The organism is Streptomyces sp. NPDC126497, from assembly GCF_040302425.1.
GTDB lineage: Bacteria > Actinomycetota > Actinomycetes > Streptomycetales > Streptomycetaceae > Streptomyces.
This window is the reverse complement of sequence record NZ_JBEORT010000006.1, coordinates 1-55,657: the sequence shown is the minus strand read 5'-3', so window position 1 is coordinate 55,657 and position 55,657 is coordinate 1. Positions and strand designations below refer to the sequence as shown.

52 protein-coding genes and 3 pseudogenes (1 of these 55 cut by a window edge) are annotated in these 55,657 nt (G+C 73.1%); 14 read left to right on the top strand and 41 right to left on the bottom strand.

Annotated features, from left to right (window positions below; genetic code table 11):
- The 6 genes from cbiE to ABTY20_RS05605 all read right to left on the bottom strand — a co-directional run.
- Window positions 1-797 carry the 5' portion of a precorrin-6y C5,15-methyltransferase (decarboxylating) subunit CbiE gene (cbiE, locus tag ABTY20_RS05630; RefSeq protein WP_351995692.1) on the bottom strand. Its footprint begins 415 nt before the window's first position, so only the first 797 of its 1,212 coding nucleotides appear in the window; the start codon lies at window positions 795-797; the stop codon falls past the left edge of the window.
- Between the two features lie 113 nt (window positions 798-910).
- Window positions 911-1,549: a GNAT family N-acetyltransferase gene (locus ABTY20_RS05625; RefSeq protein ID WP_351995691.1), complete on the bottom strand. Its 639-nt coding sequence runs from the start codon at window positions 1,547-1,549 to the stop codon at window positions 911-913.
- Window positions 1,550-1,679: 130 nt separating this feature from the next.
- Complete coding sequence (locus ABTY20_RS05620; protein ID WP_351995690.1) at window positions 1,680-2,507, bottom strand: MetQ/NlpA family ABC transporter substrate-binding protein; 828 nt, start codon at window positions 2,505-2,507, stop codon at window positions 1,680-1,682.
- Between the two features lie 58 nt (window positions 2,508-2,565).
- On the bottom strand, window positions 2,566-3,303 hold the full coding sequence (locus tag ABTY20_RS05615; RefSeq protein WP_351995689.1) for a methionine ABC transporter permease: 738 nt from the start codon (window positions 3,301-3,303) through the stop codon (window positions 2,566-2,568).
- Window positions 3,300-4,337, bottom strand: coding sequence for a methionine ABC transporter ATP-binding protein (locus ABTY20_RS05610; protein WP_351995688.1), 1,038 nt, complete (start codon window positions 4,335-4,337; stop codon window positions 3,300-3,302). Before ABTY20_RS05610 ends, ABTY20_RS05615 begins: the two co-directional genes overlap by 4 nt.
- A gap of 397 nt (window positions 4,338-4,734) precedes the next feature.
- Complete coding sequence (locus tag ABTY20_RS05605) at window positions 4,735-5,385, bottom strand: HAD family hydrolase (RefSeq protein WP_351995687.1); 651 nt, start codon at window positions 5,383-5,385, stop codon at window positions 4,735-4,737.
- A gap of 262 nt (window positions 5,386-5,647) precedes the next feature.
- On the opposite strand from ABTY20_RS05605, the gene ABTY20_RS05600 reads away from it, so the two are divergent.
- Entirely contained in the window at window positions 5,648-6,007 is a 360-nt protein-coding gene (locus tag ABTY20_RS05600; protein WP_351995686.1) for a hypothetical protein, read from the top strand.
- A gap of 1 nt (window position 6,008) precedes the next feature.
- Window positions 6,009-6,452 (top strand): hypothetical protein, encoded by a 444-nt coding sequence (locus ABTY20_RS05595; protein WP_351995769.1) that lies wholly within the window; start codon window positions 6,009-6,011, stop codon window positions 6,450-6,452.
- On the opposite strand, the gene ABTY20_RS05590 is transcribed toward ABTY20_RS05595, so the two are convergent.
- The 3 genes from ABTY20_RS05590 to ABTY20_RS05580 form a co-directional block, all read right to left on the bottom strand.
- Entirely contained in the window at window positions 6,453-6,950 is a 498-nt protein-coding gene (locus ABTY20_RS05590; RefSeq protein WP_351995768.1) for a GNAT family N-acetyltransferase, read from the bottom strand.
- A 57-nt stretch (window positions 6,951-7,007) separates the two neighbouring features.
- Window positions 7,008-7,520, bottom strand: a complete 513-nt coding sequence (locus tag ABTY20_RS05585) for a sigma-70 family RNA polymerase sigma factor (RefSeq protein ID WP_351995685.1) — start codon at window positions 7,518-7,520, stop codon at window positions 7,008-7,010.
- Window positions 7,521-7,593: 73 nt separating this feature from the next.
- Window positions 7,594-8,763 (bottom strand): glycerophosphodiester phosphodiesterase, encoded by a 1,170-nt coding sequence (locus tag ABTY20_RS05580; RefSeq protein WP_351995684.1) that lies wholly within the window; start codon window positions 8,761-8,763, stop codon window positions 7,594-7,596.
- A 415-nt stretch (window positions 8,764-9,178) separates the two neighbouring features.
- On the opposite strand from ABTY20_RS05580, the gene ABTY20_RS05575 reads away from it, so the two are divergent.
- Window positions 9,179-9,850, top strand: a complete 672-nt coding sequence (locus ABTY20_RS05575; RefSeq protein WP_351995683.1) for a lysophospholipid acyltransferase family protein — start codon at window positions 9,179-9,181, stop codon at window positions 9,848-9,850.
- Window positions 9,851-9,923: 73 nt separating this feature from the next.
- Here the strand turns inward: ABTY20_RS05575 and ABTY20_RS05570 are convergent, their stop codons facing one another.
- The 5 genes from ABTY20_RS05570 to ABTY20_RS05550 all read right to left on the bottom strand — a co-directional run bounded on the left by ABTY20_RS05570 (window position 9,924) and on the right by ABTY20_RS05550 (window position 15,969).
- Window positions 9,924-11,456, bottom strand: a complete 1,533-nt coding sequence (locus ABTY20_RS05570; protein WP_351995682.1) for an MFS transporter — start codon at window positions 11,454-11,456, stop codon at window positions 9,924-9,926.
- Window positions 11,453-12,022 (bottom strand): TetR/AcrR family transcriptional regulator, encoded by a 570-nt coding sequence (locus ABTY20_RS05565; protein ID WP_351995681.1) that lies wholly within the window; start codon window positions 12,020-12,022, stop codon window positions 11,453-11,455. The genes ABTY20_RS05570 and ABTY20_RS05565 overlap by 4 nt, the downstream gene beginning before the upstream one ends.
- An 86-nt stretch (window positions 12,023-12,108) precedes the next feature.
- Window positions 12,109-13,080, bottom strand: coding sequence for an aldo/keto reductase (locus ABTY20_RS05560; RefSeq protein ID WP_351995680.1), 972 nt, complete (start codon window positions 13,078-13,080; stop codon window positions 12,109-12,111).
- Between the two features lie 157 nt (window positions 13,081-13,237).
- Window positions 13,238-14,671 (bottom strand): argininosuccinate lyase, encoded by a 1,434-nt coding sequence (argH, locus tag ABTY20_RS05555; protein ID WP_351995679.1) that lies wholly within the window; start codon window positions 14,669-14,671, stop codon window positions 13,238-13,240.
- Between the two features lie 104 nt (window positions 14,672-14,775).
- Window positions 14,776-15,969, bottom strand: a complete 1,194-nt coding sequence (locus ABTY20_RS05550) for an argininosuccinate synthase (RefSeq protein WP_351995678.1) — start codon at window positions 15,967-15,969, stop codon at window positions 14,776-14,778.
- A 203-nt stretch (window positions 15,970-16,172) separates the two neighbouring features.
- Between ABTY20_RS05550 and ABTY20_RS05545 the strand changes: the two genes are divergently transcribed.
- From ABTY20_RS05545 to ABTY20_RS05525, 5 genes and pseudogenes are all read left to right on the top strand, one after another.
- Complete coding sequence (locus ABTY20_RS05545) at window positions 16,173-16,619, top strand: hypothetical protein (protein ID WP_351995677.1); 447 nt, start codon at window positions 16,173-16,175, stop codon at window positions 16,617-16,619.
- Between the two features lie 122 nt (window positions 16,620-16,741).
- Entirely contained in the window at window positions 16,742-17,329 is a 588-nt protein-coding gene (locus tag ABTY20_RS05540) for a pyridoxamine 5'-phosphate oxidase family protein (protein ID WP_351995676.1), read from the top strand.
- A 218-nt stretch (window positions 17,330-17,547) separates the two neighbouring features.
- Complete coding sequence (locus ABTY20_RS05535) at window positions 17,548-18,930, top strand: ferredoxin reductase family protein (protein ID WP_351995675.1); 1,383 nt, start codon at window positions 17,548-17,550, stop codon at window positions 18,928-18,930.
- Window positions 18,931-18,982: 52 nt separating this feature from the next.
- Window positions 18,983-19,423 (top strand): annotated as a pseudogene (locus tag ABTY20_RS05530) (FMN-binding protein); the annotation flags it as partial.
- Between the two features lie 64 nt (window positions 19,424-19,487).
- The gene (locus tag ABTY20_RS05525) at window positions 19,488-20,225 is read left to right on the top strand and encodes an FAD:protein FMN transferase (RefSeq protein WP_351995767.1); all 738 of its coding nucleotides are present in this window, start codon (window positions 19,488-19,490) and stop codon (window positions 20,223-20,225) included.
- 174 nt (window positions 20,226-20,399) lie between these two features.
- Here ABTY20_RS05525 and ABTY20_RS05520 read toward each other — a convergent pair whose 3' ends face one another.
- From ABTY20_RS05520 to ABTY20_RS05490, 7 genes are all read right to left on the bottom strand, one after another.
- Window positions 20,400-20,939 carry an arginine repressor gene (locus ABTY20_RS05520; RefSeq protein WP_073933707.1) on the bottom strand — a complete coding sequence of 180 codons (540 nt, stop codon included), beginning with the start codon at window positions 20,937-20,939 and terminating at the stop codon, window positions 20,400-20,402.
- 7 nt (window positions 20,940-20,946) lie between these two features.
- The gene (locus ABTY20_RS05515) at window positions 20,947-22,152 is read right to left on the bottom strand and encodes an acetylornithine transaminase (protein WP_351995674.1); all 1,206 of its coding nucleotides are present in this window, start codon (window positions 22,150-22,152) and stop codon (window positions 20,947-20,949) included.
- Window positions 22,149-23,051 carry an acetylglutamate kinase gene (argB, locus tag ABTY20_RS05510; RefSeq protein WP_351995673.1) on the bottom strand — a complete coding sequence of 301 codons (903 nt, stop codon included), beginning with the start codon at window positions 23,049-23,051 and terminating at the stop codon, window positions 22,149-22,151. The genes ABTY20_RS05515 and argB overlap by 4 nt, the downstream gene beginning before the upstream one ends.
- Entirely contained in the window at window positions 23,048-24,199 is a 1,152-nt protein-coding gene (gene argJ / locus ABTY20_RS05505) for a bifunctional glutamate N-acetyltransferase/amino-acid acetyltransferase ArgJ (RefSeq protein WP_351995672.1), read from the bottom strand. Before argJ ends, argB begins: the two co-directional genes overlap by 4 nt.
- Window positions 24,196-25,224 (bottom strand): N-acetyl-gamma-glutamyl-phosphate reductase, encoded by a 1,029-nt coding sequence (argC, locus tag ABTY20_RS05500; protein ID WP_351995671.1) that lies wholly within the window; start codon window positions 25,222-25,224, stop codon window positions 24,196-24,198. Before argC ends, argJ begins: the two co-directional genes overlap by 4 nt.
- A gap of 85 nt (window positions 25,225-25,309) precedes the next feature.
- Window positions 25,310-25,630, bottom strand: coding sequence for a hypothetical protein (locus ABTY20_RS05495; RefSeq protein WP_351995670.1), 321 nt, complete (start codon window positions 25,628-25,630; stop codon window positions 25,310-25,312).
- Between the two features lie 42 nt (window positions 25,631-25,672).
- The gene (locus tag ABTY20_RS05490; RefSeq protein WP_351995669.1) at window positions 25,673-28,162 is read right to left on the bottom strand and encodes an alpha-L-arabinofuranosidase family protein; all 2,490 of its coding nucleotides are present in this window, start codon (window positions 28,160-28,162) and stop codon (window positions 25,673-25,675) included.
- Between the two features lie 153 nt (window positions 28,163-28,315).
- Here ABTY20_RS05490 and ABTY20_RS05485 point away from each other — a divergent pair, with 153 nt between their 5' ends.
- Entirely contained in the window at window positions 28,316-28,756 is a 441-nt protein-coding gene (locus ABTY20_RS05485; RefSeq protein WP_351995766.1) for a DUF6314 family protein, read from the top strand.
- Here the strand turns inward: ABTY20_RS05485 and ABTY20_RS05480 are convergent.
- From ABTY20_RS05480 to ABTY20_RS05470, 3 genes are all read right to left on the bottom strand, one after another.
- On the bottom strand, window positions 28,738-29,331 hold the full coding sequence (locus ABTY20_RS05480) for a histidine phosphatase family protein (RefSeq protein ID WP_351995668.1): 594 nt from the start codon (window positions 29,329-29,331) through the stop codon (window positions 28,738-28,740). The two genes, ABTY20_RS05485 and ABTY20_RS05480, sit on opposite strands and share 19 nt — an antisense overlap.
- A gap of 120 nt (window positions 29,332-29,451) precedes the next feature.
- A complete protein-coding gene (locus tag ABTY20_RS05475) occupies window positions 29,452-29,889 on the bottom strand; it encodes a GNAT family N-acetyltransferase (RefSeq protein WP_351995667.1) in 438 nt (145 codons plus the stop codon).
- A gap of 40 nt (window positions 29,890-29,929) precedes the next feature.
- Window positions 29,930-31,375, bottom strand: a complete 1,446-nt coding sequence (locus tag ABTY20_RS05470; protein ID WP_351995666.1) for an aminotransferase-like domain-containing protein — start codon at window positions 31,373-31,375, stop codon at window positions 29,930-29,932.
- Here ABTY20_RS05470 and ABTY20_RS05465 point away from each other — a divergent pair.
- From ABTY20_RS05465 to ABTY20_RS05455, 3 genes are all read left to right on the top strand, one after another.
- Window positions 31,374-32,291: a DMT family transporter gene (locus ABTY20_RS05465; RefSeq protein ID WP_351995665.1), complete on the top strand. Its 918-nt coding sequence runs from the start codon at window positions 31,374-31,376 to the stop codon at window positions 32,289-32,291. The two genes, ABTY20_RS05470 and ABTY20_RS05465, sit on opposite strands and share 2 nt — an antisense overlap.
- A gap of 12 nt (window positions 32,292-32,303) precedes the next feature.
- A complete protein-coding gene (locus ABTY20_RS05460; protein WP_351995664.1) occupies window positions 32,304-32,501 on the top strand; it encodes a DUF1918 domain-containing protein in 198 nt (65 codons plus the stop codon).
- 293 nt (window positions 32,502-32,794) lie between these two features.
- Window positions 32,795-33,655: a 3-hydroxybutyryl-CoA dehydrogenase gene (locus ABTY20_RS05455; protein WP_351995663.1), complete on the top strand. Its 861-nt coding sequence runs from the start codon at window positions 32,795-32,797 to the stop codon at window positions 33,653-33,655.
- A gap of 144 nt (window positions 33,656-33,799) precedes the next feature.
- Here ABTY20_RS05455 and ABTY20_RS05450 read toward each other — a convergent pair whose 3' ends face one another.
- From ABTY20_RS05450 to infC, 14 genes and pseudogenes are all read right to left on the bottom strand, one after another.
- Complete coding sequence (locus ABTY20_RS05450; protein WP_351995662.1) at window positions 33,800-37,351, bottom strand: NACHT domain-containing protein; 3,552 nt, start codon at window positions 37,349-37,351, stop codon at window positions 33,800-33,802.
- Window positions 37,352-37,499: 148 nt separating this feature from the next.
- Window positions 37,500-38,117, bottom strand: a pseudogene (locus ABTY20_RS05445) (N-acetylmuramoyl-L-alanine amidase); the annotation flags it as partial.
- Between the two features lie 163 nt (window positions 38,118-38,280).
- Window positions 38,281-38,484, bottom strand: a complete 204-nt coding sequence (locus ABTY20_RS05440; protein WP_351995661.1) for a hypothetical protein — start codon at window positions 38,482-38,484, stop codon at window positions 38,281-38,283.
- 5 nt (window positions 38,485-38,489) lie between these two features.
- Complete coding sequence (locus ABTY20_RS05435; protein ID WP_351995660.1) at window positions 38,490-39,221, bottom strand: AfsR/SARP family transcriptional regulator; 732 nt, start codon at window positions 39,219-39,221, stop codon at window positions 38,490-38,492.
- Between the two features lie 920 nt (window positions 39,222-40,141).
- Window positions 40,142-40,687, bottom strand: coding sequence for an NUDIX hydrolase (locus tag ABTY20_RS05430; protein WP_351995659.1), 546 nt, complete (start codon window positions 40,685-40,687; stop codon window positions 40,142-40,144).
- A gap of 144 nt (window positions 40,688-40,831) precedes the next feature.
- On the bottom strand, window positions 40,832-42,172 hold the full coding sequence (locus tag ABTY20_RS05425; RefSeq protein WP_351995658.1) for an NsdA family TPR-like regulatory protein: 1,341 nt from the start codon (window positions 42,170-42,172) through the stop codon (window positions 40,832-40,834).
- A gap of 255 nt (window positions 42,173-42,427) precedes the next feature.
- Window positions 42,428-43,537, bottom strand: coding sequence for a PP2C family protein-serine/threonine phosphatase (locus tag ABTY20_RS05420; protein ID WP_351995657.1), 1,110 nt, complete (start codon window positions 43,535-43,537; stop codon window positions 42,428-42,430).
- A gap of 211 nt (window positions 43,538-43,748) precedes the next feature.
- Entirely contained in the window at window positions 43,749-46,262 is a 2,514-nt protein-coding gene (pheT, locus tag ABTY20_RS05415) for a phenylalanine--tRNA ligase subunit beta (protein ID WP_351995656.1), read from the bottom strand.
- Window positions 46,262-47,383 (bottom strand): phenylalanine--tRNA ligase subunit alpha, encoded by a 1,122-nt coding sequence (pheS, locus tag ABTY20_RS05410; protein WP_351995655.1) that lies wholly within the window; start codon window positions 47,381-47,383, stop codon window positions 46,262-46,264. Before pheS ends, pheT begins: the two co-directional genes overlap by 1 nt.
- A 171-nt stretch (window positions 47,384-47,554) precedes the next feature.
- On the bottom strand, window positions 47,555-48,691 hold the full coding sequence (locus ABTY20_RS05405; protein WP_351995654.1) for a sensor histidine kinase: 1,137 nt from the start codon (window positions 48,689-48,691) through the stop codon (window positions 47,555-47,557).
- Window positions 48,692-48,783: 92 nt separating this feature from the next.
- A complete protein-coding gene (locus ABTY20_RS05400; RefSeq protein WP_351995653.1) occupies window positions 48,784-49,644 on the bottom strand; it encodes a TrmH family RNA methyltransferase in 861 nt (286 codons plus the stop codon).
- Between the two features lie 209 nt (window positions 49,645-49,853).
- Complete coding sequence (gene rplT, locus ABTY20_RS05395; protein WP_004933571.1) at window positions 49,854-50,237, bottom strand: 50S ribosomal protein L20; 384 nt, start codon at window positions 50,235-50,237, stop codon at window positions 49,854-49,856.
- Window positions 50,238-50,333: 96 nt separating this feature from the next.
- A complete protein-coding gene (gene rpmI, locus ABTY20_RS05390; RefSeq protein WP_004933563.1) occupies window positions 50,334-50,528 on the bottom strand; it encodes a 50S ribosomal protein L35 in 195 nt (64 codons plus the stop codon).
- Between the two features lie 111 nt (window positions 50,529-50,639).
- Entirely contained in the window at window positions 50,640-51,281 is a 642-nt protein-coding gene (infC, locus tag ABTY20_RS05385; protein WP_078662092.1) for a translation initiation factor IF-3, read from the bottom strand.
- Between the two features lie 394 nt (window positions 51,282-51,675).
- Between infC and ABTY20_RS05380 the strand changes: the two genes are divergently transcribed.
- A complete protein-coding gene (locus ABTY20_RS05380; RefSeq protein WP_351995652.1) occupies window positions 51,676-52,053 on the top strand; it encodes a DUF1844 domain-containing protein in 378 nt (125 codons plus the stop codon).
- Between the two features lie 4 nt (window positions 52,054-52,057).
- Here ABTY20_RS05380 and ABTY20_RS05375 read toward each other — a convergent pair whose 3' ends face one another.
- Window positions 52,058-52,789, bottom strand: coding sequence for an SseB family protein (locus ABTY20_RS05375; protein ID WP_351995651.1), 732 nt, complete (start codon window positions 52,787-52,789; stop codon window positions 52,058-52,060).
- Window positions 52,790-53,023: 234 nt separating this feature from the next.
- Here ABTY20_RS05375 and ABTY20_RS05370 point away from each other — a divergent pair, with 234 nt between their 5' ends.
- The gene (locus ABTY20_RS05370; RefSeq protein WP_351995765.1) at window positions 53,024-53,761 is read left to right on the top strand and encodes a serine hydrolase; all 738 of its coding nucleotides are present in this window, start codon (window positions 53,024-53,026) and stop codon (window positions 53,759-53,761) included.
- Here the strand turns inward: ABTY20_RS05370 and mycP are convergent.
- Window positions 53,746-54,933: a type VII secretion-associated serine protease mycosin gene (gene mycP, locus ABTY20_RS05365; RefSeq protein ID WP_351995650.1), complete on the bottom strand. Its 1,188-nt coding sequence runs from the start codon at window positions 54,931-54,933 to the stop codon at window positions 53,746-53,748. The genes ABTY20_RS05370 and mycP overlap by 16 nt on opposite strands.
- Window positions 54,930-55,559 (bottom strand): annotated as a pseudogene (locus ABTY20_RS05360) (hypothetical protein); the annotation flags it as partial. The gene mycP and the pseudogene ABTY20_RS05360, both read right to left, overlap by 4 nt.
- Window positions 55,560-55,657: the final 98 nt, after the last annotated feature.

Here is a 55,657-nt window from a genome sequence, read left to right as displayed (position 1 = left end):
CCGCTCCCGCAGCCGATGTCCCAGACGAGGTCGCCGACCCGCGGTCCGAGCCGGGCGAGCTGGGAGACGCGCAGCGGTTCCCGTTCGCCCTCGCCGAGACCGCCGCCGTACTCCTCGGCGGGCAGCGACCAGCCGCGGGGGCCGGCGGAGGGGTCGCGCCCGGCGATCCAGCCGCCGGACTCGCCGGAGCCGGCCCGGCCGCCGACGACGATGACGACGTTGGGGTCGCGCCAGGTGTGGTCGGCGGCCTTGTCGGAGGTGACCACGCTGACCTGTTCGCGTCCGGTGCCGAGTTCCTCGCAGACGACGAAGGTGCGGTGGACGCCCTCCATGAGCAGGCCCAGTTCGGCGGGGCCGGCGCCGGGCGAGGTGAGAACCGCCACCTTGGTGTGGGCCCGGCACACGTTCACCGCGCGTCGCAGCGTGCGCGGGTGGGCGACGACCACCTGGGCGTCGTCCCAGGGCATGCCCGCGCGGGCGAAGGCCGCGGCGACGGAGGAGACCCCGGGGACGACCTCGACCTCCAGGCCGAACTCGGGTGCGCGCAGGGTCCGCACGACGCCGAAGAAACCGGGGTCGCCGTCGGCGAGGACGACCGCGGTGCCGCGGTGGGCGGCGACGCGGCGGGCGGCGAGGGCGACGGAGCCGAGCCGGATGCGCTCGGCTCCGGGGGGCACCTCGGGGAGTGCCAGGTGGTGGGCGGCGCCGGCCACCAGTGTGGCGGCCCCCAGCGCGGCGCGGGCCGCGGCGGTCAGCGGCGAACCGTCCCAGCCGATCACCGTGACCCGGTCGGCCATCGTCGTCAGTCTCCTGAGGTTTGCGCAGGTCGTCGTCGGCTGTCCCGCCACGGGGCGGGTTCCGTGAGAGTACCTGGTGCGGCCGCCGGTCGTGCCGTCACCCGGTCCGCGGGTCAGTTCCAGTCGGTGTACCGGGTGAATTCGCCGGCGTCGGCCGGCTGCCCGTCCGCGCCCTCGATGTCCTCGGGCAGCAGGCTCCACACGATGAAGTCGGTGCGTACGTCGCTCCAGCCGCCCTCCTCGGTGCGGACGTGGGCTATGCAGGCGCCCCGCAGCACGCCTTCGCTGATGCAGCCGATCTTCTGCGCGACCTGCTGCGAGGCGGTGTTGTCGGCGGCGGTGCGCAGTTCGACGCGTTCGAACTTCTGGTCGCCGAAGAGCCACTGGGCGGTGGCGAGCGCGGCCTCGGAGGCGTAGCCCTCGCCGCGTGCCCAGGGGGCGACGATGTAGGACATCTCGGTGGACCGTACGTACCAGTTGGTCCTGGTGAGCCGGATGACGCCGACCAGGCGCTGGGTGAGGAACTCGGTGACGGCGAGGTCGAGTCCGGTTCCGGCCGCGCGCTCGGCGGGGGCGTGCTCGGTGATCCAGGTGCGGGCGTCCTGTTCGGTGAAGGGCCGCGGGACGTCGGTCCAGGCGGCGACCTGCTCGTCGTTCATCATCGCGGCGAGGGCGGGGACGTCGTCCGTGTCGAGGGGACGCAGCACCAACCGCTCCGTGCTGATGGAGATGTTGGGGAAGGTGCTCGTCATGCGCCGCTCCGTAACCTGAGAGACCGTCGGGTACTGCTGAACTGCCCAGCATGCAGCATGAAAGCACTGAACCGCACCACGGGGTCCACCCCGCAGCGGAGTGGACCCCGTGAGTGGCCAAAGGGCCGGATCAGAAGGAGGCGAGGACGGAACCGGCGTACTTGTCCTCGATGAACTTCTTCACCTCGGGGGAGGTGAGGAGCTTCGCGAGCTTCTTCACGCGCGGGTCGTCCTGCCCGCCCTCCTTGACGGCGAGGAGGTTGTTGTTCGGGTTGCCCTCCGCGGTCTCCAGGACGAGGGCGTCCTTCGCGGGCTCGAGGTCGGCCTCGATGGCGTAGTTGCCGTTGACCACCGCGGCGTCGACGTCGTCCAGGGAGCGCGGGGTCTGGGCCGCCTCCAGCTCCTTGAAGGTGAGCTTCTTCGGGTTCTCGGTGATGTCGGCGGGGGTCGCCGCGGTGCCGACGCCGTCCTTGAGGGTGAGGAGCCCGTTGGCGGCGAGCAGCTGCAGGGCGCGGCCCTCGTTGACGGTGTCGTTGGGGATGGCGATCGTCGCGCCGCTCTTCAGCTCGTCGGCCTTCTTCACCTTGTGCGAGTAGAGGCCGAGCGGCTCCAGGTGCACGTCGACGACGGACACGATGTGGGTGCCGTTCTTCTTGTTGAAGTCGTCGAGGTAGGGCTGGGTCTGGAAGAAGTTGGCGCCGACGGAGCCGTCCTCGGTCGCCGTGTTCGGCGTGACGTAGTCGGTGAACTCCTTGACCTCGAGGTCGAGGCCGGCCTTCTCGGCGAGGTTGTCCTTGACGTAGGTGAGGATCTCGGCGTGCGGCACGGGGCTCGCGGCGACGATCAGCGGGCCGGAGGTGTCGGAGGCGTCGTCCTTGTCCGAGCCGCAGGCGGTGAGCCCGAGGGTGAGGGCTCCGGTGACGAGGACGGCAGTGGTGATCTTGGCGGTGTTACGCACGAAAAGTGCCTTTCCTTGGGTGGTGCGGCCCCTTGGATGAAGGGGAGTCTGCGGGGGGTTACGCGACCTTGCCGATGTCGGCCGCGGCGGGCTCCTCGGCCTTGAGGAGCCGGAGCCTGGGCGAGGGGCCGGAGCGGCCGCCGCGGCGGTGCAGGGCGCGGGCCGCGTAGTCGCCGGCGAACTGGATGAGCGAGATGACCACGGCGAGGATCGCGACGGTGATCCACATCAGGCCGGTCTCGAAGCGCTGGTAGCCGTAGCGGACTGCGAGGTCGCCGAGTCCGCCGCCGCCGACGGTGCCGGCCATGGCCGAGTAGCCGATGAGGGCGATGACCGTGGTGGTGGTGGAGGCGATCAGCGAGGGCAGCGCCTCGGGGACGAGGACCTTGCGGACGATCGTCCAGGTGTTGCCGCCCATGGCCTGCACGGCCTCGACGAGCCCGTGGTCGACCTCGCGCACGGCGGTCTCGACCAGGCGGGCGAAGAAGGGGATGCCGCCGATGGCGAGCGGCACGATCGCGGCCTCGCTGCCGATGGTGGTGCCGGTGATCCAGCGGGTGAAGTCCATCAGGGCGACCATGAGGATGATGAACGGCAGCGAGCGGCCGATGTTCACGATCTGCCCGATGACCTTGTTCACCAGGATGTTCTGGAGCAGCCCGCCCTTGTCGGTGAGGACGAGCAGGATGCCCAGCGGAAGGCCGCCGCCGACGGCGATCAGGGTGGACCAGCCGACCATGATCAGCGTCTCGGTACAGGCCTGCTCGAGCAGCGGCTGCATCTCGGACCAGGTCACTTGGCCCCCTCCTTCGCCAGTGCGGGCTGTTCCCGGTTCACGACGTCGATCTGCAGTCCCTGTTCGCGCAGGAAGCCGACGGGCACGACGTTCTCCTCGTAGCGGCCGGGCAGTTCGATGCGCATCCGGCCGACCTGGAGGCCGCCGACGGTGTCGATGGCGGCGCCGAGGATCGATATGTCGATGTTGTAGGTGCGCGAGAGCTGGGAGATGACCGGCTGGGTCGCGCTGTCACCGTGGAAGGTGACGTCGAGGACGGTGCGGTCGTCGCCGGAGGCCTCGCCGCCGACCGGGAACAGCGCGGAGGCCAGTTCGGAGCCGGGGGCGGCGAGGAGTTCGGCGACCGTGCCGGACTCGACGACGCGGCCGTTCTCCATGAGGGCGGCCGAGTCGCAGATCTGCTTCACGACGTCCATCTCGTGGGTGATGAGCAGGACGGTGAGGCCGAGCCGACGGTTCAGGTCGCGCAGGAGCTGCAGGATCGAGCGGGTGGTCTCCGGGTCGAGGGCGCTGGTGGCCTCGTCGGAGAGCAGCACCTTGGGGTCGCCGGCGAGGGCGCGGGCGATGCCGACGCGCTGCTTCTGGCCGCCGGAGAGCTGGGCGGGGTAGGCCTTGGCCTGGTCGGCGAGGCCGACCAGGTCGAGCAGTTCCAGCGCCTTGCGGGAGCGTTCCCTCCCCGACTTCCCGAGGATCTCCAGCGGCAGTTCGACGTTGTCCTGCACGGTGCGCGAGGACAGCAGGTTGAAGTGCTGGAACACCATGCCGATGCGGCTGCGCGCCCGCCGCAGTTCCCTGCCGGCCCGGGGGCCGCGGCCGGCGAGCGCGGTGAGGTCCTGGCCGGCCACGGTCACGGTGCCCGAGGTGGGGCGTTCCAGCAGGTTGACGCAGCGGATGAGGGAGGACTTGCCGGCGCCGGACTGGCCGATGACGCCGTAGACCTCGCCTTCGCGGACGTGCAGGTCGACGCCGTCCAGGGCGGTGACCTCGCGGCCGCGTGAGTGGTAGACCTTGGTGAGGCCCGAGGTGGTGATCACGTGGGTATCCGTCACTGTCGAGTGCGCGGCGCGTCATGGGCGCCGGGCACGGGGCATTCGGGGTCGAAAGCAGCGGGGCGGCACGGAGCTCGCGGGTACGGCGGAGGGATCCGTGGAGAGACGTGCGCGCGGGGCGTGGCTCGGTCACGCGTGCGGGGTGTCCGGGCGGACATGAGCCGGCTCTCGCTTCGGGGCGCGAGGCTCAGGTGGTGCGGGGGCCCTCTAGAAGGCGCACATTCGGCACTGACACATACAACGAGCACCGGGCGTCAGGGGCGCCTCGGTCGCGGGGATGCGGTCGCTCGTCGTGGTCATGCGCTCAGTAAAGCAGACGCACGGCCCCGACCGGACACGGCTGTCCGCATTCTGGACAGCCGTGGACAGCGGTGCGCGCACGTCAGGGCCGCACGGAGATCTCCACTCCCCCGTCGGTGACCAGTGCGGACAGGGCCGAGAGGTCGTCGACGACGAGGTCGGCGGTCAGCTCGTGGGCCCGGTGGGTTGTGGCCAAGGCCACGGTGGCCATGCCGGCGGCGCGGCCGGCCTGGAGCCCGGCGGGGGCGTCCTCGAAGACGACGCAGTGCGCGGGGTCGACGCCGAGGGTGCGGGCGGCGAGGAGGTAGGGCTCGGGGTCGGGCTTGCCGCGGGTGATGTCGTCGGCGGCGATCAGGGTCTTGGGCCGGATGCCGACGGCTTCCAGGCGGGCCTCGGCCAGGCGCCGGGTGGCGGAGGTGACGACGGCCCAGCGCTCGGCGGGCAGCGCGGCGAGGAAGTCCCCGGTCCCCGGCAGCAGTTCCACACCGCCGTCGGGCACGTCCTCGACCTCGAGCTCCTCGATCCGTGCGACGGCCTCCGGCACGACACGGGCGGGCAGCAGGTCGGCGGCTATCTCCGCGGCGGGCCGCCCGTGCAGCTCGACCCGCCCGAACTGCTCGGCCGTGATCCCGTACTCGACGGCCCACCGCGTCCAGCACCGGTTCACGGAGGCGAGGGAGGAGACGAGGGTTCCGTCGTTGTCGAACAGCAGGGCCTGCGCATGGATGGTCATGCCACCGACCTTACGGTCCCGCCGGACCGTGCCGGATTCCCCGGCCGTGGCGCTCACCGCGGCGGGAGTCCCGAGGTGGGCGCCTTCGCGGCCGGCGGACCGCTGCCCGGCCGGGGGCCGGGGCGGCCGGGACCCACCGCGGGCGGGCGCGGCTCACGGCGGTCGCCCGGACGGTGGTCCGTCCGGTCGGGACCGCGCTCCGGGGCCGGCGCTCCCGGGGGCGGGGGCACCGGGGCTTTTCCGGCGTAATAGGGTCGCTGGCATGCTTGATGTCCTGACGGTGGCGACCGGTGCCGCCGCGTTGCTGCTCGGCGCCTGGTGCGGGTGGGCCGCCTACCGTGATCAGCCGACGAAGGACTGGCACTTCATCGGGATGGCCGTGGTCACGCTGCTGGCGCTGGGGCAGCTGGTCGTCGGGATCGTGCAACTGGCCCGGGGCGAGAAGCCCGGGCAGGGCACGACGATCTTCGTGGCGTATCTGCTCGGCGCGTTCGCGTGCGTTCCGGCGGCCGGTTTCATGTCGCTGGGCGAGCGCTCCCGCTGGGGTTCGCTGACGGTCGCCGCGAGCGGCGTCGTGCTGGCCGTGCTCGAGGTGCGGCTCTATGACATCTGGAGAGGCTGAGATGGCCGCGACGCGGGAGAAGACGCGGCACGGGCCGCACCGGACGCGACTGATCGGCGGGCCGGGGCTGCTGCTGGTGTGGCTGTACGGGGTGATGGTCGTCGGCGCGGTGTCGCGTTCCGCGTACCAGATCGCCGCCGAGTTCGACCGGGCGCCGCTGGCCTACTCCCTGTCGGCGGTGGCCGGCCTCGTCTACGGCTTCATCACCTACACCCTGGTGCGCGGCGGGGAGAAGGCCCGCAGGGCGGCGCTGGTGTGCTGCGCCGCCGAGCTCGTGGGCGTGCTGACCGTGGGGACCTGGACGCTGCTGGAGCCGTCCGCCTTCCCCGACGCCACCGTGTGGTCGGACTACGGGATGGGGTACCTCTTCATCCCGGTGCTGCTGCCCCTCACGGCCGTGTACTGGCTGCGCAGGGCGCGGCCGGGGCAGCAGCCCGCATCCTGATCAGGCGGTGGTCGCGTAGGACCGCGCCTGCTTCTCCAGGACGATCATCGGTACGCCGTCGGCGCCCCGGGACGTGCCCACCCGCTGGTAGCCGACCTTGCTGTAGAGCCGCAGGTTGCCCTCGCTGCGGTGCCCGGCGTGCAGCCGGAAGGTCCTGGCGCCGCGCTCGTCGGCGAGGGCGGACTCCGCCGCCCTGAGCAGACGCGCGCCGATGCCGTGCCCCTGGAGGCGGGGGTGGACGCAGAGCTTGCCGATCGCGGCGGCGCCCTCCTCGGTGATCCTGCCGTGCACCGAGCCGATGATCTCGTCGCCGAGGCGGGCGACGAAGACGCAGTCGGCGGCGACCTCCTCGCGGACCGAGTCGAGGGTCTGGACGAGCGGGTCGATGCGGTAGTTGCCGTAGAGCGCCGCCTCGCTCTGGAAGCACAGGTACTGCAACCTGAAGATCTGCTCCGCGTCCTGCTCGGTCGCCGCAGAAATGGTCACGCTCATGCCCATGTGCGCATGCCTCCCGCTCACCTGATCACCTGTCGTTCCCCACTCCTATCCCCGTCCTCAGCACGCCGCAACCTCCGCGGTGAGCAAACGCCGCAGACATCCCAGACATCTGGAGCGTTCCGGCCCGATACCGCCCTGTGAGATACCCAACTCCCCCGCGATCTCCCGGTATGTCGGGTCGTGCGGGGACAGCAGAGCCTCCATCAGCTCCGGGCAGCGGCCGGGCAGCCGTCGCGCGGCCTCGCGCAGGGCGCGGCGGCGGGCGGCGGCGAGCGCGAGGCGCTCGGGGTCGTGGCGGCCGGCGCCTGCGGGGTCGCCGGTCAGCGCCGTCTCCCGGCGGGCGGCGCGGCGGGTGCGGCGGGCCTCCGCCCGAACGGCCCGCCGCAGCCAGTCAGGAGGGTCGGACGGCGGGCCGCCGGAGTCGAGACGCTCCAGCAGGCGCAGCCACACCGCCTGTTCCAGATCGCCCGGTTCGGCCCCGGAGCCGGGCGCCTCGGCGGCGGCCTCCGCGGTGAGCAGCGGACGGAGGGAGACGACCAGCTCGTACGCCGTGACCGGCACGTGTGTCATACGCGCAACGACTCGTCCGCTCCGGACGCGGTTGCCCGGAGCGGACGAGAACACCCTTTCCGGGTGAAAGGCCTCAACGGTTGACGAAGTCCTCGCGGGCCAGCAGCCCGGTGTCCGGGTGGTCGGTGAAGACGCCGTCGATGCCGGTGGCGAAGTACGCCCGGTAGGCGCCGAAGACGTCGCCGTAGGCGTCGGGGTCGGCACCCTTGCGGAACTCGGCGGGCAGGAAGGGGTTCTCGTTGCGCAGCGTGTAGGGGTGCAGGACCAGGCCGACCGCGTGGGCGTCCTTCACCAGGGTGGTCGGGGTGGTGAGGCGGCCGGCCGCGTCCTTCGGGATGACCAGGTCGAGGGTGGGACCGATGCCCTGGGCGTAGCCGGCGATCTCGCGCAGACCCCTGCGGGTGACGAGGTCGGCGACGGTGCGCGGGTCACCCGCCTCGACGAAGTCCCAGGGACGGGTGTCGGCGCCGGAGAGGAGGACGACGAGGGGGTTGTCGACCAGTTTGTTCAGGCGTTCGATGCTGGTGGGCTCGAAGGACTGGAGGACGACCGGGGCGTTCCTGCCGTCCTTGCCGTACCGGCGCAGCAGCCCGGCGACCCGCTCCTCCAGGCCCAGTCCCAGCTTGCGGAAGTAGGTGGGGTGCTTGAGCTCGGGGTAGATCCAGACCTGCTTGCCGCGCTTGCGGGTCTGCTCGTCCTGCCACCTCAGGACCTCCTCGAAGGTGGGGATCTCCCAGCGGCCGTCGTAGAGGGTGTTGTGCGGGCGGTTGGCCGGGATGCGCTCGGTGGCGCGCAGGGTCTTCAGCTCGGCGAGGGTGAAGTCCTCGGTGAACCAGCCGGTGACGGCGGCTCCGTCCAGCTTCTTGGTGGTCCTGCGGCCGGCGAACTCGGGGTGGTCGGCGACGTCCGTGGTGCCACCGATCTCCGGCTCGTGCCGGCAGACGAGATGGCCGTCCCGGGTGGGCACGAGGTCGCCGGCCTCGACGATGTCCGCGCCCATGTCGAGGGCGAGCCGGTAGGCGCCGAGGGTGTGTTCGGGCCGGTAGCCGCTGGCCCCGCGGTGGCCGATGATCGTCGGCACGGGCAGGCTCCTCAGCCCCCGGCCCCCGCCGCGCCGGGCGCCGGCCGCCCTCGCCGTGCCGGCCGGCGCCAGGACCGATCCGGAGACGCCGAGCACGGCCGCGCCCAGGAGGGCCCGTCGTCCGGTCCCGGCCGCCTGTTCGTTCGACTCCCGCGTTGCCATGAGCGCCCTCCTGGTGTCGGCTCGTCCGGTGCGCGGTGATCGTAGGTGCGCGGGGGTGAAGCGCGGGAGACCCCGGGCCGAACACCCGGGTGATGTCGCGTGACACGTGCTCCTCATGCGGATGGCGTACGCCTGTCGTATTCCGGCAGGGATGTGACGGCTCGTCCGGTTGGACCGGGCGGAAGGGGGCACGCGTGCGGTGTGCGGGGCCGGGCGACTTCCGTCACAGCGTGACCGCCGTGTCGCGCGTCGTCCGCGGCCGCGCCGCCGCAGGTGAACCCGGGTCAAGAGTGAGTAAGACCTCGGCGGACTCCCCCGAGCCCGATGTGCGCAACCCACTGGGCCGCGAGTAATGTCCTCACCTGCACAGACTCGTACGACATGAACCGACGTCCGTCTCCCACCGGAGGGCCCGTTGTCCCGCTTCGCGCTCATCAAGGCAGTGCTCGGTCCGATCATGCGCCTGATGTTCCGCCCACAGGTGGAGGGCGCGGAGAACATCCCGGGCGACGGCCCCGTCATCCTGGCCGGCAACCATCTGACGTTCATCGACTCGATGATCCTGCCGCTCGTCTGCGACCGGCAGGTCGTCTTCATCGGCAAGGACGAGTACGTCACCGGCAAGGGCCTCAAGGGCCGTCTGATGGCGTGGTTCTTCACCGGTGTCGGCATGATCCCGGTCGACCGCGACGGCGGCCGGGGCGGAGTGGCGGCGCTGATGACGGGGCGCCGGGTGCTGGAGGAGGGCCGGGTCTTCGGCATCTACCCGGAGGGCACCCGCTCCCCCGACGGCCGGCTGTACCGGGGCCGTACCGGCATCGCCCGGCTCACCCTGATGACCGGCGCGCCCGTCGTGCCGTTCGCCATGATCGGCACGGACAAGCTCCAGCCGGGCGGCGCGGGCCTGCCCCGGCCGGGCAAGGTGACGGTCCGTTTCGGTGAGGCGATGGAGTTCTCCCGTTACGACGGCATGGACCGCGACCGGTATGTGCTGCGTGCGGTCACCGACTCGGTGATGACCGAGGTGATGCGGCTCTCCGGGCAGGAGTACGTCGACATGTACGCCAGCAAGGCGAAGGCGGCGTAAGCGCCGGGCGGGGGCTGCGGCCGCGCCGCGGGCGCGGGGGGCCGGCCCCGCGCCCGTCGGGCCGGCCGGCCGCTCACTCCCCCGGGGCGCCGTCGTCCAGCCGCTGGTCCCGGAGCATGAACCAGGAGGCCCCCGCCGCCGCCAGCAGGACCGCCGCTCCGGTGCCCGCGGCCAGGGTGAGGCCGTCGACGAAGGCCTGCCGGGCCGCGTCCAGCATCGGCCCGGCGGTGTGGGCGGGCAGCGCGGACGCCGCTTCCACCGCGCCGCCCAGCGACTCGTGCGCCTCGGCCGGGGTGCCCGCCGGGCCGGTGAAGCCGCGGTAGACGCCGGTCACGACGGAGCCGAGTACGGCGATGCCGAGGGCCGCGCCGAGTTCGTACGCCGTCTCGGAGACGGCGGAGGCGGCGCCCGCCTGTTCCTTGGGCACACTGGAGAGGATCACGTCGGCGGTCACCGTGAAGGAGAAGCCGGCGCCCAGGCCGACGACCAGCAGCGCCGCCCCGAGCAGGGGGTATCCGGTGGACTGTCCGATCACCGTCAGCGCGGCCAGCGCCAGGCCGACGGCCGCCAGTCCCCCGGCGACGACCGAGCGCACCGAGTGGCGCCGGGCGGTCCGGCCGGCGATCAGTCCGGCCGCCACCGCACCGATCGCGGCGGGCAGTTCGGCCAGCCCCGCTTCGAGCGGGCGCCTGCCCTGCACGAGCTGCAGGTACTGCGACAGGAAGAACACCAGTCCGGACAGGCCCAGGACGGCCAGCAGATCGGCGAACACGGCTCCGCCGAACCCCCGGTGACGGAACAGCCGCACGTCCAGCAGCGGGACGGGGAGGGTGAGCTGACGGCGCACGAAGCCGTACAGGGCGCCCGCGCCCAGCAGCCCGGCGGCCAGGGCGGGCCGGGCGAAGCCGTGGCTCACGGTCTCCTTCACCGCGTAGACGACGCCGACCATGCCGGCCAGCGACAGGACGACGCTCGGCAGGTCCCAGGGGCCGGGGTCCGGAGTGCGGGACTCGGGGAGGAGCCTGGCGCCGACGGCCACCAGGACGGCCATCACGGGCAGGTTGATCAGGAAGACCGAGCCCCACCAGAAGTGTTCGAGGAGGAAGCCGCCGAGGACCGGCCCGACGGCGGTGCCCGCGGAGGCGGTCGCGCCCCAGATGCCGATGGCGAGGCTGCGTTCGCGCGGGTCGTGGAAGAGGTTGCGGATCAGGGCGAGGGTGGCCGGCATCAGGGTGGCGCCGGCGACCCCGAGCAGGGCGCGCGCGAGGATCAGCACCTCGGGCGTGTGCGCGTAGGCGTTGAGCACGGACGTCAGGCCGAACGCGGCGGCGCCGCAGAGCAGGATCCGCTTGCGGCCGACGCGGTCGCCGAGGCTGCCCATGGAGACCAGCAGACCGGCGATCACGAACGAGTAGACGTCCCCGATCCACAACAGCTGGGTGCCGGTGGGGGCGAGGTCCTCGCTGATGTACGGGGTGGCGAGGCCGAGGACGGTCGCGTCGACGGCCACCAGCAGCACGGCGAGCACGAGGACGGAGAGCGCGAGCCACCGGCCCGGCCGCTTCACCGCCCCGGTCGTGGTCTCCGGCCGCAGGGCGCTGGTCATGATTCCTTCCTCCGCGCCGGATCGTCCGGGCGCCGTACACCGCCGAGCAGCAGCTCGACGATCATGTGGGTGAAGTCCTTGGGGGCGACCCGGCCCTCGGCCACCGCCCAGGCGGCGGAGGCGAGCAGTCCGTAGAGCGCCTCGGTGAGCCAGGCCGGGGTGAGGTCGATGCGGAACTCCCCGCTCGCCTGGCCGCGCCGGAACAGCGCGGCGACGCGCTCGTCGATCGCGGCCCAGCCCTCGTTCTGCTCCTCGCCCTCGAACAGCTGGTTCTCGCTGTAGAGGAAGGCGAGCAGGGGGGCGTGCGGTTCGATCGCGGCGACCAGACGGCGCACGGCGTCGGCGGCGGGCCCCTCGTCGGGGCGGGCCGCCTCCAGGGCGGCCTCGCACTCGGTGATCCCGAGCGCCTCCAGGGCACGGACCAGCGCGTCCCGTCCGGCGAACTGCCGGTGCAGCGTGGCGCGGCTGATGCCGGCGGCCCTGGCGACCTCGTCCATGGTCGCGGTGGATCTGCGGGTCAGCAGGGCGGCGGCGCTGCGCAGCACGTGGTCACGATCGACAGCCATGAGACAACCGTACCCCATATGAGACATGAACGTCTCAATCAAGGCGTACGGGCCTCATGACTGGTGGGTGAGGAACGGCCGGGTGCTCAGTGCCAGGGCAGCTGGCCGCGCCGTTCCCAGTAGACCCGGGGCTCCTCGGTCAGGGCGGCGAGGCGGGACAGCTGCTCGTCGGTGAGGTCGACGGCCGCGGCGTGCAGGTTGGAGGCGAGCTGGGCGGTGGTGGCCGCGCCGGAGAGGACCACGCCGGCCCACGGCTGCCGCAGGACCACCGCGAGGGCGACGGCGTCGCAGCCCAGCCCGGTCTCCTCGGCGACGGTCCGCAGCGCCTCGGGGGCGTGCGCGGCGGCGAGCCGGCCGTTGGCCATGCCCTCCTTGACGATCACCGTGAGCCCGGCGTCACGGGCCTCGGCGAGCGCGGGTCCGGCGGAGGTCTCCAGGGCGTTGTACGTCGACTGGACGGTACGGAAGAGGGGCTCGCCGTCGACCGTGACGGCGAGGGCGGCACGGATGGCGTCGGCCTGGGCCGGGCCGCTGGTGGAGAAGCCGACGGTGAGCCCCCGGCCCGCCGCCTCCGCGAGCCGGGCGTGCAGTTCCCCGTCGGTGAGGGCGGGGCTCTCGGGGGTCACCGAGTGGATCTGGTAGAGGTCGAGCCGGTCGCCGAGCAGCGCCTCGGTCTCGGCGCGCTGCCGCTCGTACGCCGCGAGGGAGTGGTCCTTGACCTCGTGCCGCTCGGCGTCGGTGGACCAGTCGGCGGTGTAGGTGTAGCCCCATTTGCTGCCGATGACGACGTCGTCGACGTCGGGGCGGCTCTTCAGCCATTCGGCGAGGAACTCCTCGGAGCGGCCGTAGGAGCGGGCGGCGTCCACGTAGCGGACGCCCTGGGCGTAGGCGGCGTCGAGGAGTTCGTGGGTGCGGGCGCGCAGCGTCTCCACGCCGCGGTCCTCCCCCAGGTCGTCGTCCCGGCCGAGGTTGATGTAGCCGGGCCGGCCGACGGCGGCGAGGCCCAGGCCGATGTGGCAGGTGGGGGTGGTCGCTGTCGCCAGTCGGGCGAAGGGCATCGCGGGCTCCGATCGGTCGGGTCCGGCACGGTTCCCGACCAACGTAACCCGCGATGACCTCGGTTCCGCCCAGGAGCCCGGCTCCCGCGGCCGTTTCGCGGCGGCGGGTGCGCCGGGGTCCTCCGCACGGCTCCCCGCGCCCCCCGGGGGCGTTCGGTCAGCCCCGCCGCTTCGCGTTCGCCCAGGCGTGCTGGGCCGCCAGGTCCGCCTTGAGCTCCGCCAGCTGGACCGCGACCGCGCTCGGGGCCGTGCCGCCCCGGCCGTCGCGGGAGGCGAGGGCTCCGGGGACGTCGAGGACCGAGCGGACCTCCGGGGTGAGGTGGGCGGAGATCTTCGCGAACTGTTCGTCGGTCAGTTCGTCCAGTTCCTTGTTCTCGGACTCGGCGACCTTGACGCACTCGCCGGCCACCTCGTGCGCGACGCGGAACGGCACGCCCCGCCTGACCAGCCACTCGGCGATGTCGGTGGCGAGGGAGAAGCCGGCCGGGGCCAGTTCCTCCATGCGCTCGCGGTGCACGGTGAGGGTGGCCATCATGCCGGTGAAGGCCGGGAGCAGGACCTCCAGCTGGTCGATGGAGTCGAAGACCGGCTCCTTGTCCTCCTGGAGGTCGCGGTTGTACGCGAGCGGGAGGGCCTTGAGGGTGGCCATCAGGCCGGTCAGGTTGCCGATCAGGCGGCCCGACTTGCCGCGCGCCAGCTCGGCGATGTCCGGGTTCTTCTTCTGCGGCATGATCGAGGAGCCGGTGGAGAAGGCGTCGTGCAGGGTCACGAAGGAGAACTCCTTCGTGTTCCAGATGATGACCTCCTCGGCGATCCGGGAGACGTTGACGCCGATCATCGCGGTGATGAAGGCGAACTCGGCGACGAAGTCGCGGGAGGCCGTGCCGTCGATGGAGTTGGCGGCGCTGCCGTGCTCGAAGCCGAGGTCCTCGGCGACGGCCTCCGGGTCCAGGCCCAGGGAGGAGCCGGCGAGCGCGCCCGAGCCGTACGGGGACACCGCCGTGCGCTCGTCCCACTGGCGCAGCCGCTCGGCGTCCCGGGACAGCGCCTGGACGTGGGCGAGGACGTGGTGGGCGAAGAGCACCGGCTGGGCGTGCTGGAGGTGGGTGCGGCCGGGCATCGCGGTGTCCGGGTGCGCCTCGGCGAGGCCCACCAGCGCGTCCTGGAGGTCGGCGATCAGTCCGCCGATGGTGCGGGCGTGGTCCCGCAGGTACATGCGGAAGAGGGTGGCCACCTGGTCGTTGCGGGACCGGCCGGCGCGCAGCTTGCCGCCGAGGTCGGGGCCGAGGCGCTCCAGCAGGCCGCGCTCCAGGGCGGTGTGCACGTCCTCGTCGGCGAGGGTGCCGGTGAAGGAGCCGTCGGCGACGTCCGCTTCGAGCCGGTCGAGCCCGGCGATCATCCGGGTCAGCTCGTCCTCGGTGAGCAGCCCCGCCGCGTGCAGCACGCGGGCGTGGGCACGCGAGCCGGCGATGTCGTAGGGCGCGAGCCGCCAGTCGAAGTGGACGGACGCGGACAGCTTCGCCAGGGCCTCGGCGGGACCGTCGGCGAAACGGCCGCCCCAGAGCCGTACGTCACCGCTGTTGCTGCTCACTTGCGTGCTCCTCGAAGGCTGTGGATGTGCCGCCGCCTCCCCACGGGCGCGTGAGGAGGCGGCTGTCAGGCTAGTGCGTGTGAGGGGTCGTCAGGCGCTGCGGCTCAGGCGAGGTCGCGCTTGGCCGCGATCTTCGACGACAGGCTGTAGATGTCGATGAAGCCCTTGGCCGCGGCCTGGTCGAAGGTGTCGCCGGTGTCGTAGGTGGCCAGGTTGAAGTCGTACAGCGACGACTCCGAGCGCCGGCCGGTGACGACGGCGCGGCCGCCGTGCAGGGTCATCCGGATGTCACCGTTGACGTGCTGGTTCGCCTCGGCGATGAAGCCGTCCAGGGCGCGCTTGAGCGGGGAGAACCACTGGCCGTCGTAGACCAGTTCGCCCCAGCGCTGCTCGACCTGCCGCTTGTAGCGGGCGAGCTCGCGCTCGACGGTGACGTTCTCCAGCTCCTGGTGGGCGGTGATCAGGGCGATCGCGCCGGGGGCCTCGTACACCTCGCGGGACTTGATGCCGACGAGGCGGTCCTCGACCATGTCGATCCGGCCGATGCCCTGGGCGCCGGCGCGCTCGTTGAGCTGCTGGATGGCCTGGAGGACGGTGACGGGCTTGCCGTCGACGGCGACCGGCACGCCCTCCTTGAAGGTGATGACGACCTCGTCGGGCTCGCGCGCCACGGCCGGGTTCTGCGTGTACTCGTAGACGTCCTCGATCGGCGCGTTCCAGATGTCCTCGAGGAAGCCGGTCTCGACGGCGCGGCCGAAGACGTTCTGGTCGATGGAGTACGGGGACTTCTTGGTGGTCGCGATCGGCAGGCCCTTGGCCTCGCAGAAGGCGATGGCCTTGTCGCGGGTCATGGCGTAGTCGCGGACCGGGGCGATGCACTTCAGGTCGGGGGCGAGGGCGACGATGCCGGCCTCGAAGCGGACCTGGTCGTTGCCCTTGCCGGTGCAGCCGTGGGCGACGGTGGTGGCGCCGTGCTTCTGCGCGGCGGCGACGAGGTGCTTGACGATCGTCGGCCGGGACAGCGCGGAGACCAGCGGGTAGCGGTCCATGTAGAGGGCGTTGGCCTTGATCGCCGGGAGGCAGTACTCCTCGGCGAACTCGTCCTTGGCGTCCGCGACCTCGGCCTCGACGGCACCGCAGGCGAGGGCGCGCTTGCGGATGACGTCCAGGTCCTCGCCGCCCTGGCCGACGTCGACCGCAACGGCGATGACCTCGGCGCCCGTCTCCTCGGCGATCCAGCCGATGGCGACGGAGGTGTCCAGACCGCCTGAGTAGGCGAGTACGACGCGCTCGGTCACGGGTTTCTCCTCACAGTGCATTCGCTGACATGCATGAGTATGCAGTAGTCCGCATGAATCGTCAATCCGGTCGTGGATCCGGGGCCGGATTGAACGCCCGAAACCGCTTTCACGTACTTGCCCCCGGACGCAGGCGCCGCGTCGGACCGACCGAGACACCACGACAGACATCCGTGACACCCCCGACCGAGTGAGGCATCCGCATGTCCAGGGCCCTTCCGAAGTACAACAAGCGCCGCGTCGGCTTCGTCGGCGGCGCCGCCGCGGTGGCGCCGACCGGCGCGGTGATCGCCGGCACCGCCCTCGCCGGCGAGCCGTCCGGGGACGGCGAGGCGAACGCCCGGACGCCGGCGGGCCCCGGCACGCTCTCCTGCCCCGACGTGGCGTCCCGGCTCCCCGCGGTCCCCGCCTCCGCGCGGGCCGAGGTCGAACGCAGCCTCGGCGACCTCGACCGGCAGATCGCCGAGGCCGACAAGCGCCTGGCCGACACCGTCGGACAGGGCGGACCCGACTTCGTACGGAACGCCGTCCTCGGCCCCCTCGAGGACGAGCGCGTCGCCGCCGTCAACCGCATCGCCACCGCCACCGGCCGCACCGCCGAACGCCCCTCCGGGCTGGACTCCCCGGCCGCCTGCACGCTCACCGAGTGACGTGACAGGCGCCGTGGCCGCCCCGTACAAGCGCCGGCCGGGGCGGCCACGGTTTCTCCCGGTGTCCGGCCGTCGGACAATTCCTTAGACAGGCGAAAGATCTGGTCCCATAATCGGTGGACATGGGAAAGACCTACGAGCGCATAGACGGCCGCCTCCGCGCCTTCATCGAGGAACAGCCGCTCTTCTTCACCGCCACCGCCCCGCTGTCCGCCGACGGCACGGTCAACCTCTCGCCCAAGGGGCTCAAGGGATCCTTCGCGGTCCTCGACGAGCTCACCGTCGCCTACCTCGACTTCGCCGGCTCCAACGCCGAGACCATCGCCCATCTGCGCGAGAACGGCCGGATCACCCTGATGTGGTGCGCCTTCCAGGGGCCGCCGAACATCGTGCGCGTGCACGGCCGCGGCGAGCCCGTCTTCCGGGACGACCCCCGCTTCGGGGAGCTGCTCACCCGTTTCCCCGGCATCGACCCCTCCGTCCACGGCCTGCGCGCCGTCATCGTCGTGCGGGCCGAACTGATCCGGGACACCTGCGGGTACGCGGTGCCCTTCATGGCGTACGAGAGTGAACGGGACCTGCACGAGAAGCGGTTCGCGCGGGAGGACGACGCCTCGCTCGACGCGTACTTCGCCAAGAAGGAGTACATCGCGACCAGCCTGGACGGACTGCCCGGGCTGCCGTTGCCGCTGCCCCCGTCCACCGTCTGAGTCAGGTGCCCGGGCGCCGCCCCCGGGTCCCCGTCCCTGCGCGCGCTCGGTGCCGTCGTCCCCGCCGCCGGGCCGGTCCCCTGCGGGCACCGCGCCTCGTGATCGGGCGGAGGGCGGGCCCGCGGCGATCACCCGGTACCGAACCGGGACGCCCTCTGAACACTCCGGCGTGACGGCACGTATCTGTGGGCCAAGGGTCAAGCCCCACGGAGGAACCCGTGACCACCACGCTCGCCGGCGGCCGTGCCGCCCGCCGCCAGACGATGCGCCGCATCCGTCCGCGCCGCTCCCCCGCCGTGCCGCTGCTGCTCGCCGTCGGCGCGGGCGCGGTGGCCGTGCTGTGGTTGTGGTGGACCAGTACGCCGTCCATCGCGGACACCACGGGGAGGATCGTCGCCGCGGGCCGGATCACCGGGCTGCTCGCCGGCTATCTGATGGCCCTGGTGGTGCTCCAGATGGCGCGCGTGCCCGCGCTGGAACGCCGGGTGGGATCCGACCGGGTCGCCCGCTGGCACGCGACGAGCGGCCGCTACACCGTCAGCCTGGTGATCGCACACGTCTTCCTGATCATGTGGGGCTACGCCCGGCAGGCGGGCCGGGGCCTCGGCGACATCGTGCAGCAGACGATCACCTCCGTCACCACGCTGCCGGACATGGGCAAGGCCGCCATCGGCACCGGTCTGCTGTTCGTGATCGCCTTCCTCTCCGTGGGCCCGGTCCGGCGCCGGCTGCCCTACGACGGCTGGTACCACGTGCACCTGCTGACGTACGCGGCGGTCTTCCTGGCGTTCTGGCACCAGATCACCACCGGCAACGAGTTCGCCGTCGAACCGGCCGCGAGGACCTTCTGGTACGCGCTGTACGGCACGGTGACGGCACTGGTCCTGTGGTGCCGGATCATCACCCCGGTGCGGCTGAACCTGCGGCACCGGATGCGGGTCGCGGCGGTCGTCGAGGAGACGCCCGGCATCGTGTCGGTGCTGATCGGCGGGCGCAGGCTGCACCGGATGGGCGCGGAGGCCGGGCAGTTCTTCCGCTGGCGCTTCCTGGCGCCCGGGATGCGCTTCAGCTCCCACCCGTACTCGCTGTCGGCGGCGCCCCGCCCCGACATGCTGCGGATCACGGTGAAGGCGATCGGCGACCACACCTCCCGGCTGCGCGGGCTGGAGCCCGGGACGAAGGTGTGGGCGGAGGGCCCGTACGGGGCGCTGACCGCGCAGCGCCGCAGCCGCGGCAAGGTGCTGCTGGTGGCGGGCGGGGTGGGGATCACCCCGATGCGGGCGCTGTTCGAGACGCTGCCGGGCGCCTCCGGTGACATCACGCTGCTCTACCGGGCCAACAGCACGCAGGACCTGGCGCTGTGGGGCGAGCTGGCCAGGATCGCCGACGAGCGGGGCGCCCGGCTGATGTACGCGGTGAACAGCCCCGACGGGGAGCGCCCCGACATCTCGGCGGAGAGCCTGCGGAGGAAGATCCCGGACGTCGACCGTCACGACGTGTTCCTGTGCGGGCCGCCCGGGTTCGCGCAGTCGGTCCACGACGCGCTCCGCGACGCCGGGGTCCCCGCGCGCCGCATCCACCACGAGTCGTTCGAGATGTGAGCGACGGGCCGCCCACCCGGGTCGTCCCCACCCATCAGGAGCTTGGGAAGTGATGAGGAAGAGTCATCCCGTCCGGCGTGCCGTGCTCACGACCGCCGCCACCGTGTCCGGCATCGTGCTGCTGCTGTCGCTCAAGCCGACGTCCGACCCCGGCTCGGCCGCCGCGGCCGGCGGCGCGGCCCCGCCCGCGGCGGCCCGGTCGCCGCAGGGCGACGCCCGGCCCCTCGGGAACGGCACCGTCACCGGGGACGCGGCGCGGACCCGGTACGGCGCGGTACAGGTACGGATCACCGTCAGCGGCGGGAAGATCACCAGGGCCGAGGCGGTGCAGGCGCCCCAGGGCGGACAGAGCGACCGGATCACCTCCGACGCCGTGCCGAGGCTCAACCGGGCGGCCGTGGCGGCGCAGAGCGCGGAGATCGACGCGGTGTCGGGGGCCACCTACACGAGCGCGGGCTACAGACAGTCGCTCCAGTCGGCACTGGACAGGGCCGGTGACTGACACGGTGGCCGAGCCGGCCGAGGCTCCCGCCGCGGTGCGTCACGCGGAGGAGACGATGGGGACCGTCTTCTCCTTCGACGTCCGCGGCGGGGAACCCGCCGTGGTGCGCGCGGCGCTTCAGGAGGCGGTCGCGGAGCTGCACCGGGTCGACGAGGTGTTCAGCACGTACCGCGACGACAGCCAGATCTCGCGGCTGGCGCGCGGTGAGCTGGATGTCGGGGAGTGCGATCCCGAGGTCGCCGAGGTGCTGGGGCTGGCGGCGGAGGCGGAGCGGGCGAGCGACGGCTGGTTCAGTCCGCGCTACCGGGGGCGGCTCGATCCGACGGGCATCGTCAAGGGCTGGGCCGCCGAGCGGGCGGCGCGGCGGCTGGCCGCGGCGGGGGCGACGGGCGTCAGCGTCAACGGGGGCGGGGACGTGCAGGTGCTGGGGGCCCCGGGGGCGGGGCGGCCGTGGCGGGTGGGCGTGTCGGACCCGTTGCGTCCGGGCGGTCTCGCCGCCGTCGTCTCCGCGGCCGGCGCCGCGGAGCTGGCTGTGGCGACGTCCGGGACCGCCGAGCGGGGCGATCACGTCGTCGACCCCCGCACGGGGCGGCCGGCGGTGACCGACCTGGTCGCGGTGACGGTCGTCGCGCCCCGCCTGACCTGGGCGGACTGCTGGGCCACGGCGGCGTTCGCGATGGGGTCGCGGGAGGGGCTGCGGTGGCTGGAGTCCCTGCCGGAGGTCGAGGCGCTGCTGATCACGGCGGGCGACGAGGTGCGGTGCACCGGAGGGCTGGCGGGCCGGCTGGGGTGAGCGGCGCTGCGGCCCGGGCGACGGTTCCGCTCACCGCGTTCGCGGGGTGCTCGCCGCGCCCGCCCTCCCAGGTCCTCGATGCCCTGGGAGGAGGCACGGCTGCCCGCGGCTGCGGGGGCTCGGTGAGCGGTGCCGCAGTCCGCTCACCGCCTCTGGCCCCTCCCCGCGGAGCGCTCAGTGACCGTTCTGGGCCAGCCGCAGCAAGTGGTCGGCCAGCGCCTGGCCCCCCGTCGGCTCCCGGCTGATCAGCAGCAGCGTGTCGTCGCCGGCGATCGTGCCGAGGATGTCGTGGAGTTCCGCCTGGTCGATCGCCGAGGCCAGGAACTGCGCGGCGCCCGGCGGGGTGCGCAGGACCACGAGGTTCGCGGAGGCCTCCGCGGAGATCAGCAGCTCCTGGGAGAGCCGCCGCATCCGCTCCTCCTTGGCGGACTCCCCCAGCGGCGCCCGGGGGGTGCGGAAGCCCCCCTCGCTCGGCACCGCGTAGATCAGGTCGCCGTCGTTGTTGCGGATCTTCACCGCGTTCAGCTCGTCCAGGTCGCGGGAGAGCGTCGCCTGGGTGACGCTCAGCCCGTCGTCGGCGAGCAGCTTCGCCAGCTGGCTCTGCGAGCGCACCGGCTGTCGGTTGAGGATGTCCACGATCCGGCGGTGGCGTGCGGTGCGCGTCTGCGGCACGGCGGGTCCGGCCTGCTGACCCTGGTCCTGCTCCTGGCTCATCGTCGTCTCATTCTCCGGATCGTCCTTCCCCGCCCGCCGCACCGGCCCGGTCCAGGATGCCGGGCAGCGCCCCGAGGAGGGCGTCCACCGCGTCGTCCCCGAGGTTCAGCGGCGGCATCAGCCGTACGACGTCGGGGGCGGGCGCGTTCACGAGGAATCCGGCGTCCTGGGCCGTCTGTTGCACCTGGGGCGCGAGCGGCTCGGTGAGCACGATACCCAGGAGGAGCCCCGCACCACGGACGTGGTCGATCAAGGCGTGGCCGGACCCCTCGATTCCGTCGCGGAGCCTCCCGCCCTGCCGCTTGACGTTCTCCAGCAGCCCCTCGTCCTCGATGGTGTCGAGGACGGCGAGTCCGGCGGCGCAGGCGACCGGGTTGCCGCCGAAGGTCGTGCCGTGGTGACCGGGCTGGAGCAGGTCGGCGGCGCGGCCGAAGGCGACGGTGGCGCCCAGCGGCAGACCGCCGCCGAGCTGCTTGGCCAGGGTGACGACGTCCGGCAGCACGCCCTCGTGGGCCTGGTACTCGAACCAGTGTCCGGTGCGGCCGATGCCGGTCTGCACCTCGTCCAGCACCAGCAGCGCGCCCTTGGCGGCGGTGATGGCGCGGACCGCCTTCAGATAGCCGGGGGGCGGGACGACCACGCCGAGTTCGCCCTGGATGGGTTCGACGACGACCATGGCCGTCTCCTCGGTGACCGCGGCGTCCAGCGCCTGCGCGTCGCCGAAGGGCACATGGGTGACGTCGGCGGGCAGCGGCTGGAACGGCTCGCGCTTGCCGGGCTGCCCGGTGAGCGCGAGCGCGCCCATCGTACGGCCGTGGAAGGCGCCCTCGGTGGCGACGACACGGGTCCGTCCGGTCAGCCGGCCGATCTTGAAGGCGGCCTCGTTGGCCTCGGCGCCGGAGTTGCAGAAGAAGACCCTGCCGTCCCGGCCGAAGAGCCGGAGCAGCCGCTCGGCGAGGGCGACGGTCGGCTCGGCCATGAAGAGGTTGGAGATGTGGCCGAGGGAGCCGATCTGCCGGCTCACGGCCTCGACGATCGCCGGGTGGGCGTGGCCGAGGGCGTTGGTGGCGATCCCGCCGACGAAGTCGAGGTACTCCCCGCCCTCGGCGTCCCAGACCTTCGGGCCCTCGCCGCGCACCAGGGGCAGGCGCGGCGTGCCGTAGTTGTTCATCAGCGCGCCCCGCCACCGCGCGGTCAGTTCCGCGTTGCTCACGACTCCCCCTGTTCGTCGGGCACGACCATGGTGCCGATGCCCTCGTCCGTGAAGATCTCCAGCAGGATCGAGTGCTGGACCCGGCCGTCGATGACGCGGGCGGTGGTCACGCCGTTGCGCACGGCGTGCAGGCAGCCCTCCATCTTCGGCACCATGCCGGAGGACAGCTCCGGCAGGAGTTTCTCGAGCTGGGACGCGGTGAGACGGCTGATCACCTCGTCGGAGTGGGGCCAGTCCTCGTAGAGTCCTTCGACGTCCGTGAGGACCATGAGGGTCTCGGCGCCCAGTGCAGCAGCGAGTGCCGCAGCCGCCGTATCAGCATTGACGTTGTAGACATGGTGGTCGTCCTGGCTGCGGGCGATCGACGAGACGACCGGGATGCGGCCGTCGGCGAGCAGGGCCTCGATCGCGCCGGTGTCGATGTCGGTGATCTCGCCGACCCGTCCGATGTCGACGAACTCGCCGTCGATCTCGGGCCGGTGCTTGGTGGCGGTGAGGGTGTGCGCGTCCTCGCCGGTGAGGCCGACGGCGAGCGGGCCGTGCCGGTTGAGCAGCCCGACCAGTTCGCGCTGCACCTGTCCGGCGAGCACCATGCGGACGACGTCCATGGCGTCCTCGGTGGTGACGCGCAGGCCGGCCTTGAACTCGCTGACGATGCCGTGCCGGTCGAGCGCGCGGCTGATCTGCGGACCGCCGCCGTGCACGACGACGGGCCTGAGGCCGGCGTGGCGCAGGAAGACGACGTCCTGGGCGAAGGCGGCCTTCAGGTCCTCGTCGACCATGGCGTTGCCGCCGAACTTGATGACGACCGTCTTGCCGTGGTGGCGGGTCAGCCAGGGCAGCGCCTCGATGAGGATCTGCGCCTTGGGCAGCGCGGTGTGTTTGCGGGTGCTGGTCATGAGGAGTAGGCGCTGTTCTCGTGGACGTAGTCGGCGGTGAGGTCGTTGGTCCAGATGGTGGCGGTGGCGTCACCGGCGGCGAGGTCGGCGACGATGTGGACCTCGCGGTAGCGCATGTCGACCTGGTCGCGGTCCTCGCCGACGCCGCCGTTCTTGCAGACCCAGACGCCGTTGATGGCGACGTTCAGCTCGTCGGGCTCGAAGGCGGCCTTCGTGGTGCCGATGGCGGAGAGGACGCGGCCCCAGTTGGGGTCCTCGCCGTGGAGGGCGCACTTGAGGAGGTTGTTGCGGGCGATGGAGCGGCCCACCTCGACGGCGTCGTCCTCGGTCGCGGCGTTGATCACCTCGACCTTGATGTCCTTGCTGGCGCCCTCCGCGTCGCGGATGAGCTGCCGGCCGAGGTCGTCGCAGACGGTCCGTACGGCCTCGGCGAACTCCTCGTACCCGGGCGTGGCCCCGGAGGCACCGGAGGCGAGCAGCAGCACGGTGTCGTTGGTGGACATGCAGCCGTCGGAGTCGACCCGGTCGAAGGTGACCCGGGTGGCGTCCCGCAGGGCCCTGTCGAGCACGTCGGAGCCGAGGTCGGCGTCGGTGGTGAGCACGACGAGCATGGTGGCGAGGCCGGGGGCGAGCATGCCGGCGCCCTTGGCCATGCCGCCGACGGTCCAGCCGTCCTTCGTCACGACGGACGTCTTGTGGACGGTGTCGGTGGTCTTGATGGCGATGGCGGCCTTCTCACCGCCGTGCTCGGAGAGCCGGCCGGCGGCCGCCTCCACACCCGGGAGCAGCTTGTCCATGGGGAGCAGTACGCCGATGAGTCCCGTCGAGCAGACGGCGACCTCGCCCGCTCCCGTCCCCAGCACCTCGGCCGCCTTCTCTGCGGTGGCGTGGGTGTCCTGGAAGCCCTTCGGTCCCGTACAGGCGTTGGCGCCCCCGGAGTTGAGGACGACGGCGGACAACTGCCCGCTCTTCAGCACCTGCTCGGACCAGAGTACGGGCGCGGCCTTGACGCGGTTGGAGGTGAAGACGCCGGCGGCGGCGCGGCGGGGGCCGTCGTTGACCACGAGGGCCAGGTCGGGGTTGCCGTTCTCCTTGATCCCGGCGGCGATGCCCGCCGCCCTGAATCCCTGTGCTGCCGTCACGCTCACGGCGCAACTCCGATCGTCGTCAGCCCGGTGGCCTCGTCGAGGCCCAGGGCGATGTTCATGCTCTGGACGGCACCGCCCGCGGTGCCCTTGGTCAGGTTGTCGATGGCGCAGATCGCGATGATCCGGTCCGTCGCGGTGTCGTGCGCGACCTGGACCTGGACGGCGTTGGAGCCGTAGACGGACGCGGTCGCGGGCCACTGGCCCTCGGGCAGGAGGCGGACGAAGGGCTCGTCGGCGAAGGCCTTCTCGTAGGCGGCGCGCACGGCTTCGGCGGTGACGCCGGGCCTGGCCTTCGCGGTGCAGGTGGCGAGGATGCCGCGGGGCATCGGCGCGAGGGTCGGCGTGAAGGAGACCGAGACCCGCTCGCCCGCCGCCGCGCTGAGGTTCTGGATCATCTCGGGGGTGTGCCGGTGCCCGCCGCCCACGCCGTACGGCGACATGGAGCCCATGACCTCGCTGCCCAGCAGGTGCGGCTTGGCCGCCTTGCCGGCGCCGGAGGTACCGGAGGCGGCGACGATCACCGCCTCGGGCTCGGCGAGGCCGGCGGCGTACGCCGGGAAGAGGGCGAGGGAGACGGCGGTCGGGTAGCAACCGGGCACCGCGACGCGCTTGGACCCCTCCAGCGCGGCGCGGGCACCCGGCAGTTCGGGCAGGCCGTACGGCCAGGTGCCGGCGTGCGGGGAGCCGTAGAAGGCCTCCCAGTCGGCGGCGTCCTCCAGCCGGAAGTCGGCGCCCATGTCGATCACGAGCACCTCCTCGCCGAGCTGCTCGGCGACGGCGGCGGACTGGCCGTGCGGCAGCGCGAGGAAGACGACATCGTGCCCGGCGAGCACCTCGGGCGTGGTCGGCTCCAGTACGCGGTCGGCGAGCGGCGGCAGATGCGGCTGGAGCGCGCCCAGCCGCTGCCCGGCGTTGGAGTTGCCGGTCAGGGCGCCGATCTCGACCTCGGGGTGCGTCAGGAGCAGACGCAGCAGCTCACCGCCCGCATACCCGCTCGCTCCGGCCACCGCCGCACGTACCACCATGGAAAACCCTCCTCCTGGATGGCATGACTATACGTTTCCATGCACGTTTATGCAATGTGGTTCCGAAACGATTCGGCACGGGGCGTCAGCGACGGAGCCAGGCCAGGGCCATCAGGGCGACGGCGACCGCGAGCGGGGCGAGGAGCAGGGCGGCGAGGTGCCCGAGCAGGGAGCGGACCATGCCGAGCACGGCGAACAGCGCCACCCCGCCCAGCAGCCAGCAACCGAAGATCCGCAGCGCCAGGTCCTGCGCGGCGTTCTCCTCCTCACGGGTGGCGGGGTTCCCGATCCCGCCGATCGCCAGCCACAGCAGCGCGCCGCCCACCAGGACGTTCCCCGCCACGACGAAGGGTGCGACGGACCTGTCGGCCCGCCGCACCCCCTTCCAGACCCTCACGACGCTCATGAGCACGAGAGCCTAGCCCGCCGGTCTCCCGGCGGGCCGGGGTCACCGCTGCTTGATCCGCAGGAACGTCACCGAGTTCGCCGGGAAGGTGTACGTGAACTCGCTCGCCACACCCCGGAAGGTGGAGGTCACCGGGGTGACCGGGGCGTCCGTCTCCGTGTTGACCGCGTCCGCGTCGGCGGCCAGGGTGGTCACCCGGGCCCTGGAGGAGACCCTCGCGCCGCCGAGGTCGATCGCCGTGCGGGCCTCGGACGGCCGGGCGTTGACGACCTTGACGATCAGGTCGCCGGTGCGGGCGTCCTCGGTGACCACCTGACGGAACGGCTCGGCCGGCTTGTCGTCGGTGAAGCTGCCCCACTCCTGGCCGTCGAGGTAGAGGGTCACCTGGCGGCCCCGCACCTCGATGTCGATGTCGTAGGCGCGGCCCGTCTCGATCGAGCCGGCCCTGGAGATCAGCGTCGACTTGCCGCCGTCCGAGGCCTGCTCGACGGCGGACCGTGTGTTGTTCCAGCCCCCGAGGTTCCACCAGTAGTGGTTGCCGGTGTCCTTGACGCCGAAGGCGACGAGGAAGCCCTCCTTGCCGGCCTTCTTGGTGGCCTTCACGTGCAGGTCGTAGTCGTGCCAGGCCGGATCACCGGCCGTGACCAGGGTGTTCTCGGCGGCCTCGTCGCTCTGCACGTACTGCCCGTCCTGGACGCTCCAGCTTCCGCCGCCCCGGTGCGTCCACCGCGAGGCGTCACCGGAGAAGTCGTCGGTCAGCAACGCCGTGCCGTCGGCGGCGGTCACCTGCACGTCGTCGTACGCCGCGCTCGTCGCCCACGTCGACAGGCCGACGGCTCCGGTGAGGGGGCCGCTGACGTCCGGGGTGGTGCTCGCCTCCGACGGGACCACGCGGTCGCCGACGTTGGTCATGAACAGCTTCTGGACCTCGTAGTTGGCCGAGCCCCAGGAGGCGTGGTTGTTGAACCAGATCATGTCCGGCGACCACTGGACGTAGTCCTCGTTGGCGAGCAGCGGTGCGTACGAGGCCAGCTCGACGATGTCGGCGTTGCGCTCCAGGCCGGTCATGAAGGCGGCTTCGGCGAGGCCGTTCTTCCAGGCGTTGCCCTGGGAGGCGTACTCACCGAGGAAGACCTTGGGGCCGCCCCGGTCGTAGGAGTCGTAGCGGTCGTTGTTCTGCAGGAACCACTGCGGGCTGTTGTAGTAGTGCTCGTCGATCATGTCGACCCCGCCCTCGCGGCCCAGCTGCCAGGCGGTGTCGAAGGTCGTGCCGGAGTCGTCGGGGCCGGAGTTGGAGACGACGGTGATGTCCGGGTACTCCGCCTCGATGGCGGCCCGGAACCGCTGGAAGCGGGCGAAGAACTCGCGCGGCAGGTTCTCCTCGTTGCCGACCCCGATGTGGGTGAGGCCGAAGGGCTTGGGGTGGCCCATCTCCGCGCGGACCCTGCCCCAGGTGGAGTTCGCCGGACCGTTGGCGAACTCGATCAGGTCGAGGGTGTCCTGGATGTGCCGCTTCAGCAGCGCCTCGTCGTCGGTGGCCTTGTTCTGGCCGCAACCGGTGACCAGGGCGGGGACGACGGGCAGCGGCATGGCGCCGATGTCCTCGGCGAAGCGGAAGTACTCGTAGTAGCCCAGGCCGTAACTCTGGTTGTACCCCCAGAAGTTGGCGTTGGTGGCGCGCTCCTCGACCGGCCCTACGGTGTCCTTCCACTGGTAGGAGCGCTTGCGCTGCCAGCCGGAGGCCTCGCTGTAGTCCTCCATGGAGCCGGTGTTGACCAGGCAGCCGCCGGGGAAGCGGACGAAGCCGGGGTTCAGGGCGGCGATCTTCTCCGCGAGGTCCTTGCGCAGGCCGTTGGGCTGGCGCTTGTAGGTGTCGCGCGGGAACAGCGACACCATGTCGAGGGCGGCGGCGGAGGAGGCGGCGACGGTGAGGCGGCCGCGGTTGCTGGTGCGGGAGGCGGTGAAGGTGGCCGTGTACTTGGCCCAGCCTCCCCTCACGGCCACCCTGCGGGCCCCGGCGAGCTCGCCGGCGGCGTCCTTCAGCGTGACGGTGAGGGTGCCGGCGCTCTCGGCGCGGGCCCACACGGAGAAGTCGTACCGCTCGCCCTCCTCCACGCGGATGCCGGTGTTGTAGCCGGAGTTCGTGACCGACGAACCGGCTGCCAGGGAAAGGTAGCTGCGGTTGCGCTCGTTGAGCCGGCCGGAGTCGTTCAGCACGTCGGCCGTGCCGTTCACCGCCCAGGAGGTCAGGGGCGTGTAGGAGCCGTTGTCGGCGGTGGAGTACTCGAAGGACCGGTTCTGCACCAGCTCGGCGTACAGACCGCCGTCGGCGGCCCGGTTGATGTCCTCGAAGAAGACGCCGTACATGGTGTCCTCGATCTCCGCGCCCCCGGCGTCCGGATCGACGGTGATCGTGTAGTCCGGGGCGTCCTCGGCGTGCGCGGGGGCCGGGACGAGGGCGGCGGCCGTCAGCAGCGCGGTGGCGGTCAGGCCGAGCCTGAGGCGGGTACGGCTGCGTGCTGTGCGTGACATGAATACTCAGCGGCTCTCTCTAGGCGTGGGGTGACACGAGGAGCTGTTCGGCATTTCGATCGTTGGTCAGCACTTCGAACGGCAAGATAGGGAGGAGACAGGGGCACGTCAATGGGGCGTGCGACAGCGGAGACCACGCGGGAACGAGGCGGGATGGGCGAGTTCTGGCCGGTGCCCGACGCACTGACCTATCTGAGCGGCCGCTGGAGAGCGGAACGGACCGTGCGGGACCTGGCGGGCGGCGAGCAGGGGCGCTTCGAGGGGACGGTCGTTTTCGGCCCGCTGGAGGGCGGCGGTCTGCTGCAGAGCGAATCCGGCGACTTCACCTGGCGGGGGGTCACCCGGCCCGCCGGGCGGACGCTGCGCTTCCTGCCCGGGCCGGGCGGCACGGCGGAGGTGCGGTTCGCGGACGGGCGCCCCTTCCACCGCCTGGACCTCACCGCGGGACGGTACGTCGCCGACCACCCCTGCTCGGCCGACCTCTACCGGGGCGAGTTCACCGTCCGGGACGCGGACCACTGGCGAACGGTCTGGCGGGTGCGCGGTCCCGCCAAGGACCTGGAGCTCACCACCGACTACGCGCGCGTGGCCTGAGCGGACGCCCCTTCCAGGCACAGGCTCCAGCGGCCCGCCCAACCGGCCACGCCGATCGTCGACAGCGAGCGGACGTGGATGCTCCAGTACGTCGCGGGCGGCGCCTTGAGCACGTACACCAGGGCCGCGCGGATCACCGACGGCTCGGCGACGGCGACGATCCGGCAGCCGTCCTCGGCCGGCCGGGTGTCGAGCCAGCCGCCGACCCGGCCGATGAAGGCCGGCAGCGGCTCCCCGCCGTACGGGGCGGACCGCGGGTCGGCGAGCCAGGCGTCCACGGCCCCCGGCTCCCGGGCCATCGCCTCCCCCAGGGTCAGCCCGCGCCAGCGTCCCATGTCGCAGTCCCGCAGGGCGAGTTGCACCAACGGCGCATAACCGAGGCCCTTCCCGGTGGCGCGGCTGCGCGGGGCCGGGGAGCAGTAGCGCAGATCGGCCGCGGCGAGCGGCAGCAGTTCGTGCGCGACCCGTTGCACCTCGTCCCAGCCGGCCCGGTCCAGCGGCCGGTCGTCCTCGAAGCGCTCGGCGAGCACCGAGGAGCTCCCCGCGGCGGCGACGAACGTGACCCGAAGTGCCATGCGGCGATCGTGAGCCGCCGCGGTGCGCGGGTCAAGGGGTGCCGCCGGGGCGTCACTCGCGGTACGCCCGCACTTACCGACCGGTAAGGGCGGGCCGGGCACGGGCCCCGGGACGCGCCGTCATCCCTCGACGAGCGCCATCCAGTGGTCGGGCCGCTCCAGCGGCCGGAACCCGAGCCTGGCGTAGACCCCGTGCGCGTCGTGCGTGGCCAGCATGATCCGCTTCACCCCGCAGGGTCGCAGCTCCTCCCGCACGGCAGCCACCAGGGCGGTGCCGACGCCCTTGCCGCGCACCGACGGGTCGACGTACACGTCGCACAGCCAGGCGAAGGTCGCCCGGTCGGTGATGACCCGGGCGTACGCCACCTGCTCCCCCGAGAGCGTGTCGTACACGCCGAAGTTGAGCGACCCCTCGATCGCCCGGTCCTGCTTCTCGCGGGAGCGGCCCAGTGCCCAGTAGGCGTCGGTGGACAGCCACCGGTGCACGCGCTCGGCGTCGATCCGGGCGGGGTCGGTGGAGGTCTCGTAGCCCTCGGGCAGGCGCGGGGTGTCGGTCATGGCCGGATACTCGCAGGCCGGGCGGGGCGCCGTCGAACCGTTATCCCCGGTGTCCCAGCACCTCGTCGCAGGCGGTGCGCAGACGCCGTACGCCCTCGGCGATCTCACCGGCGCCGGCCACCGCGGCGAAGCTCAGGCGGAGGTGGCCGGCCGGGGGTTCGGCGCTGAAGTAGGGACGGCCGGGGGTGACGGCGACGCCCGTGCGCAGGGCGGCGGCGGTCAGGGCGGACTCCGCCGCGCCGGCGGGCAGCCGCGGCCACAGGTGGTAGCCGCCGGACGGCACGTGCGGCAGGGCGAGTTCGGGCAGGTGGAGGCGGAGCGCGGCGGTCATCGCGTCCCGGCGGGCCCGCAGCGCGGCGGAGACCGCGCGCAGGTGGCGCGGCCAGGCGGGCGAGCCGACGAGTTCCAGCGTGGCCTCCTGGAGGGGGCGGGGCACGAAGAAGGTGTCGACGATCTGGATGGCCCGCAGCCGTTCCAGGACCGGGCCGTGCGCGGCGAGCGCGCCCACCCGGAAGCTGGGCGAGGTCGCCTTGGTCAGCGAGCAGACGTGCACCACCACCCCGTCGGGGTCGTCGGCGGCGAGCGGGCGCGGCAGCGGGCCCGCGTCCTCGTGCACCAGCCGTCGCACGAAGTCGTCCTCGACCACGAAGGCGCCCGCCTCACGGGCGATGCGCAGCACCTCGCCGCGCCGTTCGGGGGCGAGCACGGCGCCGGTGGGGTTCTGGAACAGCGGCTGGCAGACGAGGACCCGGGCGCCGGTCGCCCGGAACGCGTCCGCCAGCAGCGCGGGCCGTACGCCGTCGGCGTCCACCGGGACGGGCACCGGACGCAGTCCTGCCGCGCGGGCGATGGCCAGCATGCCCGGGTAGGTGGGCGACTCGACGAGGACCGGGGCGCCCGGCGGGGCGAGCGCGCGCAGGGCGGTGGTCAGCGCGGACTGTCCGCCCGAGGTGACCAGCACCCCGGCCGCCGTGACCGGGCCGCCGATGCTGCGCGCGAACCACTCCCGCAGCTCCGGCAGCCCCTCCACGGGCGGGCGCCCCCAGGCGCCGGGCCTGCGCCCGGCCCGGGACAGCGCCGCCGCCATCGCCCGCTCGGGCTGCAGGGAGGGGTGCAGATAGCCCCCGTTGAACTCGATCACCCCGGGTGCCGGCGCGGCCAGCGAGACCAGTACCCCGGAGGCGTCCACCGAGCGCGGTACGAGGTCGGCGGCGGCGTCGGCGCTGAGGGCGACCTCCTGCCAGGAGGTGTCGCCCGTGGGGGCGGCCGAGGCGCGGGGCCGGGCGCGGAAGGCGCCGGCGCCGGGCCGGGTGACCACCAGGCCCTCGGCGGCGAGCCGCGCCAGCGCCCGGGAGACGGTCACCGGACTCACCCGGAACCGCTCCACCAGGGCTCGACTGGAAGGGAGCTTTTCACCGGGAGAGTAGCGGTCCAGCTCCCTCCGCAGTCGCTCCGCCAGTTCACCGACACTGCTACGCTCATGCATGAGAACACAGAGTAGCGCTACCGACGCACCGCAGATAGCAGTCACCGCGTCCCGCGACCGTCGCGGCTTCGGCACCCTCCAGGCCGCCCTCGGCGTGATCGCCTTCTCCCTCACCTTCCCGGCCACCGCCTGGGGTCTCGAAGGGTTCGGGCCCTGGTCCCTGGTGGCCGTGCGCAGTGTGCTCGCGGTGCTGATCGCCGGCGGCTGTCTGCTCGCGCTGCGGGTGCCGCCGCCGGACCGGAAGCACTGGCCCGGGCTCGCGGTGGTCGGCGCCGGCGTGGTGCTCGGCTTCCCGATGCTGACCACCCTGGCGCTGCAGACCTCGACCACCGCGCACGCGGCCGTGGTGGTGGGCCTGCTCCCGCTGTCCACGGCGCTGCTGTCCGCCCTGCGGGTCGGCTCCCGGCCCTCGCGCACCTTCTGGGCGGCGGCCCTCGCCGGAGCGGCCGCGGTGCTGGCGTTCACCGTGCAGCAGAGCGGCGGCGCGCTGACCACGGCCGACCTGTACCTCTTCGCGGCGCTGCTGGTGTGCGCGGCCGGCTACACCGAGGGCGGCAGGCTGGCCCGGGTGATGCCGGGCTGGCAGGTGATCGGCTGGGCGCTGGTCCTGTGCCTGCCGCTCACCCTGCCCGCCGCCGCGGTCGCGCTGGCCCTCGAGCCGGTGCGGCTGACCGCGCACGGCGTGGCCGGCCTGCTGTGGGTGGCGGCGGGCTCGCAGTTCCTCGGTCTGGTCGTCTGGTACCGGGGCATGGCGGCCATCGGCATCCCCAAGGCCAGCCAGTTGCAGCTCGCCCAGCCGCTGCTCACACTGGTGTGGTCGGTGCTGCTGCTGAACGAGCACCTGACGGCGGCCGCCCCGGTGACGGCCGCGGCCGTGCTCGTGTGCATCGCCGTCACCCAGCGGGCACGCGGTTGAGAGGAGGCCCCGATGCGCGCAACCGAGGGCGATCAGCTTGTCCAGCACGGCAGGGTGGTCGGCCAGCACGACAAGGTCGGCGAGATCGTCGAAGTGCTCGGACCGAAGGGCGACCCGCCCTACCGGGTCCGCTTCGAGGACGGACACGAAGGTGTGTGCTCGCCCGGCCCCGACACCGAGATCCGGCACCGGGCGACGCGACGGAGCTAGGCCGGCGCGGGGTTCCGCCGACCGCCGGTGGCGGTCGGCGACCACCCGCGCCGCCGCCCCGCCCCGGCCCGCCGCGCACCCCCTGCGTGACACCCGCCCCCCCACACCCCCTCGCGCCTCCTCGTACTCCTGGACACCGGTCACCGTCGGACCGCCCGGCCGCGCGCGGTCCTGCGTCACGATGCTCCACCCCGGCGATCGATCATCGATACTTCGGAGTAACGTGCACGGACGGAGCAGGACCCGGGACCCGGCGACCTGCCACAGCCGTAAGCAGGAGCGAAAGGACCGATGTGACCGACATCGAACGCGTCGGAGTGGTGGGCTGCGGTCAGATGGGCGCGGGGATCGCCGAGGTGTGCGCCCGTGCCGGACTGGACGTCAAGGTCGCCGAGACCACCGGCGAGGCCCTGGAGATCGGCCGTACCCGGCTGTTCAACTCCCTGTCGAAGGCGGCCGGACGCGGCAAGATCACCGAGGAGGAGCTGGCGTCCACGCAGGCCCGGCTGAGCTTCACCACGGACCTCGGCGAGTTCGCCGACCGTGATCTGGTGATCGAGGCCGTGGTCGAGAACGAGCAGGTCAAGACCGAGATCTTCCAGGTCCTCGACCAGGTGGTGAGCCGGCCGGACGCGATCCTCGCCTCCAACACCTCGTCCATCCCGCTGGTGAAGCTGGCGGTCGCCACCTCGCGGCCCGACCACGTCATCGGCATCCACTTCTTCAACCCGGCCCCGGTGCAGAAGCTGGTCGAGCTGATCCCGGCGCTCACCACCTCCGAGGGCACGCTGAGCCGCGCCCAGGTCTTCACCGAGAAGCTGCTGGGCAAGCACGCGATCCGCGCCCAGGACCGCTCCGGTTTCGTGGTGAACGCGCTGCTGATCCCGTACCTGCTCTCCGCGATCCGGATGTTCGAGTCGGGCATCGCCAGCCGCGAGGACATCGACAACGGCATGGAGATGGGCTGCGCCCACCCGATGGGCCCGCTGAAGCTGTCCGACCTGATCGGCCTGGACACGGTGGCCTCGGTGGCGTACTCGATGTACGAGGAGTACAAGGAGCCGCTGTACGCCGCGCCGCCGCTGCTGCAGCGCATGGTCGACGCGGGCCGGCTCGGGCGCAAGACGGGGTCGGGGTTCTACACCTACGGCTGACACCGCGGCGGTGGGCCCGGCCCGGGGTTCCCGGGCCGGGCCCACCGCCGTTCCCGCAGGTCCGGCGGCTGTGCGCAGTCGCGTCGCACGCCTCCGGCTTCCCGGCCGCCTCCGTGAGGGAGGGATCGGGCCCGGACGAGAACCCTAGGGCCTGCGATCGGCCATCGCCCCCCAGAAGCGGCGCAGTTCCGGGACGCGCATGCCGACCCAGCAGGGCGTCCTCCTGAAGTGGATTCCGGACAGCAGGGCCTGCTGCTGGAGGCAGAAGGGCTCGCGGAGCTCGGCCCGGGGCTGCACGCCCTGGGGCGGGTAGGGGCAGAGCTTGAACGTGCAGGTGGGCAGGCAGGTGGTACCCGGTACCGGCGGAGCCGAGATGCCGACCGTCAGCTCCGGGTGGAGCGGGGTGCGGTCCGCGGTGATGCAGGGCGGAAGCGACATGCCGGGCCGGTTCGACCTCTCCAGCCGGTCCTCGATCTCGTCCGGCTGTCCGTCGCGCTCTATGAGGTTCAGCATGAGCAGCACGTCCGCGACGAGGTGCTGGGCCCGCCTGCCGAGGGCGCCCCACCCGACCGAGGGCGGGATCCACAGATTGTGCTTGCGGTAGTGCTCCAGGCCGCTGCTGCGGGAGCCGATGTGGTCGGCGACGCCCTTCTCGTCGATCCAGATGAAGCGTTCCGGCTGTCTGGTCTCCAGGGCGAGGGCCACCAGGTCGCCCGCCTCGGCGACGAACGGGTGCAGGGGCTGCCGGAACGCGCCGCCGTCCGCCGCGACATGGGCGGCGGGACGGGCGGTGCCCGCCATCGACAGCCAGCGCTCCACGGTCTGCACGGCGCTCGTGCCACGGGAACTCCGCTCGGACGACGGCTCACGCGCGTCGCCCCGGCCGCCGCGCCGCTGCGCCGCCGTGTCGCCGCCCTGCTCGTCGCGGGCGACGCCGTCCGGAAGTTCCCACAGGCACAGCGCGTGCAGCAGGGTGAGCTGCGCGTACCAGCTGCGGCTCTGCCGCAGCATGAACTCCGCGTTCCGGATGAGGTCGTCCCGGCCCCCCTGGTAGGTGTGGGGATGGTGTTTCCGCCGGTTGGCCGCGTACTTGAAGCCCTGGGCCAGCGCGTTCTCCAAGGTGAGCGGCAGGTCGGACGTGCCGCCGGGCCCTTTCGGGTCGAGGTGGCCCAGCCACTTCCTGAGGCGGTTGCGGGCCTCGTCCCTGCGGTTTTCGCTGACGGAGCCGAGCAGCATGGGGAGCAGCCACGCCCGCATGGTGAACTCCCGCCAGAGAGCGGCCCGGTCCTCCTGGTAGCGCCGGAAGACGGCCTGCCTGTCGTGGGCCAGCCGGTCGTCCTCCTCGCGTGTGGTGCGGGGCGCCCCCCGGATGCCCGGCCTCCTCCTCGCCCTGGCCGCGCACGCGCGTTCCTCCTGCCTCCTCCTCTCCTTCAGCCTGCCGGTCTTCGACCGGTACTCCTCCACCGGGTCGGTGTGGGTGCCGATCCAGCGGCGGATCACGGCGAACGCCGGATCACCGCCGTCGCCGAATTCCTGGGCGGCGGCGATGCGCACGGAGTAGGAGGGCTCTCCGAAGCCCAGCTCGAAGAGCCGCGTGTAGAGCGATGTGGTGTCGGTCTTCCCGTCGGCCGCGCGCAGGGCCGCGCCGAGCTGCTTCACCAGCCCGAGTTTCGCCTCGTCCAGCGTCCGTTTGGCTCCCTTGACGTCGTGCCAGCGCGTCTTCAGCGTGCCGGTGATCTCCTCCAGCAGTCTCGGTGCCTTCTCCGCACTGTCGATCTCCAGGGCAGCGGCGTAGAGGTCGAACGCCTTCGGGTCCGTGCGCCGGTCCGCGGCCCTGCGGAGCCGCTGGGCGAGGGTCTGACCGCTCAGCGGGGCCTGCCGCCACAGCTCCCTGGCGTCCTTCTCCACCTCGGCGGCGATGCCGCCGCCCGCGGCCGCGCGCTCGATCGCCTGCCGACGGGAGAGCAGCACCAGGGCGATGAGCAGTTCGCGGCTGGGTCCGGGCGGGTGCAGCGCCTGCGCGATGAGCGCACCGGCGCGACGCTCCCCCAGGTGGTGGAGCATCCGGAAGCCGAGGTACGCCTGCAGGACGCTGTGCGGAAAGCGGACCCTCCTCGTGAATCCCTCCACCAGCTCGAGCAGGCCCGCGTTGCTCATGAACCTGGCGAGAACGGCGTGGCACTGGTCGACGTTGCCCCCGAGCAGACGCCGGCTCTCCTCGCTGCTGAGCCTGGCGCAGAGCACGCTCCAGATCTGCTTGCGGTGCCACGCGAGCAGGTCGTTGCCCCGCTTGCCGTACCGGTCGGCCCCGGGTCCTTTGTCCCAGAGGTGCTCGGCCTGGGTCCCCGCCCGCAGCAGCAGGCTGGGGTGGAGGTCCGTGCCCAGCAGATCCGCGAAGTCGACCTCGGCCTTGTCCTGGAGCAGTCCGACGCACGCCAGTGCCGAGACGGCCTCGAGGGTGTCGCGGCGGTCCTGCGGGGCCAGGGCGACGTCGTCCTTCAGCCGGCCCCTGGCCAGGGCGCGGTACCAGGTGTCCAGCAGCCACAGCCGGAGCGTGGAGCGGTCCGTGCTGCGGGTGTCCACCTGGTCGGGGTCGTGCCGGGGCCGGTTGTCCGCCAGGATGCCGTGCTGGTGCAGCTGCCGGGCGATCTGGAGATAGATCGGTGACTCGGTGGCCTCCGCGGTCTCCACGAGCCAGTCCAGACGGCGCTCGTCCGCCTCGGGAGCCTGCGCTTCCACGAAGTGGAGCGCCTCCTCCTCGCTGAGCGGCTCCAGCTCGATGATGGCGGCGCGGCTCCCCTCGAGGGAGGCGTGCGGCCTGGAGGCGATGACCAGGGGCAGCTTCTCCCGGTCGGCGCGCTCGATGGCCCGGCGGATGATGTTGTCCCGGTCGTCCTGGAGCTTCTCGTCGAGGAGGGCCTCCTCCAGCCCGTCGGCGATGACGACCGGCTTGTCGTCCGCGAGCAACTGCTGCCAGACCCGGTCGTTCTTGCTGCGCGCGAGGATGCCCCTGGGTGCCTCCTCGGCGAAGCGCTGCTTGGCCATCTGCTCGAAGTTCAGGTCGGTCTGCTGCACGGCGTCCCGCAGCCGGATGGGTACGGGGACGGCGTGCTGCCGGGCCAGCATCTCGGTGAGCCGCACCAGTACGGCGGTCTTCCCGACACCCAGCCCGCCGGTCAGCAGGTAGGGCCTGCGGGTACTGCGCTCGCGAAGTCGCTGGGCGAGGACCTGGGCGATCTCCTGGCGGCCCACGACCTCGGCCAGGTGCGGCCCGGCGGTGACGACCATCTCGTTGGGCTTCTTCCGCGCCTTGTCGAGGTAGCGCTTCCTCGTCCAGCTGTACCAGCAGAACAGGAAAAGCGCGGTGGCGAATCCGGCGGTGAGGACCGGGCCGAAGAAATAGCGCATGAGGGTGTCGAACCACTTCTCGGGATAAGGGTCCACCACGGCCCACACGACGACCAGGACGACGGCCAGTGCCCCGCAGACCCTCGTCGCGGTGGCGTAGGAGTTCCACCGGCGCCACTTCCTGGGCCGGGTGATGCCGCGGCGGGCCTCCAGGCTGGTGATCAACCTGTGCCGGCGGCCGCGGACGAACTGCCTGCTCCCGGCACTCATCCGCGTCAGCCACAGGCCCTTCGCCCGTGCGTTGCGCGGCCGGGTCCTTCCCGGTGTGTTCCGGACGATCCGCACCATCGTGTTTCCTCCGCCCAGGGATCCGGTCCGGGGCCGGCGCCCGCGGCAAGGGATCACGCGCACCGCCCGGCGCGTCGTCCGCACACCGCGGCCCGCCGTTCACGCCCCTCCGCGCCCGGCGTCGCCCGTCGGAGGGGCCGAGCCCCTACGGGGCGGCGGAGCTACCGGCCAGGGCGGCGCTCAGGCGGTGCCTGATCCGGCCGCGCATCGAGGCCATGGTGAAGCCCTTGGGGTCGATCTTGCCTGGCTGCCACTCCGAGTGGCCGATCACGCTGCGCTCGGTCCAGCCGTGGACCCGGCAGACGGCGGCGGCGGCCTTCTCGATCGCCTCCAGCTGCTCCTCGGGCCAGGGGTCCACGCCGTCACCGAGGTTGATCGCCTCGAAGCCGTAGAAGTGCCGGTTGCCGTCGGTGTTGGCCTCGTTGTCGGGCGGCAGGCCGGTCTCGTCGATCACCGCGCGCAGGACGTCGTCGTCACCGGGCCCCGCGTGGTTGGCGCGGCCGTTGCCGACCAGGTGCACGGTGCCGTCCTTGGCGATGACCCCGTGGCACAGCGGCCCGGGCAGGGCGGAGTGACCGTCGTAGCACAGCTGGACGCTGCTCGTGGTGCCGGAGGTGACCGTGTGGTGGATCATCACTCCGTGCACGGGGCCCCAGGGCCCCTTGTGGTTGCGGTTGTGGGTGCGCCACGACCGGTGCTCGACGACGGTGAGTCCTTCGTCGCGCAGCGAGTCGAGGAACCGGTCCGCTGACATGGGGGCGGCCATGACTCTCCTCCTCGGGGGTACGGGTGCGCGGGAGGTCTCCTCCGCGGCAGGCGCTCCGCGGGAGACCCCGGGAGGCCCCGGCCGGTCCCGCCGGTCCCGGTGGACCACGAGTCTTCCGGCCGGTGCGTCACCGCCGTGTGACGGCCGCGTGGCACCGGCCGGGTCATTCCCCGTCGGGGTCGGTGAGCATCTCCTCCAGCCACTCCCGGACCGCCCCGCAGACGGCGTCGACCCGGGTGAGCGTCATGCCGCGCCCGACTCCGGAGACGATGTCGTCGGTCAGGCGGACGTGCGCCCGCAGGGGCCGGGCGGAGCCTTCTTCGACCCAGACCCGGATGATCATCACGCCGGTGCCCGATGCGGCCATGTCCCTCACCGTCCGGACCGGCCGTCACCGCGGCGTGACCGGGCGAGGCCGGCGACCAGCCGGTGCAGCCGCTCGGTCGGCTCCAGCCCGAGTTCGTCGTGCAGGCGCCGGGCGTAGCGGACGAAGGCGTGCAGGGCCTCGGAGGGGTTGCCCTCCGCCAGGTGGGCCCTGACCAGACACACCTGGCCGCTCTCGCGCAGCGGATCGGCGTGCACGGCCGCCTGCGCGGCGGTGACGGCCTCGGCGTACCGTCGCGCCGTGATCAGCCGTCCGGCCAGTACCTCCAGGGCGTGCAGCCGCAGTTGCCGCCAGTCCTCCGCCTCCAGCAGCGCCCAGTCGTCGTACCAGCCGGGCAACAGGTCGGCGGAGAGGACGTCGACCGCGTCCGGGACGGATCCGGGGGGCCGGACGGCCGCGGCGGGGTCGAGGATGCGGTGGGCGGTCCGGCGGGCCTCGTGGAGGTCGACGGTGGTGCCGCGGGCCAGCCGCACCTCGGCCGGGCCGACCTCCAGGGCCCGCCGCCCGGTGTGGTGCAGGCGCGCCAGGGCCGAGCGGAGATTGGCGTGCGCCCTGTGCTCGGACGACTCCGGCCACAGGGTGCCCGCGATCAGGGGGCGGGGGACCGCCGCCCTGCAGCGCAGGGCGACGAACGCCAGGACCCGCTCCGACCCTCCGGGGACGGCTTCGGGCTCCCCGCCCACCCACAGTCCGAACCCTCCCAGGACACCGATGCGCACCCCGGCTCCGATCCGCCCGGGGGCCGCGGAAGCGGGGAGGACCGAAACCGGCACGGTCCGCCGCGGCGCCCCCCGGCCGGCCGTGCCGTGGCCGTCCCGGTGCCCGTCGCCCCCGCCCCCCGGCCGTCCCGGCCGGGGCGCGTCCCCTGATCGCGGGTTCCCCATGTGCTCCCCACTCCCTGTGCGCGCCGCTCCCCGCCACGCCCCGTCGGGCCGTCCTCCCGGCCCGGGGCGACGCGCCGTGTCGAGGCCGGCGGCCGGGGAGTTCCCGGACGACGGCGGGGTCCATGACGGCGGGACAGCGGCCGGACACCTCGGGCCTGTTCGGGCCGACGCCCGGCAACCGCGGCCCGGTGCGACGGGTGGCTCGCGGCGGCGTGCCCGCGCGGAGGACGTCGGGCACCGGCTCCGCGGACGCCTCGGCGAGGGACGCCGGGACGAGCAGGTGGTCGAGTCGCCGGTCGCCGTCGTCCCCCGGAGGAAGGGGTGACGGTCCTGTCCTCGGCGCCCGGCTCCGCGGACCGGATCCGCTCGGCGACCCGGTCCGCGCGTGTGCGCGGCGGGGCCGCCACCGTCTTCGAACCGCCTTCGGGTTCGGGCGAAGAGGTTCCCGACGTCGAAGGTCGCCCGTCGCAGCGTCGTGGACATGAACGCCCCCACGACCGGATCACGGCCTCGGCACCGCCGGAACCGGCGGTGGAAGGCGTCACCGCACCGGGGCGTCCGAGGCCCTGCGCCGCCCACCTGCCCTGATTCACGGGCACGCCCCCGGAGTCCTACCGACAGTTTCCGCCCCGCCCGGGACCGCGGCAAGTCGGGGACGCTCCGTCAGCTGCCCGCCCCTCCTCCTGCCGCCGTGCCCTGACGGCCCGTCACGGCGGGTCGCGAACGCGGCGGCCCGTCGCGGGACGTGGGCCGGCTCAGGACGTGGTGTCCCGCCCGAGCCGGAGGTGGTGCAGCAGGAGCAACGCCGCCGCCGTGCCGGCGGCCGGGACCACGCCGGCGGCGACCAGGTCGGGGACCACTTTCAGGGGCACCCACTCCCGGCGGTCCGACTCGAAGTCGTCGACGGGGTGTCCGACGTACTCGCCCTCGTCGGACCAGTAGACGTGGTGCCGGGCGTCGGTGAGGCCGTTGGACGGCTCCACGCTCATCAGGTGGCGCAGCGGCCCCGGCCGCCAGCCGGTCTCCTCCTCCAGTTCCCTCGCGGCGGCCGCGGCGACGTCCTCGCCGTCCTCGACCACGCCGGCCGCGAGTTCCCATCCCCAGCTGTCGGTGATGAAGCGGTGGCGCCACAGCAGGAGGACCTCATCGGCCTCGTTCACCACCGTGGCCACGGCGACGGGCCGCAGCCGGATGAGGAAGTGGTCGAGGTGCCGGCCGTCCGGCAGTTCGACATCGGCGAGATTGACGTTGAACCAGCGGTTCGCGTACACGGTCCGCTCGTTCCGCTTCGTCCACTGCACGGCTCTGCCCCCTTCCGACGGGTGGGGGCAATATCGCAGCGGCGGCGGTCCGGCAGGCAGGCGCACGGGAGGCCGCCTCCGGCGCAGCGGCGGGCGCGGCGGAGGCGCGCACCGGGCGCGGGGGCGAGGAGAACGCGCCCCGTGCTACAGCGGTACGCGCAGTGCCCCGTCGATGAGTCCGGCCGCCTCGGCGGTGCCCGGGCAGCCGCTGCGGACGAGGTGCTCACGCACCTCGCGCAGTCTGTCCCGCAACCGCTGCGACTCCATGCCCCGGGCCTGTTCGGCCATCCGCACCGCGATGACCACCGCCTTGTCGGCGTTGCCCCGGCGCAGTTCGACGGTGCTCAGCACGGCCAGCCGGTGCACCCGGCCCCGGTCGTGCGCCGGGCTGTCCACGGCCGCCGCCGCGTGCTCCCCGGCCGCCGCCAGTTCGCCGAGGCCGAGCAGTGCCTCCGCCACCTGGACGTTGACCAGGCCTGGCTGGACGTAGCCGGTCTCGTCGGGTTCGGTTCCGCGCCGGATCCGCTCGGCGGCCCGTTCGGCCCGCCGGATGCGGGACAGCGCGCCGGTGCCGTCGCCGAGGTGCGCGTACGCCTTGGCCTGCATCGCGTACAGGTCGGAGGCGAGCGCCGGGGTGAGGCCGGTGCCGGCGGCGCGCAGCGCGGCCTCCGCGAAGGCGACGGCCTGCCGGTACTCCCGCATGAACAGCGACTGGTTGACCAGCAGCGCGATCACATAGGCGCCGAGGCCCCGGTCCCCGCTGGCCTTCGCCAGCCGGAGCGCCTGGTGGAAGTAGCGCTGGGCGAGTCCGTGCGCGTCGGAGTCGTAGGCGCAGATGCCGGCGATCGCCAGCAGGCCGCCGGTGGCGCGGTGCAGTCGGCGGCCGGTGGCGTCGGTGTAGCGGCCGCGCAGCAGCGGGGCGGCCTCGGCGTTGAGGAAGCCGACGATCCGGGCGCGGACCGCGACGCCGCCCGCCTTGCGGTACAGCTGTTCGTAGTGGGTGCGGGCGGCGCGCAGCATGTCGAGGTCGTCCGGGGTGACCCGGTGCCCGCCGCCGCGGGAGACGTCCACGTCCTCGGGCGGGTTCTCCCACTCCCAGACGGGCATGACGGCGGGCGTGCCGGTGACGGCGGGGGCGTCGAGCACGTGCGGGCGGCGCTGCTGGTCCGAACGCCACAGCGCGGTGGCCCGCTCGACGAACCCGCCGAGCGGGCCGGTGTGCGGGGCGGCCGGTTCGCCGGGCACGCCGAGGCCGATGTCGTCGAGGGTGACCTGACGGTGCAGCCGGGCGGCGAGCACGTCGCAGATCAGGTCGGGCACCTGTCCGCGGGGCCGCTGTCCCTTCAGCCACCGCGCCACGGCGGTGTGCTCGTAGCGGAGCGACAGGCCGCGCGCCCGTCCGGCCCGGTTGACGTGGGCGGCCAGACCCGCGTGCGAGATGCCGGCCTCGTCGAGGATCGCGTCGAGCAGGGTGTTGGGCTGCATTCCAGGCCCCCCCGGGTGGCTCGGTGCCGGACAGGGTGGTGGCGGGGCGTTCACACGGGGTGTGAAGGGAGTGCCCCGATCCACAGGGTGCGCGCGCTGTCCCGGAGCGTGTCCGGCCGGTTGACTGAACTGCCTCGAAAGAGGCCGGCCGGGCCGCCGGCTCCCCCTCGCACAGTGCGGCGGCCCGTCTCCACGCCGTCCGGCCCGCTGCCTGCCCGACACGCCATGGCGGGACGGACGGCGTGGCGCCGCCGGTCACGCCGGGGACTGGAGACGGCCCGTCGGACGCGGGGGCGTGGCGGTCGGCCGGGCGGTGGCGTGCGTCTCCGCGGGGGCGCTCGCCCCGTGCCGCTCGTTCCTGAGGACCAGCAGCGCCACGTCGTCCCCGGGCGGTCCGGCGGTGTGGCGCAGCAGTGCCGCGAGGACCGTGCGCAGCGCGGACGGGGCGGTGAGCGGGTGGAGGCGCGCGGTCTCGGTGAGGACGTCCCGCAGGGGGAAGAACCGGCCGTCCGCGTCCCTGGCCTCCTCGGCCCCGTCCGTGTACAGGACGAGCGCGTCGCCGGGCGGCAGGGGACCACAGGGCACGGCGGGGAGTTCGGACGGCAGCGGGAACGGGCCGAGGGGCGGGAGCGGATCGGCGCGGGCGAGCGGTTCGGCCCGTGCGCCGGTCAGCAGGTACGGCCAGGGGTGGCCGCAGTTCAGGGCGCGTACGGCCCCGTCCGGGAGGATCTCCAGCAGCAGGACGGTGACGAACTCCTCGCCGGGCGGGGCGTCCGGGCCGTCGTCCGCCGGGTCGTGCCCGTCGTGGGTCCGCTCCCGCAGGTGCCGGGCGAGCGCCCGCTCCAGCCGGCGCAGCACACCGGCGAGTTCGGCCTCCTCGTGGGCGGCCTCACGGAAGCTGCCGAGGACCGCGGCGCCCGTCCGCACGGCCCCGAGCCCGTGACCGCGGACGTCACCGATGACCGCCCGCACGCCGTGCTCGGTGGCGACCACCTCGTAGAGGTCGCCGCCGATCCGGGCTCCCGGGTCGGCGGAGAGGTGGACCGCGGCGACGGCCAGGCCGTCGACCCGCGGGGGCGGCGGTCGCAGCAGCACGCCCTGCGCGGCCTCCGCGATCCGGCGGGCCCGTCGCAGTTCGCGCAGCAGCCGGTGCCGGGCGTGCATCACCAGGCCGGTGATGATCCCGCACATCACGGCGCTGCTGACGAGACGCGCGCCGAGGGCCTCGTCATGGGCGAGCGGGCAGGTCAGGCGGTAGGCGACCGCGGTGGCGCCCAGGGCCGTGGGCACCACGAGGGCGGGTACCCGTGAGGCCAGGAACCGGGGTGACACCCTGCGGGGAGCCCCGGACGTGAAGCGGATCATGCCGATGGCCCCCCAATAGGCCCGGACAGCGCAGACCGGCCTCGAGAGGCCGGTCTGATTCTGTCGACCGCATGGCCTGATCCGGACGTATCGCTCCCCATAGTCACCCGAACGAGTGAGGTGACCGGCGGGGCGAGGGGCATGGGGGGTGCGGGAGGCGCGTGTCGCGCCCCTCGCACCCCCCGGAAAGCGGCGGTTACCGGCCCGGGGGCTAGCCCCGCAGGACCGCTCCGGTGCGGTCGCCCGCGAGGGCGACCGCCGATTCACGGGCCGCCGAGGCCTCGTCGACGGTCAGCGTGCGGTCGTTCGCGCGGAAGCGCAGCGCGTACGCCAGGGACTTGCGGCCCTCGCCCAGCTGCTCGGCGTTCTCGTACACGTCGAACAGGCGGATGGACTCCAGCAGTTCACCGGCGCCCTCGCGCAGCGCGGCCTCGACCTCCGCGGCCGGGACGAACGCGTCGACGACGAGCGCGACGTCCTGCGTGGCGACCGGGAAGGTGGAGATGCCCGGTGCCTGCGGAGTGTCGTCGCCGACCTGCTCCAGGGCGTCCAGGTCCAACTCCATCGCGCAGCTGCGCGCGGGCAGGCCCAGGGCCTTCAGGACGCGCGGGTGCAGCTCGCCGGCGTGGCCGATGACGCGCTCGGCGCCGTCGACGGTGACGGTCAGCTCGGCGCAGCGGCCCGGGTGCCACGGCCCGTACTGGCCCTTGCGGACGCCCAGTTCGGCGCCGGCCTCGCGGGCGACGGTCCGGGCGGCCTCGACCGCGTCGGCCCAGCCGGCCGGACGGCCGGCGCCCCACCAGCCGGCCTGCTCGCGGGCCCCGGCGAGGACGACGGCGACGTGCCGCGGCTGGTCGGGCAGCGCGGCGTCCAGCGCGGCGACGTCCTCCGCGCTGGGGCGCCGGTCCACGGACAGGTTCGCGGCGACCCGCTGCTCCTCGCGCGGCCGGAAGACCAGACCGGTCTCGAACAGCGCGAGGTCGTGCGAGCCCCGGCCGTCGTTGCGGCGCAGCGCGCCGAGCAGTCCCGGCAGCAGCGTGGTGCGCAGCGCGGGCTCCTCGTCGCTGAGCGGGTTGACCAGCTTGACGACGCGGCGGGCCGGGTCACCGGCCTCCAGGCCGAGCCGGTCGAAGACCTGCTCGCTGACGAACGGGTAGTTCAGCGCCTCGACGTAACCGGCGCCGGCCAGGGCCCGCCCGACACGGCGGTGCAGGCGCTGGCGGGCGGTCAGGCCGCGGCCCGCCGGGGGCCTGGGCAGCGTGGAGGGCAGGTTCTCGTAGCCCTCCAGACGGATGACCTCTTCGGCCAGGTCGTTGGCGTCGGTGAGGTCGGGCCGCCAGGACGGCACGGTGACGATCAGCTCGTCCTGCCCGTACACGTCGCAGCCGACCTCCTGCAGGCGGCGCACCACGGTCTCGCGGCCGTACGTCACGCCCGCGACCTTGTCCGGGTGGTCGGCGGGGAGGGTGAGGGTGTGCGGCGCGGCCGGGGCGACGACCTCGGTGACGCCGGCCTCGGCGGTGCCGCCCGCGAGCAGCACCAGCAGGTCGACGGTGCGCTGCGCGGCAGCGGCGGCGGCCTGCGGGTCGACGCCTCGCTCGAAGCGGCGGGACGCCTCGGAGGACAGCTTGTGGCGGCGGGCGGTGCGCGCGATGGAGACCTGGTCGAAGTGGGCGGCCTCGATGACCACGTCGCTCGTCGCGTTCTCGGCGTCGCTGTGGTCGGCGATCTCGGTGTCGGCGCCGCCCATGACGCCCGCCAGCCCGATCGGTCCGCGGTCGTCGGTGATGACCAGGTCCTCGGCGTGCAGCGTCCGCTCGACGCCGTCGAGGGTGACGATCTTCTCGCCCTCCTGCGCGCGGCGGACGCCGATGGTGCCCTGGACCAGGTTCCGGTCGTAGGCGTGCAGCGGCTGGCCGAGCTCCATCATCACGTAGTTGGTGACGTCGACGGCGAGCGAGATCGGGCGCATGCCGACCTTCTGCAGCCGGCGCTTGAGCCAGATCGGGGAGCGCGCCTCGGCACTGAGCCCGGTCACCGTGCGGGCGGTGAAGCGGTCGCAGCCGGCCGGGTCGGAGACCTTCACCGGGTGACCGAAGGCGTTCGGGCCGGGCACGTCGAGCAGCGCGGGGTCGCGCAGCGGCAGGCCGTAGGCGATGGCGGTCTCGCGGGCGACGCCGCGCAGCGACAGGCAGTCGCCGCGGTTGGCGGTGACGGCGATGTCCAGGACCTCGTCGACCAGTTCGAGGAGCTCGATGGCGTCCTTGCCGACCTCGGTCTCCGGCGGCAGCACGATGATGCCGTGGGTGCCGTCGTCGCCCATGCCCAGCTCGTCGCTGGAACAGATCATGCCGTGCGAGACCTTGCCGTAGGTCTTGCGGGCGCTGATCGAGAAGCCGCCCGGCAGGGTGGCGCCGGGGAGGACCACGACGACCTTGTCGCCGACGGCGAAGTTGCGGGCGCCGCAGACGATCTCCTGGGGCTCACCGGTGCCGTTGGCCCGGCCGACGTCGACGGTGCAGAAGCGGATCGGCTTCTTGAAGCCCTCCAGCTCCTCGATGGTCAGCACCTGGCCGACGACGAGGGGGCCCTTGAGGTCGGCGCCGAGGTGCTCGACGGTCTCGACCTCGAGCCCCGCCGCGATGAGCTTGGCCTGTACGTCACGGCCGGTCTCCGTCGCCGGCAGGTCGACGTACTCCCGCAGCCAAGAAAGCGGGATCCGCATCAGATCTCCATCCCGAACGGCCGGGTGAACCGGACGTCACCCTCGACCATGTCTCGCATGTCCTCGACGTTGTGGCGGAACATCAGCATCCGCTCGATGCCGAACCCGAAGGCGAAGCCGCTGTACTTCTCGGGGTCGACGCCGCAGGCGGTGAGCACCCGCGGGTTGACCATGCCGCAGCCGCCGAGCTCGATCCAGCCCTCGGACGAGCAGGTGCGGCAGGGCCGGTCGGGGTCGCCGACGGACGCGCCCTTGCAGACGTAGCAGAGCATGTCCATCTCGGCGCTCGGCTCGGTGAAGGGGAAGAAGTTCGGCCGCAGCCGGGTCTTCATCTCCGCACCGAACAGCGACTGGACCATGTGGTCCAGGGTGCCCTTGAGGTCCGCCATGGTCAGGCCCTCGTCCACGGCGAGCAGCTCGACCTGGTGGAAGACGGGGGTGTGCGTGGCGTCCAGCTCGTCGGTGCGGTACACGCGGCCGGGGCAGATCACGTAGACCGGCAGCTCGCGCTCCAGCAGGGAGCGGATCTGCACGGGCGAGGTGTGGGTGCGCAGCACGACGCCGGACTCGGTGCCGCCCTGCGGTCCCTGCACGAAGAAGGTGTCGGCCTCACCGCGGGCCGGGTGGTCCGGGCCGATGTTGAGGGCGTCGAAGTTGAACCACTCGGCCTCGACCTGGGGGCCCTCGGCGACCTCGTAGCCCATGGCCACGAAGATGTCCTCGATGCGCTCCGAGAGCGTGGTGAGCGGGTGGCGGGCGCCGGCCGGGACGCGGTCGTGGGGCAGCGTGACGTCCACCGCCTCCTCGACCAGGACGCGCGCGTCGCGCTCGGCCTCGAGTTCGGCCTGGCGTGCGGCGAGGCCCTTGTTCACGGCACCGCGCGCCTGACCGACGCGCTTGCCGGCGTCCGCCTTGGCGTGCGGCGGCAGGGCGCCGATCTCGCGGTTGGCCAGCGCCAGCGGGGAGGTGGCGCCGGTGTGGGCGACCTTGGCCTCCTGGAGCGCGTCGAGGGAGTCCGCGGCGGCGAAGGCGGCGAGCGCCTCGTCCCGCATGCGCTCGATCTCTTCCGGTTTCAACGCCTCGACCTCGACAGGGTCGTACGACTTATTCGGTGCCGACATCTCTTCCCGTGCTTCCGATTGTCCCCAGCTGCCGCTGGGAGGTCCCCCAGGCTGATGGTCCCCGTACCGACTCGTGGACGGTGCGTCCAGGTTTTTGGGACACAAAGGTGCCAAAGGCCGAGTCTAACGGTGCCGGGGCAGGCGAATGCGCCCGTGGGGCGGGGCCGGATCTCAGGTGAGATACGCGGGCGCCGCCACGGGCAACGTAAATCGGAACTGCGCGCCGCCACCGGGGGCGCGTCCGACCGTGATGGTGCCGCCGTGGGCCTCGACGATGCCCTTGACGATGTACAGCCCGAGGCCCGTACCGCCGCGCTTGCTGCCCCGCCAGAAGCGGGTGAAGACGCGGTTCATGGACTCCTCCGGAATGCCGGGCCCCTCGTCGCTCACCGTGACCGACGTGCCGGCCTCCTCCCGTTCGCGGGGGGACGCCGAGGGCGTGATGTCAATGGTGACGGTTCCCTCGCCGTGCCGCACCGCATTTTCCAGCAGGTTGCCGAGCACCTGGTCGACCTTGTCGGGGTCGGCCCACAGGTCGGGCAGCGGACGCTGCACCCGCAGCAGGAACCGGTCGGCCCGCTGTCCGGCGGCGACGTGGGCCTGGATGTGCCGTTCGACGGCGGCCCCGATGTCGACGGGCTGGCGGCGCACCTCCAGACGCCCGGAGTCGATGCGGGATATGTCGAGCAGCTCGGCGATGAGCCGGGTGACCCGGTCGGCGTCGGCGTCGACGGTCTCCAGCATCAGCCGTTTCTGGTCGTCGGTGAACCGCTCCCACTTGGCGAGCAGGGTGGCGGTGAAGCCCTTGACGGAGGTGAGCGGGGAGCGCAGTTCGTGGGCGACGGTGGCGATCAGCTCGGCGTGGCTGCGCTCGGTGCGGCGCCGGGCCTCGGTGTCGCGCAGGGTGACGACGACCCGGCGGACCGGTCCGGTGGGCCGGGTGCGGACGTAGCGGGCGGAGACGAGGACTTCCCGGCCACCGGGCAGCAGCAGGTTGCGTTCGGGCTGGCGGACCCGGATGGCGAGGCCGCCGTAGGGGTCCGTGAGCCGCCACCAGCGGCGGCCCTCCAGGTCCTCCAGCGGCAGGGCGGTCTCCAGCGGCCGGCCGAGGGCCCGCTCGGCGGGGACGGCGGTGATGCGGGCGGCGGCCGCGTTGAAGCAGATCACCCGTCCGTGCTCGTCGGCGACGACGAGCCCCTCGGGCAGCTGGTCGGGGTCGATGCCGAGTTCGGCGAGATCACCGGGCCGGGGCGTGGGCGGGCGCGCCGTCCGTTCCGCTCCCGGTGCGCTGCCCGTGCCGACACTCATCCCCGTACCCCACCTCTCGGAACGTCCTCGGGGCGCCCCGTGCTCGAGCCCTGCCGAGAGCCAGGGGGAGGGTCCCCGAGCTGGTCACCCTACTAGTTCCCGGTGACGGAGCGGCACCCTCCGACGGCGCGCTGTGCACGCGCCGACGCGTAGAGACATACGGCGGCGGCGGTGGCGAGGTTCAGGCTCTCCGCCTTTCCGTGGATGGGGACGCGGACGACGGCGTCGGTGAGGGCGCGGGTCTCCTCGGGCAGGCCCCAGGCCTCGTTGCCGAAGACCCAGGCGGTGGGCCCGCCCATGGTGCCCTTGTCGAGCTCGTCGTCGAGGTCCCGGTCCCCGGCGCCGTCCGCGGCGAGCAGCCGCACGCCCGCGTCCCGCAGTCCGGTCACGGCCTGTTCGACGGGGACGCCGACGGCGACCGGCAGGTGGAACAGGGAGCCGACGGAGGCGCGCACGGCCTTGGGGTTGTACAGGTCGACGGAGGCGTCGGTGAGGACGACGGCCTCGGCTCCGGCGGCGTCGGCGCACCGCAGCACGGTGCCGGCGTTCCCGGGGTCGCGCACGTGGGCGAGGACGGCGACCAGCCTGGGCCGGGCGGCGAGGATCCGCTCGAACGGCGTGTCCAGGAACCGGCAGATCCCGACGAGCCCCTGCGGGGTGACGGTGGTGGAGATGTCGGCGATGACGTCCTCGGAGGCGAGGTGCGTCCGGGCGCCGGCGTCCCGGGCCGCGCCGACGATGTCGGCGTACCGCTCGGCGGCCTCGACGGTGGCGAACAGCTCGACGAGCGTGGCGGTGCTCCCGCCCCGGTGCGCGGCGGCCTCCCGCACGGCCTGCGGCCCCTCGGCGAGGAACAGCCGCTCCTTCCCCCGGAAGTTCCGCTTGGCGAGCCGTCGGGCGGCGGCGACGCGGGAGGAACGGGGGGAGATCAGCTCGGGGCTGACGGGGGCCATCTTCTTCACCTTCGGGAGCTCTCGACACGCGGCGGTACGACTGGCCGGGGCGCGGGGCCGTGCCGGTGTGCGGCTCCGCCGCGCGGGCGCGTCCGGCCGCGACGGACCCGCGGCCGGACGACGGCCGACGGCCCGGCAACAACAGGACCCGCAAGCCACGAAGCCTGCGGGTCCCGGAAATCCGCGTCGGCCTCAGGCCGACGCGGTGTTCACGCCGCCTTGGGCGCGTTCACGTCCGCCGGCAGCGCCTTCTGCGCGACCTCGACGAGCGCGGCGAAGGCGGTGGCGTCGTTGACGGCCAGCTCGGCCAGGATCTTGCGGTCGACCTCGACGTTCGCGGCCTTCAGACCCTGGATGAAGCGGTTGTACGTGATGCCGTTGGCGCGGGCAGCGGCGTTGATGCGCTGGATCCAGAGCTGGCGGAAGTCACCCTTGCGCTTCTTGCGGTCGTTGTAGTTGTAGACCAGCGAGTGGGTGACCTGCTCCTTGGCCTTGCGGTACAGGCGCGAGCGCTGACCGCGGTAGCCGGAGGCCTGCTCGAGGATCGCCCGGCGCTTCTTGTGGGCGTTGACTGCCCGCTTGACGCGTGCCACTTGTTTAACTCCTTGTAGCGGGGCCGTGGTTGTCCTCACACGGCCCGGAAACGATTGGGTCCCGGTGTCGGTGGATCAGGCGCTGGGCGCCCGGTCTCACTTGCCGAGAAGCTTCTTGATCTTCGCGGCGTCGCCCGGGGCCATCTCGGCGTTGCCGGTGAGGCGACGCGTCACGCGGGACGACTTGTGCTCGAGCAGGTGGCGCTTGCCGGCGCGCTCACGGAGCACCTTGCCGGAGCCGGTGACCTTGAAGCGCTTGCTGGCACCGCTGTGCGACTTGTTCTTCGGCATAGCGCCGTTCTCTCCTCGTCGGTGGCGCTCCGGTGCCCGGCCATGAGAACCGGGCACGGTGGAGCGTCGTACTTGTGTCGGTTTGCTTCCTGGGGCTCGCGCCCCCGGGAGTCACGCCTCGGCAGGTTCCTCGGCCGGCTGGGCCTCGGCGTCCGCGGCGTTCTGCGACTTGCCGGGGTTGGCCTTCGCCTCCGCCTTGCGGGCTTCCTGCGCCTGGCGGGCCTCGGCCATCGCCTCGGTCTTCTTCTTGTGCGGACCGAGGACCATGATCATGTTGCGGCCGTCCTGCTTCGGGTTCGACTCCACGAACCCGAGGTCGGCCACGTCCTCCGCGAGACGCTGCAGCAGTCGGTAGCCGAGCTCCGGCCGGGACTGCTCGCGACCACGGAACATGATCGTGATCTTGACCTTGTCGCCCTGCTTGAGGAACCGGACGACGTGACCCTTCTTGGTGTCATAGTCGTGCGGGTCGATCTTCGGCCGGAGCTTCATCTCCTTGATGACCGTGTGCGCCTGGTTCTTGCGCGCCTCACGGGCCTTCATGGCCGACTCGTACTTGAACTTCCCGTAGTCCATGAGCTTGCACACGGGCGGACGGGCGTTCGCCGCGACCTCGACGAGGTCGAGGTCGTACTCCTGCGCAAGCTCCAGGGCCTTGGCAAGCGGGACAATCCCGACCTGCTCGCCACTGGGACCGACAAGTCGCACCTCGGGAACGCGAATCCGGTCGTTGATGCGGGGCTCGGCGCTGATGGATCCTCCTCGGTAGCACCACGCGACGGTCTGGCGGACAGCCGCGTAACGTCTGTGTTCGTTAGACCTAACCGCGCCGAAGCAAAGAAAATGCCCCGGACGATCACAGGCGGGGCTCCTCGAACTACCGGAGCACCGCCACGGGGACCGCGGGGCGCGTCATCGGACGGATCGCCCCCTCGGGGCGGAACCGTCTGACCGGTGACCCGCCGCCCTGAGGGCGGCCAGGTGGGAGTTCGAAGCCTCCACTTGTGGGCCGGGCTCGCGTGCCGTGGGGCATACGGGTCCGACCGGTCGTTACACAAGGTTAGCAGCTCCCGGTGAGGCGCACCAACCGGCCGTCTCCCGCCTCCTGGCGTCAAGGGCGCTCCCGGCTGCGCCTATCGTGTGGGGCATGAGTGACACCTCCCCCTCGGACACCCCCGAGACCTCCGGCAACCCCGACTTCGACGCCATGGCCCGCGACATCGCCGAGGTCCCGGCCGTCGAGGTGATCGTGACGGTCGCCGTCAACCTGATGAGCGCCGCCGCCGTGAAGCTCGGTCTGACCGAGGAGGGCGACCAGCACAAGGACCTGGACGAGGCCCGCAAGCTGGTGCACGCGCTGGCCGGTCTGCTGGACGCCTCCGCGACGGAGATCAGCTCGTTCCACGCGGCGCCGCTGCGGGACGGGCTGAAGTCGCTCCAGCTGGCGTTCCGCGAGGCCTCCCTGATCGCGGACGAGCCCGGCCAGGGCCCGGGTGAGAAGTACACCGGGCCGCTCTACGGCTAGGACGTCAGGGACGTACGTACAGGGGCTCGCCCGGAGGCGTGGTCCCGGCCGGCAGGACTGCCAGGTCGAGGCCGCGCACCAGGCGGGCCCTCAGTGTCTCGTCGGCGGCGAGCCGCCGGGCCACGGCGCGGGCGGCCTCGGCGGCGGGGACCTCGGGGTCGAGGACCAGGGCGAGGGTGCCGTCGGCCTGCCCGGGTCCCAGGTGGGCGCGCAGCACGGCGGGCTCCGCGGCGACGACGGCCCGTACGGCCCGGGCGACGGCCGGATCGGCGAGCGGGTCGGTGCTGGTGCGGCCCTCGGCGAGGGCGAGCAGCGCGGGACCGGTCAGCTCGAAGGGCACGGGGCCGGACACGTCCAGGACGACCGTGTCCGCCTTCTCGTGCGCGGCGGCCCGCAGCGCCTGGTGCAGCGGTACGGCGACGGGACGGGCCGCCGGGTCCCAGCGGGCGAGCGACTCGGTGGACGTGAAGGCCGGCAGGGCGGTGCGCCCGCCGGCCTTCAGGGTCGGCACGGCCATGTCGCTGGTCTTCTCGCGGCGCAGCCCGTTCTCGTCCTCCTCCACCTCGCCGAGCAGGGCCACCACCGGGACGAGCAGCCGGGCGCCCTCGAGGGCCTCCAGGACGGGGCCGACGGCGTCGCCGTCCTCCGCCCAGGCGGCGAGCGCGGCGCTCAGCCGGGGGTCGGCGGAGCCGTCGTCGTCGTGGAACGGGGAGTCGGGAATGTTCTTGTTCGCCACGGTCACCGAGCCTATCGGGGGGCGGGGGCCGTTCCCCACCGGCCTCCCACCGGCATCCGAGCCGGGTCCCGGCTCCGTCCGACGGTCCGCGCAGCCACCGCTCCGGCCATCACCGCCGTGGCCCCGGACGGCGCAGACCGTATCCTCGTCGGCCTCACGGACGGCCGACGGGAGGTGACGGTGGAGGGCGCCACGGAGGCGGCGGTGGACCGGGACGCGCTGCTGGCGGCGGCCATGGAGTCGGTGGACGTGGCGGACGGCGCCGAGGTGTCGGTGGCGGTGCTCGACCCGGGCTCCGGGGAGACCGCCTCGTACGGAGGGGGCGTCTTCGAGACGGCGAGCATCGTCAAGGTCGACGTCCTGGCCGCGCTGCTGCTCCGGGCGCAGGACGCGGGGCGGACGCCGACCGCCGAGGAGAAGGCGTACGCCGCCGCCATGATCCAGAGCAGTGACAACGACTCCGCGTCGGCGCTGTGGCGGGCGATCGGGGCGGCGGAGGGGCTCGACGCCGCGAACGAGCGGTTCGGGCTGACGGGGACGGCCGGCGGGGACGGCCCGCTGTGGGGGCTGACGCGGACCACGGCCACCGACCAAATCGCGCTGCTGCGGCAGGTGTTCGGCGCGACGGACACGGAGCTGGGCGAGGCCTCGCGGGCGTACGTGCGGGGGCTGATGGAGCGGATCGCCCCGGGACAGCGGTGGGGCGTGTCGGCGGCGGCCGACGGTGCTGCGTGGGCGTTGAAGAACGGCTGGCTGCGGCGCAGCACCACCGGGCTGTGGGTGATCAACAGCATCGGGCGGGTGACGGCCGGCGGCCGCGACCACCTGGTGGCGGTGCTGTCGCGGGGCAACGCCACCCGGGAGGAGGGGATCGCGCTGACCGAGGCCGCGGCGCGGGCGGCGGTGTCCGTGTTCACCGGGGACACCGGGGACACCGCGGGTGGCGCGGCCGGGGCTCAGGCCTCGTCGTAGTGGCGGGTGCGGCGGCCTCGCCACAGGACCACCGCGGCGATCAGCAGCACACCGCCGGCGCCGCCCGCCAGGGGGGCCGCCCAGTCGGCGGTGCCGTCGTCGGGGCCGGCGGTGTGCGGGCCGGGGCCGAAGTACTTCTCGCCGTACGCCGCCGGCTTCAGCCCCTCCGGCTCCGTCCGGGAGGCGGCCTCGATCGCGGCGGCCGGGTCGACGAAGCCGAAGCCGCGGGAGTCGTCGCGGCCGTCGGCGGGGGCGTTGCGGGCGGTCTCCTCCAGGAGCCGCTTGATCTGGGCCGGGGCCAGGTCCGGGTGGGCCGCCCTGACCAGGGCGACGGCCCCGGAGACGAACGCGGCGGCGGCGCTGGTCCCCCAGCCTTCGTAGTACTTGTGGTCGGGATCCGCGATGATCACGTCGACGCCGGGGGCGCTGACCGTGGCGTACCAGCGACGGGTGGAGAACGGGGCGCGGGTGCCGTAGCGGTCGACGGCGGTGGCGGCGATGACGCCCGGGTAGGCGGCCGGGTAGGAGACGCGGTCGCCCTTCTCGCCGCCGTTCCCGGCGGAGGCGACGACGGCGACGCCCTTGTCCAGGGCGTACTGGATGGCCTGGTCCTCGCCGGGTTCGGGGTGCGCGGAGGCGGAGTCGTCGCCGAGGGAGAGGTTGATGACGTCGGCGCCGTGGTCGGCGGCCCAGCGGATGCCCTCGGCGAGGGCGGTGCCGCGGCTCTTGCGGGCCTTGGCGCGGGCGGCGTCGCCGTCCTCCAGGATCACGCGGACGGGGAGGATCCTCGCCTCGGGCGCGATGCCCATGACCCCGTCGGCGTTGCCGGGGCCGTGTCCGTGGCCGGCGATGATGCCGGCCATGGCGGTGCCGTGGCGGGCCCAGGCGCGGTCGCCCTCGCTCGCGCCGAAGCCGACGAGGTCCTTGCCGGTGAGGACGTTGCCGTCGAGGTCGGGGTGGTCGGCCTCGACGCCGGTGTCCAGGACGGCGACGGTGACGCCCGCGCCCTTCGTGGTCCGCCACGCCTCCTCGATGTGCATGGCCTCCAGGGACCACTGCCGGGTGCGGATGCCGTCGGCGTGCGCGGCGGTGGCGGGGACGAGCACGAGGGCGGCGGCGAGGAGGCCGCCGAGTGCCGCCGCGGCGGGACGCCGGCCGGTGACGGGTCTCATGACGGCTGCTCCGTGACGGTCCCGGCCCTCTTGCGCAGGCCGCGTTCGATGCGGTCGGCGAGGCCCCGGGCCTCGTGGCCGAGACCCGCCTGGGCGGGGGCGGTGGTGGCTCCTGACTCCATGGCGTCCTCGGCGGGTTGCGGGGTGCCGACGGTGCGGCCGTCGGCCCAGCCGGAGACGGCGTAGACGACGACGGGGGCGTCCGTGAGGACGGAGACCGTCCAGGTGGCGCGCTGTCCGGCGCCGAATCCGGCGGCGGCGGTGCCCTTCGCCGCGTACGGCAGGGGCATCAGGTCGGCACGGCGGTCCAGGCGTTCGGTGTCGAAACGACGGGCGAGGGAGGCCGTGGCGGCGGCGTCGGCCCCGGTGAACAGCAGGCCGACGGTGGTGACGTGGCTCCGGGTGGCGTCGGTGTAGGTGGCGCGCAGCAGGCGCTCGCAGCCGGCGGGGGCGAGGACCTTGCGCAGCAGGGGGTCGAAAGCGCCCTCGCAGCCGCCGTCGGGGGCCACCGCGATGCGGGTCCAGGTCCGGTCGGCGCCGCCGGGGCCGGCACCCTCGCCCCGCACGGTGGGCGGGAACAGCTGGTCGACCGGAACCTCGTGCCACAGGGTCCGGGCGGCGGCGAAGCCACCGTCCCGTACTGCTGCGGACGGCCGGCAGAAGCGTCACGTTCGCCTACGACGGAGCCGGACGTGAGACGGAACGGCGCGTGGGCGGTGTCGCG

What these genes read in the sequence shown, in the direction of transcription:
- mycP (WP_351995650.1), bottom strand. Translation starts at nt 54,933, where the DNA reads ATGAGACCCGTCACCGGCCGGCGTCCCGCCGCGGCGGCACTCGGCGGC.
- ABTY20_RS05580 (WP_351995684.1), bottom strand. Translation starts at nt 8,763, where the DNA reads ATGGCAACGCGGGAGTCGAACGAACAGGCGGCCGGGACCGGACGACGG.
- argB (WP_351995673.1), bottom strand. Translation starts at nt 23,051, where the DNA reads ATGACCAGCACCCGCAAACACACCGCGCTGCCCAAGGCGCAGATCCTC.
- ABTY20_RS05420 (WP_351995657.1), bottom strand. Translation starts at nt 43,537, where the DNA reads ATGATCCGCTTCACGTCCGGGGCTCCCCGCAGGGTGTCACCCCGGTTC.
- ABTY20_RS05465 (WP_351995665.1), top strand. Translation starts at nt 31,374, where the DNA reads ATGAGAACACAGAGTAGCGCTACCGACGCACCGCAGATAGCAGTCACC.
- ABTY20_RS05405 (WP_351995654.1), bottom strand. Translation starts at nt 48,691, where the DNA reads ATGAGTGTCGGCACGGGCAGCGCACCGGGAGCGGAACGGACGGCGCGC.
- ABTY20_RS05545 (WP_351995677.1), top strand. Translation starts at nt 16,173, where the DNA reads ATGTCCAGGGCCCTTCCGAAGTACAACAAGCGCCGCGTCGGCTTCGTC.
- ABTY20_RS05595 (WP_351995769.1), top strand. Translation starts at nt 6,009, where the DNA reads ATGGCCGCGACGCGGGAGAAGACGCGGCACGGGCCGCACCGGACGCGA.
- ABTY20_RS05480 (WP_351995668.1), bottom strand. Translation starts at nt 29,331, where the DNA reads ATGGCACTTCGGGTCACGTTCGTCGCCGCCGCGGGGAGCTCCTCGGTG.
- ABTY20_RS05460 (WP_351995664.1), top strand. Translation starts at nt 32,304, where the DNA reads ATGCGCGCAACCGAGGGCGATCAGCTTGTCCAGCACGGCAGGGTGGTC.
- ABTY20_RS05540 (WP_351995676.1), top strand. Translation starts at nt 16,742, where the DNA reads ATGGGAAAGACCTACGAGCGCATAGACGGCCGCCTCCGCGCCTTCATC.
- ABTY20_RS05470 (WP_351995666.1), bottom strand. Translation starts at nt 31,375, where the DNA reads ATGCATGAGCGTAGCAGTGTCGGTGAACTGGCGGAGCGACTGCGGAGG.
- ABTY20_RS05525 (WP_351995767.1), top strand. Translation starts at nt 19,488, where the DNA reads ATGGGGACCGTCTTCTCCTTCGACGTCCGCGGCGGGGAACCCGCCGTG.
- rpmI (WP_004933563.1), bottom strand. Translation starts at nt 50,528, where the DNA reads ATGCCGAAGAACAAGTCGCACAGCGGTGCCAGCAAGCGCTTCAAGGTC.
- ABTY20_RS05565 (WP_351995681.1), bottom strand. Translation starts at nt 12,022, where the DNA reads ATGGCTGTCGATCGTGACCACGTGCTGCGCAGCGCCGCCGCCCTGCTG.
- ABTY20_RS05440 (WP_351995661.1), bottom strand. Translation starts at nt 38,484, where the DNA reads ATGGCCGCATCGGGCACCGGCGTGATGATCATCCGGGTCTGGGTCGAA.
- ABTY20_RS05490 (WP_351995669.1), bottom strand. Translation starts at nt 28,162, where the DNA reads ATGTCACGCACAGCACGCAGCCGTACCCGCCTCAGGCTCGGCCTGACC.
- ABTY20_RS05475 (WP_351995667.1), bottom strand. Translation starts at nt 29,889, where the DNA reads ATGACCGACACCCCGCGCCTGCCCGAGGGCTACGAGACCTCCACCGAC.
- pheT (WP_351995656.1), bottom strand. Translation starts at nt 46,262, where the DNA reads ATGCGGATCCCGCTTTCTTGGCTGCGGGAGTACGTCGACCTGCCGGCG.
- pheS (WP_351995655.1), bottom strand. Translation starts at nt 47,383, where the DNA reads ATGTCGGCACCGAATAAGTCGTACGACCCTGTCGAGGTCGAGGCGTTG.
- ABTY20_RS05585 (WP_351995685.1), bottom strand. Translation starts at nt 7,520, where the DNA reads ATGACACACGTGCCGGTCACGGCGTACGAGCTGGTCGTCTCCCTCCGT.
- ABTY20_RS05485 (WP_351995766.1), top strand. Translation starts at nt 28,316, where the DNA reads ATGGGCGAGTTCTGGCCGGTGCCCGACGCACTGACCTATCTGAGCGGC.
- ABTY20_RS05450 (WP_351995662.1), bottom strand. Translation starts at nt 37,351, where the DNA reads ATGGTGCGGATCGTCCGGAACACACCGGGAAGGACCCGGCCGCGCAAC.
- ABTY20_RS05590 (WP_351995768.1), bottom strand. Translation starts at nt 6,950, where the DNA reads ATGGGCATGAGCGTGACCATTTCTGCGGCGACCGAGCAGGACGCGGAG.
- ABTY20_RS05560 (WP_351995680.1), bottom strand. Translation starts at nt 13,080, where the DNA reads ATGCCCTTCGCCCGACTGGCGACAGCGACCACCCCCACCTGCCACATC.
- argC (WP_351995671.1), bottom strand. Translation starts at nt 25,224, where the DNA reads ATGGTGGTACGTGCGGCGGTGGCCGGAGCGAGCGGGTATGCGGGCGGT.
- ABTY20_RS05520 (WP_073933707.1), bottom strand. Translation starts at nt 20,939, where the DNA reads ATGAGCCAGGAGCAGGACCAGGGTCAGCAGGCCGGACCCGCCGTGCCG.
- ABTY20_RS05380 (WP_351995652.1), top strand. Translation starts at nt 51,676, where the DNA reads ATGAGTGACACCTCCCCCTCGGACACCCCCGAGACCTCCGGCAACCCC.
- ABTY20_RS05625 (WP_351995691.1), bottom strand. Translation starts at nt 1,549, where the DNA reads ATGACGAGCACCTTCCCCAACATCTCCATCAGCACGGAGCGGTTGGTG.
- ABTY20_RS05370 (WP_351995765.1), top strand. Translation starts at nt 53,024, where the DNA reads ATGGAGTCGGTGGACGTGGCGGACGGCGCCGAGGTGTCGGTGGCGGTG.
- ABTY20_RS05600 (WP_351995686.1), top strand. Translation starts at nt 5,648, where the DNA reads ATGCTTGATGTCCTGACGGTGGCGACCGGTGCCGCCGCGTTGCTGCTC.
- ABTY20_RS05605 (WP_351995687.1), bottom strand. Translation starts at nt 5,385, where the DNA reads ATGACCATCCATGCGCAGGCCCTGCTGTTCGACAACGACGGAACCCTC.
- ABTY20_RS05400 (WP_351995653.1), bottom strand. Translation starts at nt 49,644, where the DNA reads ATGGCCCCCGTCAGCCCCGAGCTGATCTCCCCCCGTTCCTCCCGCGTC.
- ABTY20_RS05570 (WP_351995682.1), bottom strand. Translation starts at nt 11,456, where the DNA reads ATGACCAGCGCCCTGCGGCCGGAGACCACGACCGGGGCGGTGAAGCGG.
- ABTY20_RS05495 (WP_351995670.1), bottom strand. Translation starts at nt 25,630, where the DNA reads ATGAGCGTCGTGAGGGTCTGGAAGGGGGTGCGGCGGGCCGACAGGTCC.
- ABTY20_RS05425 (WP_351995658.1), bottom strand. Translation starts at nt 42,172, where the DNA reads ATGCAGCCCAACACCCTGCTCGACGCGATCCTCGACGAGGCCGGCATC.